52 protein-coding genes and 3 pseudogenes (1 of these 55 only partly in view) are annotated in these 55998 nt (G+C 72.3%); 34 read left to right on the forward strand and 21 right to left on the reverse strand.

What is annotated here, in order from left to right; all coding sequences use genetic code 11:
* From ABZY33_RS12470 to glgB, 3 genes are all read left to right on the forward strand, one after another.
* A partial coding sequence (locus tag ABZY33_RS12470; RefSeq protein ID WP_356491493.1) for an alpha-glucosidase C-terminal domain-containing protein occupies positions 1-552 on the forward strand: 552 nt, incomplete at its 5' end.
* A 3-nt stretch (positions 553-555) separates the two neighbouring features.
* On the forward strand, positions 556-1980 hold the full coding sequence (locus tag ABZY33_RS12475) for a maltokinase (protein ID WP_356491494.1): 1425 nt from the start codon (positions 556-558) through the stop codon (positions 1978-1980).
* A gap of 1 nt (position 1981) precedes the next feature.
* The gene (gene glgB / locus ABZY33_RS12480) at positions 1982-4228 is read left to right on the forward strand and encodes a 1,4-alpha-glucan branching enzyme (RefSeq protein WP_356491495.1); all 2247 of its coding nucleotides are present in this window, start codon (positions 1982-1984) and stop codon (positions 4226-4228) included.
* A gap of 55 nt (positions 4229-4283) precedes the next feature.
* On the opposite strand, the gene ABZY33_RS12485 is transcribed toward glgB, so the two are convergent.
* A complete protein-coding gene (locus tag ABZY33_RS12485) occupies positions 4284-4895 on the reverse strand; it encodes a hypothetical protein (RefSeq protein ID WP_356491496.1) in 612 nt (203 codons plus the stop codon).
* Positions 4896-5196: 301 nt separating this feature from the next.
* Between ABZY33_RS12485 and ABZY33_RS12490 the strand changes: the two genes are divergently transcribed.
* On the forward strand, positions 5197-6672 hold the full coding sequence (locus ABZY33_RS12490) for a hypothetical protein (RefSeq protein WP_356491497.1): 1476 nt from the start codon (positions 5197-5199) through the stop codon (positions 6670-6672).
* A gap of 96 nt (positions 6673-6768) precedes the next feature.
* On the forward strand, positions 6769-7680 hold the full coding sequence (locus tag ABZY33_RS12495) for a pirin family protein (protein ID WP_356491498.1): 912 nt from the start codon (positions 6769-6771) through the stop codon (positions 7678-7680).
* Between the two features lie 99 nt (positions 7681-7779).
* Here the strand turns inward: ABZY33_RS12495 and ABZY33_RS12500 are convergent, their stop codons facing one another.
* The 3 genes and pseudogenes from ABZY33_RS12500 to ABZY33_RS12510 form a co-directional block, all read right to left on the reverse strand.
* On the reverse strand, positions 7780-9540 hold the full coding sequence (locus ABZY33_RS12500; RefSeq protein ID WP_356491600.1) for a ThuA domain-containing protein: 1761 nt from the start codon (positions 9538-9540) through the stop codon (positions 7780-7782).
* Between the two features lie 43 nt (positions 9541-9583).
* Positions 9584-12358, reverse strand: coding sequence for a PQQ-dependent sugar dehydrogenase (locus tag ABZY33_RS12505; RefSeq protein ID WP_356491601.1), 2775 nt, complete (start codon positions 12356-12358; stop codon positions 9584-9586).
* A gap of 330 nt (positions 12359-12688) precedes the next feature.
* A pseudogene (locus tag ABZY33_RS12510) lies at positions 12689-13123 on the reverse strand (DUF6584 family protein); the annotation flags it as partial.
* Between the two features lie 147 nt (positions 13124-13270).
* On the opposite strand from ABZY33_RS12510, the gene ABZY33_RS12515 reads away from it, so the two are divergent.
* Positions 13271-13582, forward strand: a complete 312-nt coding sequence (locus tag ABZY33_RS12515) for a hypothetical protein (protein ID WP_356491499.1) — start codon at positions 13271-13273, stop codon at positions 13580-13582.
* Between the two features lie 96 nt (positions 13583-13678).
* Here the strand turns inward: ABZY33_RS12515 and ABZY33_RS12520 are convergent, their stop codons facing one another.
* Complete coding sequence (locus tag ABZY33_RS12520; protein ID WP_356491500.1) at positions 13679-13993, reverse strand: VOC family protein; 315 nt, start codon at positions 13991-13993, stop codon at positions 13679-13681.
* A 135-nt stretch (positions 13994-14128) separates the two neighbouring features.
* On the opposite strand from ABZY33_RS12520, the gene ABZY33_RS12525 reads away from it, so the two are divergent.
* Positions 14129-14416 (forward strand): hypothetical protein, encoded by a 288-nt coding sequence (locus ABZY33_RS12525; RefSeq protein WP_356491501.1) that lies wholly within the window; start codon positions 14129-14131, stop codon positions 14414-14416.
* On the opposite strand, the gene ABZY33_RS12530 is transcribed toward ABZY33_RS12525, so the two are convergent.
* Together ABZY33_RS12530 and ABZY33_RS12535 are read right to left on the reverse strand one after the other, a co-directional pair.
* Complete coding sequence (locus tag ABZY33_RS12530; RefSeq protein ID WP_356491502.1) at positions 14334-15653, reverse strand: hypothetical protein; 1320 nt, start codon at positions 15651-15653, stop codon at positions 14334-14336. The two genes, ABZY33_RS12525 and ABZY33_RS12530, sit on opposite strands and share 83 nt — an antisense overlap.
* A gap of 114 nt (positions 15654-15767) precedes the next feature.
* On the reverse strand, positions 15768-16088 hold the full coding sequence (locus ABZY33_RS12535; RefSeq protein ID WP_356491503.1) for a hypothetical protein: 321 nt from the start codon (positions 16086-16088) through the stop codon (positions 15768-15770).
* A gap of 158 nt (positions 16089-16246) precedes the next feature.
* On the opposite strand from ABZY33_RS12535, the gene ABZY33_RS12540 reads away from it, so the two are divergent.
* The 5 genes and pseudogenes from ABZY33_RS12540 to ABZY33_RS12560 all read left to right on the forward strand — a co-directional run bounded on the left by ABZY33_RS12540 (position 16247) and on the right by ABZY33_RS12560 (position 18979).
* Complete coding sequence (locus ABZY33_RS12540; protein ID WP_356491504.1) at positions 16247-16792, forward strand: hypothetical protein; 546 nt, start codon at positions 16247-16249, stop codon at positions 16790-16792.
* A gap of 273 nt (positions 16793-17065) precedes the next feature.
* Positions 17066-17317, forward strand: a pseudogene (locus ABZY33_RS12545) (enolase C-terminal domain-like protein); the annotation flags it as partial.
* Between the two features lie 106 nt (positions 17318-17423).
* Positions 17424-17837, forward strand: a complete 414-nt coding sequence (locus ABZY33_RS12550; RefSeq protein WP_356491505.1) for an FKBP-type peptidyl-prolyl cis-trans isomerase — start codon at positions 17424-17426, stop codon at positions 17835-17837.
* A gap of 87 nt (positions 17838-17924) precedes the next feature.
* Complete coding sequence (locus ABZY33_RS12555) at positions 17925-18665, forward strand: hypothetical protein (RefSeq protein WP_356491506.1); 741 nt, start codon at positions 17925-17927, stop codon at positions 18663-18665.
* Between the two features lie 92 nt (positions 18666-18757).
* Positions 18758-18979: a hypothetical protein gene (locus ABZY33_RS12560; protein ID WP_356491507.1), complete on the forward strand. Its 222-nt coding sequence runs from the start codon at positions 18758-18760 to the stop codon at positions 18977-18979.
* A 51-nt stretch (positions 18980-19030) separates the two neighbouring features.
* Here the strand turns inward: ABZY33_RS12560 and ABZY33_RS12565 are convergent, their stop codons facing one another.
* The gene (locus ABZY33_RS12565; protein ID WP_356491508.1) at positions 19031-20110 is read right to left on the reverse strand and encodes a polyprenyl synthetase family protein; all 1080 of its coding nucleotides are present in this window, start codon (positions 20108-20110) and stop codon (positions 19031-19033) included.
* Between the two features lie 172 nt (positions 20111-20282).
* Positions 20283-20564 (reverse strand): annotated as a pseudogene (locus ABZY33_RS12570) (dihydrofolate reductase); the annotation flags it as partial.
* Positions 20565-20751: 187 nt separating this feature from the next.
* Here ABZY33_RS12570 and ABZY33_RS12575 point away from each other — a divergent pair.
* The 4 genes from ABZY33_RS12575 (at position 20752) to ABZY33_RS12590 (ending at position 24872) form a co-directional block, all read left to right on the forward strand.
* A complete protein-coding gene (locus ABZY33_RS12575; RefSeq protein WP_356491509.1) occupies positions 20752-21870 on the forward strand; it encodes a hypothetical protein in 1119 nt (372 codons plus the stop codon).
* A gap of 145 nt (positions 21871-22015) precedes the next feature.
* Positions 22016-22906: an alpha/beta fold hydrolase gene (locus ABZY33_RS12580; protein ID WP_356491510.1), complete on the forward strand. Its 891-nt coding sequence runs from the start codon at positions 22016-22018 to the stop codon at positions 22904-22906.
* A gap of 86 nt (positions 22907-22992) precedes the next feature.
* Entirely contained in the window at positions 22993-23457 is a 465-nt protein-coding gene (locus ABZY33_RS12585) for a nuclear transport factor 2 family protein (RefSeq protein WP_356491511.1), read from the forward strand.
* Between the two features lie 68 nt (positions 23458-23525).
* A complete protein-coding gene (locus ABZY33_RS12590; protein WP_356491602.1) occupies positions 23526-24872 on the forward strand; it encodes an MFS transporter in 1347 nt (448 codons plus the stop codon).
* Between the two features lie 159 nt (positions 24873-25031).
* Here ABZY33_RS12590 and ABZY33_RS12595 read toward each other — a convergent pair whose 3' ends face one another.
* The 3 genes from ABZY33_RS12595 to ABZY33_RS12605 form a co-directional block, all read right to left on the reverse strand.
* Positions 25032-25937 (reverse strand): LysR family transcriptional regulator, encoded by a 906-nt coding sequence (locus ABZY33_RS12595; RefSeq protein ID WP_356491512.1) that lies wholly within the window; start codon positions 25935-25937, stop codon positions 25032-25034.
* A 215-nt stretch (positions 25938-26152) separates the two neighbouring features.
* On the reverse strand, positions 26153-26818 hold the full coding sequence (locus ABZY33_RS12600) for a hypothetical protein (protein ID WP_356491513.1): 666 nt from the start codon (positions 26816-26818) through the stop codon (positions 26153-26155).
* A gap of 180 nt (positions 26819-26998) precedes the next feature.
* A complete protein-coding gene (locus ABZY33_RS12605; RefSeq protein ID WP_356491514.1) occupies positions 26999-28075 on the reverse strand; it encodes a GDSL-type esterase/lipase family protein in 1077 nt (358 codons plus the stop codon).
* Positions 28076-28285: 210 nt separating this feature from the next.
* On the opposite strand from ABZY33_RS12605, the gene ABZY33_RS12610 reads away from it, so the two are divergent.
* Positions 28286-29245 carry an SDR family NAD(P)-dependent oxidoreductase gene (locus ABZY33_RS12610; RefSeq protein ID WP_356491515.1) on the forward strand — a complete coding sequence of 320 codons (960 nt, stop codon included), beginning with the start codon at positions 28286-28288 and terminating at the stop codon, positions 29243-29245.
* A 45-nt stretch (positions 29246-29290) separates the two neighbouring features.
* On the opposite strand, the gene map is transcribed toward ABZY33_RS12610, so the two are convergent.
* Positions 29291-30070: a type I methionyl aminopeptidase gene (gene map / locus ABZY33_RS12615; RefSeq protein WP_356491516.1), complete on the reverse strand. Its 780-nt coding sequence runs from the start codon at positions 30068-30070 to the stop codon at positions 29291-29293.
* Between the two features lie 168 nt (positions 30071-30238).
* Between map and ABZY33_RS12620 the strand changes: the two genes are divergently transcribed.
* Positions 30239-31180 (forward strand): 2-dehydropantoate 2-reductase, encoded by a 942-nt coding sequence (locus ABZY33_RS12620; RefSeq protein WP_356491517.1) that lies wholly within the window; start codon positions 30239-30241, stop codon positions 31178-31180.
* 34 nt (positions 31181-31214) lie between these two features.
* On the opposite strand, the gene ABZY33_RS12625 is transcribed toward ABZY33_RS12620, so the two are convergent.
* From ABZY33_RS12625 to ABZY33_RS12635, 3 genes are all read right to left on the reverse strand, one after another.
* Complete coding sequence (locus tag ABZY33_RS12625; protein ID WP_356491518.1) at positions 31215-31586, reverse strand: hypothetical protein; 372 nt, start codon at positions 31584-31586, stop codon at positions 31215-31217.
* Positions 31587-31682: 96 nt separating this feature from the next.
* The gene (locus ABZY33_RS12630; RefSeq protein ID WP_356491519.1) at positions 31683-32243 is read right to left on the reverse strand and encodes a GNAT family N-acetyltransferase; all 561 of its coding nucleotides are present in this window, start codon (positions 32241-32243) and stop codon (positions 31683-31685) included.
* A 209-nt stretch (positions 32244-32452) separates the two neighbouring features.
* On the reverse strand, positions 32453-33379 hold the full coding sequence (locus tag ABZY33_RS12635) for a bacteriocin fulvocin C-related protein (RefSeq protein WP_356491520.1): 927 nt from the start codon (positions 33377-33379) through the stop codon (positions 32453-32455).
* Between the two features lie 250 nt (positions 33380-33629).
* Between ABZY33_RS12635 and ABZY33_RS12640 the strand changes: the two genes are divergently transcribed.
* Positions 33630-33971: a GNAT family N-acetyltransferase gene (locus ABZY33_RS12640; RefSeq protein WP_356491521.1), complete on the forward strand. Its 342-nt coding sequence runs from the start codon at positions 33630-33632 to the stop codon at positions 33969-33971.
* 4 nt (positions 33972-33975) lie between these two features.
* Here the strand turns inward: ABZY33_RS12640 and ABZY33_RS12645 are convergent, their stop codons facing one another.
* Positions 33976-34761, reverse strand: a complete 786-nt coding sequence (locus ABZY33_RS12645) for an SAM-dependent methyltransferase (protein ID WP_356491522.1) — start codon at positions 34759-34761, stop codon at positions 33976-33978.
* Positions 34762-35002: 241 nt separating this feature from the next.
* Here ABZY33_RS12645 and ABZY33_RS12650 point away from each other — a divergent pair, with 241 nt between their 5' ends.
* From ABZY33_RS12650 to ABZY33_RS12715, 14 genes are all read left to right on the forward strand, one after another.
* Positions 35003-35539, forward strand: a complete 537-nt coding sequence (locus ABZY33_RS12650; RefSeq protein ID WP_356491523.1) for a hypothetical protein — start codon at positions 35003-35005, stop codon at positions 35537-35539.
* A gap of 372 nt (positions 35540-35911) precedes the next feature.
* On the forward strand, positions 35912-36310 hold the full coding sequence (locus ABZY33_RS12655; RefSeq protein ID WP_356491524.1) for a PRC-barrel domain-containing protein: 399 nt from the start codon (positions 35912-35914) through the stop codon (positions 36308-36310).
* Between the two features lie 178 nt (positions 36311-36488).
* Entirely contained in the window at positions 36489-36755 is a 267-nt protein-coding gene (locus ABZY33_RS12660) for a DUF4235 domain-containing protein (protein ID WP_356491525.1), read from the forward strand.
* A gap of 192 nt (positions 36756-36947) precedes the next feature.
* Complete coding sequence (locus ABZY33_RS12665) at positions 36948-37433, forward strand: SRPBCC family protein (protein WP_356491526.1); 486 nt, start codon at positions 36948-36950, stop codon at positions 37431-37433.
* Positions 37426-39048: an NAD(P)/FAD-dependent oxidoreductase gene (locus ABZY33_RS12670; protein WP_356491527.1), complete on the forward strand. Its 1623-nt coding sequence runs from the start codon at positions 37426-37428 to the stop codon at positions 39046-39048. Before ABZY33_RS12665 ends, ABZY33_RS12670 begins: the two co-directional genes overlap by 8 nt.
* Before the next feature lie 38 nt (positions 39049-39086).
* Positions 39087-39962 carry an SDR family oxidoreductase gene (locus ABZY33_RS12675; protein ID WP_356491528.1) on the forward strand — a complete coding sequence of 292 codons (876 nt, stop codon included), beginning with the start codon at positions 39087-39089 and terminating at the stop codon, positions 39960-39962.
* 64 nt (positions 39963-40026) lie between these two features.
* Entirely contained in the window at positions 40027-42498 is a 2472-nt protein-coding gene (gene uvrA / locus ABZY33_RS12680; protein WP_356491529.1) for an excinuclease ABC subunit UvrA, read from the forward strand.
* 121 nt (positions 42499-42619) lie between these two features.
* The gene (locus ABZY33_RS12685; protein WP_356491530.1) at positions 42620-43126 is read left to right on the forward strand and encodes a MarR family transcriptional regulator; all 507 of its coding nucleotides are present in this window, start codon (positions 42620-42622) and stop codon (positions 43124-43126) included.
* A gap of 253 nt (positions 43127-43379) precedes the next feature.
* Positions 43380-44486 carry a PP2C family protein-serine/threonine phosphatase gene (locus tag ABZY33_RS12690; protein WP_356491603.1) on the forward strand — a complete coding sequence of 369 codons (1107 nt, stop codon included), beginning with the start codon at positions 43380-43382 and terminating at the stop codon, positions 44484-44486.
* Between the two features lie 231 nt (positions 44487-44717).
* Complete coding sequence (locus ABZY33_RS12695; RefSeq protein WP_356491531.1) at positions 44718-46385, forward strand: PP2C family protein-serine/threonine phosphatase; 1668 nt, start codon at positions 44718-44720, stop codon at positions 46383-46385.
* The gene (locus ABZY33_RS12700; RefSeq protein WP_356491532.1) at positions 46382-47494 is read left to right on the forward strand and encodes a cobalamin B12-binding domain-containing protein; all 1113 of its coding nucleotides are present in this window, start codon (positions 46382-46384) and stop codon (positions 47492-47494) included. Before ABZY33_RS12695 ends, ABZY33_RS12700 begins: the two co-directional genes overlap by 4 nt.
* Positions 47491-47952, forward strand: coding sequence for an STAS domain-containing protein (locus ABZY33_RS12705; RefSeq protein WP_356491533.1), 462 nt, complete (start codon positions 47491-47493; stop codon positions 47950-47952). Before ABZY33_RS12700 ends, ABZY33_RS12705 begins: the two co-directional genes overlap by 4 nt.
* 9 nt (positions 47953-47961) lie before the next feature.
* Positions 47962-48444: a MarR family winged helix-turn-helix transcriptional regulator gene (locus tag ABZY33_RS12710; protein ID WP_356491534.1), complete on the forward strand. Its 483-nt coding sequence runs from the start codon at positions 47962-47964 to the stop codon at positions 48442-48444.
* A 144-nt stretch (positions 48445-48588) separates the two neighbouring features.
* Entirely contained in the window at positions 48589-50673 is a 2085-nt protein-coding gene (locus ABZY33_RS12715; protein ID WP_356491535.1) for an MMPL family transporter, read from the forward strand.
* Between the two features lie 90 nt (positions 50674-50763).
* Here the strand turns inward: ABZY33_RS12715 and mca are convergent, their stop codons facing one another.
* Both mca and ABZY33_RS12725 read right to left on the reverse strand, forming a co-directional pair.
* A complete protein-coding gene (gene mca / locus ABZY33_RS12720) occupies positions 50764-52785 on the reverse strand; it encodes a mycothiol conjugate amidase Mca (RefSeq protein ID WP_356491536.1) in 2022 nt (673 codons plus the stop codon).
* The gene (locus tag ABZY33_RS12725) at positions 52782-53666 is read right to left on the reverse strand and encodes an alpha/beta hydrolase (protein ID WP_356491537.1); all 885 of its coding nucleotides are present in this window, start codon (positions 53664-53666) and stop codon (positions 52782-52784) included. The genes mca and ABZY33_RS12725 overlap by 4 nt, the downstream gene beginning before the upstream one ends.
* 89 nt (positions 53667-53755) lie before the next feature.
* Between ABZY33_RS12725 and ABZY33_RS12730 the strand changes: the two genes are divergently transcribed.
* Positions 53756-54391 (forward strand): helix-turn-helix domain-containing protein, encoded by a 636-nt coding sequence (locus ABZY33_RS12730; RefSeq protein WP_356491538.1) that lies wholly within the window; start codon positions 53756-53758, stop codon positions 54389-54391.
* A gap of 128 nt (positions 54392-54519) precedes the next feature.
* On the opposite strand, the gene ABZY33_RS12735 is transcribed toward ABZY33_RS12730, so the two are convergent.
* Positions 54520-55386: a carbohydrate ABC transporter permease gene (locus tag ABZY33_RS12735; RefSeq protein ID WP_356491539.1), complete on the reverse strand. Its 867-nt coding sequence runs from the start codon at positions 55384-55386 to the stop codon at positions 54520-54522.
* Positions 55383-55998 carry the 3' portion of a sugar ABC transporter permease gene (locus ABZY33_RS12740; RefSeq protein WP_356491540.1) on the reverse strand. It continues 353 nt past the right edge of the window, so the window shows 616 of its 969 coding nt (coding positions 354-969); its start codon lies beyond the right edge, outside the window; its stop codon occupies positions 55383-55385. The genes ABZY33_RS12735 and ABZY33_RS12740 overlap by 4 nt, the downstream gene beginning before the upstream one ends.

Raw genomic sequence — 55998 nt, forward strand, 5'->3', positions numbered from 1 at the left:
TACGGCGACGAGATCGGCATGGGCGACAACATCTGGCTCGGTGACCGGGACGCGGTCCGCACCCCGATGCAGTGGACCCCGGACCGCAACGCCGGCTTCTCCTCCTGCGACCCGGGCCGCCTCTCCCTGCCCACGATCATGGACCCCGTCTACGGCTACCAGGTCACCAACGTCGAAGCCCAGATGGCCTCACCGTCCTCCCTGCTGCACTGGACACGGCGGATGATCGAGATCCGCAAGCAGAACCCGGCGTTCGGCCTCGGCTCGTACACCGAACTGCCGTCCTCGAACCCGGCCGTGCTCGCGTTCCTGCGCGAGTACAAGGACGACCTGGTCCTGTGCGTGCACAACTTCTCCCGCTTCGCCCAGCCCACCGAACTGGACCTCCAGGCCTACGACGGCCGCCACCCGGTGGAGCTGATCGGCAACGTCCGCTTCCCCGCGATCGGCGAACTGCCCTACCTCCTCACCCTGGCGGGCCACGGCTTCTACTGGTTCCGGCTGCGTGGCACGAGCCTGACGCCGCGCATGGCACACCACGATTGGACCTGATGCATGACTTCGCCTCTGCTGTCCGAAACAGGAGTCGGTCCCGCGCAGGTACCCGCCTCCTCCCTCGCGGCGCTCCTGGCGCGCTGGCTGCCGCGCCAGCGGTGGTTCACCGGACAAGGCCGCGACATCACCGGCGTCTCGGTGGCCGCGGCGACGGCGCTGACGGCCGACTGCTACCACCTGCTGGTCCGCGTCGACCAGCGGGGATCCGCGGACGGTGACCACTACCAGGTGCTCCTCGGCATCGCGGCGCAGGTGCCGCCGCGGATGTCGCCGAGTCTGATCGGCGAGGTGGAGGCGCGGCCCGGCGAGCGGCTCATGGTCTACGACGCCGTCCACGACCACCGCGCGGCGATCGTGCTGCTCGAACGGCTGCGCAGGGGCGGCGTCACGGGGCACCTGCGGTTCGAGTCGCTGCCGCGGACCGCCGTGCCGTGCGGTCTCACCCCCCGCGTCCTGGACGTGGAGCAGTCGAACACCTCGATCGTCTACGGCGACGAGCTGATCCTCAAGCTCTTCCGCCACGTCCAGCCCGGCATCAACCCCGACCTGGAGGTCACCGGCGCGCTCGCCCGGCACGGCTTCACCCAGGTGCCCGCGCCCGTCGGCTGGTTCCAGACCGAGTCACCGTTCTGGAGCACCCTGGGCATGGTCCAGCCCTTCCTCACCGACTCCACGGACGGCTGGGAACTCGCCCTGGAATCCAGCCGGCACCACACCGGCTTCACCGACGAGGCACGCGAACTCGGCCGCACCACAGGCGAGTTGCATGTGGCGCTGGCCAAGGCGTTCCCGACCGACCCCGGCCCCGCGGACCAGCCGGCACAGCTGGCCGACGTGATGACCCACAAACTGCTGCGCGCGGCGGCCCGGGTGCCGCAGCTGCGCCCGTACGTGCCCGCGCTCCAGGAGATCTACGCGGCCGCCGCCACGGCGGGCGGCCACCCCCCGCTGCAACGCACCCACGGCGATCTGCACCTCGGCCAGGTGCTGCGCGCCCACGGCCGCTGGCACATCGTCGACTTCGAGGGCGAGCCGGCCAAACCGGTGCCGGAGCGCCGGGCCGACCGCTCGCCCGTCGCGGACGTCGCCGGCATGCTGCGCTCCTTCGACTACGCCGCGCAGTCCGGCGGAGCGTTCCACCCGCGGTGGGGCGACCGCTGCCGGGAGGCCTTCTGCGCGGGCTACGCCGAGTCGGGCGGCTTCGATCCGCGCGCGGTGCCCGCCGCGCTCAGCGCCCACGAAGCCGACCGCGCCGTCTACGAGGTGGTCTACGAGTCGGTGTACCGCCCCGACCGCATCCAGGTCCCGCTGAACGCGGTGGCGCGCCTGTGCGCCACGCACGCGACCGCTCCCGCCGACCCGGCCGGCCCGTCGCAGGCGTCCGAACCGTCCGGTCCGTCCGACCGTCTCGCCCAGGAGAGCTGACATGTCCGTCGCCGACCCCGTCCTGCACACCGACCGCGGCCCCCGCGTCGTACCGCTGCCCGCGCTGGACGACGGCGAACGTGCCCGCCTCCTCGGCGGCGCCCACCACGACCCGCACTCCCTCCTCGGCGCCCACCCGGTACGCGGCGGGCTCGCGGTGCGCTGCCTGCGGCCGAACGCGCTGGCGGTGAGCGTCGTCATCGGCACCGCCGTCTGGGAGCTCCGCGACGAGGGCTCCGGCCTGTTCGCCGGCCGGATCCCGGGCCAGGGGTTCGCGCCCTACCGGCTGCGGGTCACCTACCCCGAGGCGGTCACGGAGACGGAGGACCCGTACACGTTCCCGCCGACCCTGGGCGAACTCGACCTGCACCTCATCTCCGAGGGGCGGCACGAGGAACTGTGGACCGCCCTCGGCTCCCGCGTGCTGGAGTGCCGCGGGGTGACGGGAACCCGCTTCACGGTCTGGGCGCCGAACGCGCGCGGCGTGCGGGTCCGCGGCGACTTCAACCACTGGGACGGCACGTCGCTGCCGATGCGCTCCCTCGGCTCCTCCGGCGTCTGGGAGCTGTTCGTCCCCGACGTGGGCGCGGGAGCCCAGTACAAGTACGAGGTGACCGGCCCCGACGGGACCCGGTTCGACCGGGCCGACCCGATGGCCCGCCGCACGGAGACGCCGCCCGCGACCGCCTCGATCGTCGCGGAGAGCCAGTACACCTGGGGTGACGAGGCGTGGCTGCGCCGGCGCGCGGACCGCCCCGTCCACTCCGCCGCCATGTCCGTCTACGAGGTACACCTCGCCTCCTGGAAGCCGGGGGCGACCTACCGCTCGCTCGCGCACGAACTGACGGCATACGTGTCCGAGCTGGGCTTCACCCACGTCGAGCTGATGCCGGTCGCCGAGCACCCCTTCGGCGGCTCCTGGGGCTACCAGGTCACCGGCTTCTACGCACCCACGGCCCGGCTCGGCACCCCGGACGACTTCAAGTACCTCGTCGACACCCTGCACCAGGCCGGCATCGGCGTCATCCTCGACTGGGTCCCGGCCCACTTCCCGCGCGACGAATGGGCGCTGGCGCAGTTCGACGGGCGCCCGCTGTACGAACCGCAGGACCCGCGCCGGGCGGCGCACCCGGACTGGGGCACGCTCGTCTTCGACTACGGCCGCAGGGAGGTCCGCAACTTCCTGGTGGCGAACGCCCTGTACTGGTGCGAGGAGTTCCACATCGACGGCCTGCGGGTCGACGCGGTGGCCTCCATGCTCTACCTCGACTACTCGCGCGAGGACGGACAGTGGTCCCCGAACGAGTTCGGCGGCCGCGAGAACCTGGACGCCGTCTCCTTCCTCCAGGAGATGAACGCCACCTTGTACCGGCGGGTGCCCGGCGTCGTCACGATCGCCGAGGAGTCCACCGCCTGGAACGGGGTCACACGAGCCACCCACGAGGTCGGCCCCGACGGCTTCGGCGGCCTCGGCTTCGGCCTGAAGTGGAACATGGGCTGGATGCACGACTCGCTGGACTACGTGGCACACGAGCCCGTCCACCGGAAGTACCACCACAACGAGATGACCTTCTCGATGGTGTACGCCTACAGCGAGAACTACGTCCTGCCCATCTCCCACGACGAGGTCGTCCACGGCAAGCAGGCCCTCGTGTCGAAGATGCCGGGCGACTGGTGGCAGCAGCGCGCCAACCACCGCGCCTACCTGGGATACATGTGGGCCCACCCCGGCAAGAAACTCCTCTTCATGGGGCAGGAGTTCGCGCAGGGCGCCGAGTGGGTGGAGGACGAAGGGCCGCAGTGGTGGGTGCTCGACGAGAACCACCCCGCCCACGACGACCACCGCGGGGTCCAGCGGCTCGTCGGCGACCTCAACCGCCTCTACGGCGACCACCCCGCGCTGTGGGAGCAGGACACGCGGCCCGAGGGCTTCGCGTGGAGCGACGCCGACGCGGCGGACGACAACGTCTTCGCGTTCGTGCGCCGGGCCGCCGACGGCAGCCCCCTGCTCGCGGTGGTGAACCTCTCGCCGGTGGTGCGGGAGGACTACCGGCTCGGGGTGCCGCTCACCGCGTCCGGGCAGTGGCGGGAGGTCCTCAACACCGACGCGGCGCGCTACGGCGGCAGCGACGTCCGCCACACCGGCGCGCTGCCGGCGGAGCCCGAGCCCCGCAACGGCCACCCGGCGTCCCTGGCGCTGCGGCTGCCCCCGCTGGCGGCCGTCTGGCTGACGCCGGTGCCCGCGTGACCCGTGCCCCGGTGAACGGTGCCACCGGGGCCGCGCGCCGGCCCGGGAACCAGGACTAGCGCTCCGGCACCGGCTCCGGGGACCGCGCCTGGTCCGGCGCGCTGTAGAAGACCGACGTGCCCTGCTTGCTGCGGTGCGCGAGCCCCTTGGCGACCTGGCCCTCGACCGTGGTGCGCACGACCGGCTTCTTGAAGGTCCGGTCGGGGTGGGCCGCGGCGAGCGCGTCGGTCAGCTCCGCCGCCGACCGCGGTTCCGTCTGCTTCTTGAGGAGTTCCTGCACGAGGGTGACCAGTGTCGGCTGGGAACCCGCGTCGCCCTTCGCCGCCTGACGCGGCGGGGGCACGGAGCGGGCGCCGCGCGCCGTCTTGCGCTTCGGCGCGCTGCCCTTCGCGCCGGTCGCCGGGGGAGTCTTCGGCTTCGTGCCCGCCCCCGCGGTGGGGGTGCGCGGCGGCTTCACCGGGGCGCTCGCGCCCGCCTTCGCGCCGAGGGCCTGCTGCATGTCGACGAGGATCGCCTGATCGTCCTGGAGCGCCCGCAACCTGGCCTGCAGGGCTTCGAGTTCGGCGGTGAGCTGTTCCTGTTCCTTGGCGTTGCGGTCGAGGTCGGACGCGACCTGCGCCGCGTACTGCTCCTTGACGCTCGAGTTTCCTGGCTGGGAATCCGTCATGAGAGCTCCTGTGTGCGCTGGTCGGGAGGGTGTAGGAACACTCAAGCGGTGCAGGGCTTTTGTCAACCCTCGACAGTTTCTGGCCGCGTATCGGGCGGTGCCCGGGTAGCGGCGGGCGGACCGGCACGGATCCACCCCGCCCGTCTGCACCCCGCGGGGCCCCGTGGCGTAGAAACGCCGTACATCGCGGGGCGGGGCACGTGGGCGAGAGCATGGTGGGGAAGGCGGACGGCTCCGCGCGGCGGGCGGCCGGCCCGGCGCCGCAGAGCCGCCCGTGGCGGCCGTACCAGGGGAGCGAGCCATGCCGCAGTCGACCGGGTTCCAGGACTTCGGAGCCCTGCGCTTCGGCGACCGGGCGCAGTTCGAGCCCGCGCACGTGCAAGAGGTGTGCGCGGCCGTACGCGCAGGCGGCGTACGTGACCTGTACGTGGTCGTGCACGGGGCCCACAACGACGCGGCCACCACCGCCGGCGTCGACGGCGCGTTCCGGGACCTGCTCACCGAGGCGTGGGACGGCGCCACACAGGACAAGGGGATGCTCGGCGTGGACTGGCCGTCGCTGTGCTTCCGCGACGAGGGCGTCCCCGGCCTCGCGGAACCGGCGGCCGAGGGGGAGGCGGACAAAGCGTGGATCACCCCGGCGACCGCCGAGGACCTGCGGCGGCAACTGCCGCACAGCGAAGGGCCGTTGACCGAACTCATCGATCTGCTGAACGAACGCCCGGAGCACACCCGCGCCTTCGACGACCTCGGCTCCGCCCTGCGCCGCCTCGCGGAGCTGCCCTTGCAGGACCCGGCCGCGGAGTTCACCGCCGACACGGAGGGCGAGGTGCTGCCGCAGGCCGACCCCCTCATGCTGTTCGAGGACACCAGGACGATGTGCGCCGGGTTCGCGGGCGCGCTGGCGGACGTGCGGCGCGCGCTGGAGGCGGGGGAGGGCGAGCCCGCGCGGCACGAGAACGGCGCCGACGGGTCCGCCGTCTCCGACGAGGGGACCCTCCAGGAGTCCCGGACGGCTGGACCGCGCCCCGCGCGCCCCCTGAGCGAGCGGGTCCACCGGGCCGGCACGGTCTCCGCCGGCGGTCCGCTCGGGGAGGCGGCGCACGCGACGGACTACGCCGAACTGTGGACCGGGGCCAGGGAACTCTTCCGCCAGGTGGTACGGCACGTCCTGCGCCGCAGGGCCGGACTGATCGGTGAGGTGGGCCTCGGTCCCTGTCTGCCGATGCTGGCGCAGGACAGTGACGTACGCCTCCACCTCGTCGGCCACGGCCTCGGGGCCCGGATGGCCGGGTTCGCGCTACGGGGCCTGGAGTCGAGCGGGGCGGAACCGGTGACGCTCTCCTCCCTCACCCTGGTGCAGGGCGAGTTGTCCCACTTCGCCTTCGCCGACAGCCTCCCGCAGCAGGTCTCCGGGCACGGAGCGCTGTGGAACCGGCAGCGGCTCGTCCATGGGCCGCTGCTGTGCACGTTCTCGCATCTCGACTCCCACCTCGGAGTGCTGTACCCACTGTCCGCCCAGATGATCGGCGACTCCGCCGAGCTGGCGACGAGCGCCCGCAAATGGGGCGCGCTCGGCTACGACGGCGTCCAGGGCGTCGAGGGACCACCGCCGGTCCAGCTGAAGGACATGGCGGAGAAGGACGCGTGGGAGCAGCCCTACGTGAACGTGGACGTCTCCGAGGTGGTGCGCTCCGCCGACCTCCCGATGGGCGGACACCACCACGTCTTCCACCCCGGCATCGGCCGCCTGCTGCGCCGGGCGGCGGAGCGCTGAGTCCAGCTCCCGGCCGGGTTCGCGTCGCGATGCGCCGGGCCTTATGCTCACCCACAGTTGTTGAATGTCAAATAACTTTGGGTGGGAGGGTCAGGGATGGGCGACGCAGAGGTGCTCACCGCCCGCGACGTGCCGCTGGGCGGCCCGCGCGCGATGACGGTGCGGCGCACGCTGCCGCAGCGGGCCCGGACGCTGATCGGCGCGTGGTGCTTCGTCGACCACTACGGCCCCGACGACGTGGCGGACACCGGGGGCATGGACGTCGCCCCGCACCCCCACACCGGCCTGCAGACCGTGAGCTGGCTGTTCAGCGGGGAGATCGAACACCGGGACAGCCTGGGCACGCACGCCATGGTCAGGCCGGGCGAGCTGAACCTCATGACCGGTGGCCTCGGCATCAGCCACTCCGAGGTCTCCACCCCCGCCACCACCGTGCTGCACGGCGTCCAGCTGTGGGTCGCCCTGCCGCAGCGGCACCGGCTGACCGAGCGGAACTTCCAGCACTACGCGCCGCAACCCGTCCAGGTCGACGGCGGCGCCGAACTCCGGGTCTTCCTGGGCTCGTTGTCCGGCGAGGTCTCCCCGGTACGCACCTTCACGCCGCTCCTGGGCGCCGAACTCCTCCTCGCACCGGGCGCGAGCGTCACGCTCACCGTGGACACCGCGTTCGAACACGGCCTCCTGGTCGACCAGGGAGAGGTCACACTCGCCGGAACCCCGCTGCGGCAAGCGGAGTTGGGCTACGCGGCACCGGGCGCCGCCACCCTCACGCTCACCAACCGCACGGACACGGCCGCCCGCACGATCCTGCTGGGCGGGCCGCCCTTCGACGAGGAGATCGTCATGTGGTGGAACTTCATCGGGGGATCGGCGGACGAGATCGTACGGGCGCGTCGGGATTGGATGGAAGGGGGGAGGTTCGGCGAAGTCAAGGGGTACGACGGGGATCCGCTGCCTGCTCCGGAGCTGCCGAACGTGCCGCTCAAGCCGCGGGGGAACCGGCGCTGAACGCCGGCCTTCCTCTACCTGGGCCAGGCTCCTTATGAAGCGACGGTGCTGGTCGCAACCGGCAATGAGCGGCTGCGACCAGCACCGACGCGACTCGCCCTAGCCGGGCAGGGTCCATTTCTGGTTGGGGCCGGTGTGGCAGGTCCATAGGTGGACGGGGGTGCCGTCGTTCCAGGTGCCGCCGGATGCGTCGAGGCATTTGCCGGACTGGGGGTTGCGCAGGGTGGTGTCGGTCTGGGGGGTCCAGGTCTGGGCGGCGGTGCCGTTGCAGGTCCAGAGCTGGATCTTGGTGCCGTCGGCGGTGGCGCCGCCGGAGATGTCCAGGCACTTGTTCAGGGCTCTGAGGGTGCCGTCGCCGGGCAGGGTCCAGGTCTGGGCGGTGGTGTTGTTGCAGGTCCAGAGCTGGATCTGGGTGCCGTCCGCGGTCCCTGCGCCGTTGACGTCGAGACACTTGCCGTTCACGCCCCGCACCGGACCGGAACGCGGCGGCGTAGTGCCCCCCGCCTCCTTGACCCGGATGTTGCGGAACGCCACGTCGTCGCCGTCACCGTGGTTCTGGATGCCGATGTGGCCCTGCTCGAGGCTGCGCGCCGGGTCGGTGTTGGTGAAGTCGTTGATCTTGCGGCCGTTGAGGAACAGTTCGAGACGTTCGCCGGTGACCCGGATCTCGTACGTGTTCCACTCGCCCGGCGGGTTGAGCGCGGCATCGCGCGCGGGGAGGTCGGCCGACTGGAAGCCGTAGACGGAACCGGTGGTGCGGTCGGGGGTGTCGGTGGCGTCGATCTGGATCTCGTAGCCGTTGTCGACCGCGGACCACGGGTCGTCGGAGGCGGGGAAGCCCACGAAGACGCCCGAGTTGTCGTCGCCGCTCGCCTTCCAGTCCAGCTTCAGCGAGTAGTCGCCGGTGAACTCCTTGGCCTGGTACCAGTACAGGCCGAGGCCGCCGTGGGAGGCGAGTGTGCCGTCGGCGAGGGTGAACCCGCCGGGGCCGGCCTGCTTCCAGCCGCTGGTGCCGGTGCCGTCGAAGAGGGGACGGTAGCCCGTCTCGGGGCGGCAGTCGGCCTCGGTCATGCCGGCCGCCCAGCGGACGGCGCCGAGCAGGTGCCGGCGCACAGCGGGGTCGGCGTAGGACTCGTCGGTGTGGCCCACCCCGGTGTAGAAGGCACGGCCGCCCTGGTAGTCCTTGCACCAGGTGATGGGGTGGTCCCCGGACATCGATCCGCCGGAGTAGCTGGACTCGTCGAGCGAGGCCAGAACGTGCGCCGTGGAGCGGGGGTTGGTGCGGTAGTTGTACCACTCGTCGGTGCGCTGCCAGGTGCCGGCGAGGTGTGCGGTGGCGTCGTGCGCCCGGTCCTCGACCTTGACCGTGGCCTGCTGGACAGCGGGGTGGGACTGGAACAGCGCCCCGGCGAGCCCTGCGTAGAAGGGCCAGTCGTACTCGGTGTCGGCGGCGGCATGGACGCCGACGTACCCGCCGCCGGCCTTGATGTACTGCTCCATCGCGGTCTGCTGGGCGTCGTTCAGCACGTCGCCCGTGGTCGACAGGAAGACGAGCGCCTTGTACTGGGCGAGGTTGCCGGTGGTGAACGCCGCGGCGTCCTCCGTCGCGTCGACGGTGAAGTTGTTCGCCGAGCCGAGGTCCCGCAGGGCCGCGATGCCCTCGTCGATGGAGGAGTGGCGGAACCCCGCTGTCTTGGAGAAGACGAGAACCTTGTAGGCGGGGTCGGCCACGGCCGTGGAGGACGCGGGTGTTGCGCCGGCGTGTGGCGCGGACGGCGCCGGCGCTGCCCAGGACTGCGATGCCGTGCAGAGCAGGGCACTGACGAACAGGGCGGTCACGGTGCTCAGTTGCTTGCGCATGACGTGTCGCATGAGGTGTCGCATGAGATGTCGCCTCCTTTCGCTACGGCAGGGTCCATTTCTGGTTGGGGCCGGTGTGGCAGGTCCATAGGTGGACGGGGGTGCCGTCGTTCCAGGTGCCGCCGGATGCGTCGAGGCATTTGCCGGACTGGGGGTTGCGCAGGGTGGTGTCGGTCTGGGGGGTCCAGGTCTGGGCGGCGGTGCCGTTGCAGGTCCAGAGCTGGATCTTGGTGCCGTCGGCGGTGGCGCCGCCGGAGATGTCCAGGCACTTGTTCAGGGCTCTGAGGGTGCCGTCGCCGGGCAGGGTCCAGGTCTGTGCGGTGGTGTTGTTGCAGGTCCACAGCTGGATCTGGGTGCCGTCCGCGGTCCCTGCGCCGTTGACGTCGAGACACTTGCCGTTCACGCCCCGCACCGGACCGGAACGGGAGGTGTCGGGCGTGGTGAAGGAGAACTCGTCCACGTCGAAGAGTGAACCGGCGCCGCCCTTGAAGACCAGGTACAGGGTGGTGGAGCCGCTCGGTTGGCCGGCGAGCTCGGTGGTGACGTCCTGGAACGTCTCCCAGCCACCGGTCACCGGGACGGTGGCGGTGCCCAGCAGAGTCCCCGTCGCGGAGCCCGCCCGGACCTCGATGGTGCCGCCGCTGCCCGCGGAGGAGACGCGGGCGGTGAAGTCGGTCGCGTTGTCGAGCGCGTACGGCTGGAAGGAGATCCAGTCGCCGTTGTCGATGTTGCCGACCGTCTGGCCGCCGTGTGCGGGGGAGTGGCTCACGACCGAGACCCCGGAGGAGGCGCCGTAGTGTTCGCCCTGCCGGTGGGAGGGCTGGACGATGTGCTGGTCGTGGGTGGTGAGCGCCGGCTGGCCGTTCGCGCCGCGGTCGGTGTACTCGGCGTCGAGCACACCGAAGATGTTGGCGTTCGGGTCGTGCTCGCCGTCGGCCAGGGTCTGCAGGGTTCCGGAGCAGCCGGTGGCCGAGGTCTGCGGGTGGCCGTGGCTGTCGTGGCCGACGATGAAGGTGACCTTGACCTTGGTGCAGTCGATCGAGGTGTCCTCGGCGTCGGTCGCCGTCACCTTGAAGGGAATGGCGTCGCCGAAGTCGTGGATCCGGCCGTTCACCGGCAGGTCCAGGGTGACCTTGGGCGCGGTGTTCCCGACCGTGACGAGTACGGAGGCCGAGCCGGACTTGCCGGTGGAGTCGGTCACCGTGAGCGTCGCCGTGTACTGGCCGTTGGCGGTGTACGTGTGGGACGGGTCGGCCTGGGTCGAGGTGCCGCCGTCACCGAACTTCCACGCGTAGCTGAGCGAGTCGCCGTCGGCGTCCGAGCTGCCCGCGGAGGAGAACGGCACCGCGAGAGGCGCCTTGCCCGATGTCACGCTCGCCGCCGCCTGGGCGACCGGGGCGTGGCCACCGGTGACGTGCTCGATGCGGTACAGGGCGGAGTTCGCGTCGCCGTTGAAGTAACCGGTGCCGTAGTCGAGGACGTACAGCGCGCCGTCCGGGCCGAAGGCCATGTCCATCACCTGGGTGCCGCTCCAGGGGAAGGCGTTGATGGACTGCACGGTGCCGTCACCGGCGGCCTTGATGCGCTTGATCCAGCGGCGCCCGAACTCACCGGCGAAGAAGTCGCCGTCGAATTCCTGCGGGAACTTCACCTCGGAGGTGGAGGAGGCGTCGTAGTGGTAGACCGGGCCGCCCATCGGGGACTCCGAGCCGCTGCCGAACTCCGGGACCGATCCGCCGTCGTAGGGGATCCAGGCCGGCTGGACGGGCGGCAGGTCGGTCAGTCCGGTGTTGCGCGGTGAAGTGTTCTTGGGCGCCGAGCAGTTGAACTTCGAGCCCGAGGTGCCGGTCGCGAAGTCGTAGTCCGTGTAGGCGTCGTTCTTGCCGGTGCAGTAGGGCCAGCCGAAGTTGCCCGCTTTGGTGATGCGGTTGAACTCGACCTGGCCGCCCGGCCCGCGCGAGGCTTCGGCGGTGCCGGCGTCCGGGCCGTAGTCACCGAGGTAGACGGTGCCGGTGGCTTTGTCGACGCTCATCCGGAACGGATTGCGGAACCCCATCGCGTAGATCTCGGGGCGGGTCCTGGCCGTGCCCGGCGCGAAGAGGTTGCCGCCGGGGACGGAGTACGACCCGTCCGCGTTCACCTTGATGCGCAGTACCTTGCCGCGCAGGTCGTTGGTGTTGCCCGCCGAACGCTGGGCGTCGTAGGCGGGGTTGCGGGAGGCGCGCTCGTCGATCGGCGTGTAGCCGTCCGAGGCGAACGGGTTGGAGTCGTCACCGGTCGACAGGTACAGATTGCCGGCCGCGTCGAAGTCGATGTCGCCGCCGACGTGGCAGCAGATGCCGCGCGAGGCGGGCACATCGAGGATCTTCTTCTCGCTGCCGAGGTCCAGGGTGTTGTCGGCCTTCAGCACGAACCGGGAGAGGCGGTTGACGCCGTCGAACGGGGTGAAGTCCGCGGCCGCCCCGTCGGAGGGCGCGTCCCCGGAAGGGGTGCTGAGCGTGGGCGCGTAGTAGAGGTAGACGAACCGGTTGGACGAGAAGCCGGGGTCCGCCGCGACGCCCTGAAGGCCCTCCTCGTCGTGGCTGTAGACGTTCAGTTTCGCGGCGACCTTGGTGGTGCCGGCCGCGTCGGTGACCCGCAGGGTGCCGTCCCGCGAGGTGTGCAGGACGGAACGGTCCGGCAGCACCGCGAGCGTCATCGGCTCGCCGGTCTCGGCCACCCCCTTGGCGAGGGTGACCTGCTGGAAGTCCTCGGGTGCCGCGGCCGCGGGGGCCCCGGCGGCGCGGGGCTCAGCGGCGCCTGCCGGTGCCCCCGGCAGGAGGCAGCCGACGGCGCACACCGCGGCCAGGGCCAGGAAACGGATCCGCCCGGGTCTCGACGAGCATGGTCTTAACGGTCTTTTGCGCACAAATCTCTCCCAGGAGTGAGGTGGTGGAGTGCCGAGTGGTCCTCTGGGAAGTGCGGGCGCGCGCCGTCGCGCCATGAAGCCGCCGGTCACCGCGGAGGTGACCGCGCCTCACGGAAGTTAGCGGCCTTCGTCGAAGGGCGTAACCCCTTCCGCGCAACGAACCCTCATCTTTTTCCTTGCCAGGGACAAAGTGGGGTGGGCGGCCGGGCGCGCCCGGGTCGCAGGGCCTGCGCCGTCGGCTCAGTCGAAGAGGGCGACGAGTCCGTTCACCCAGATCGCGAGGGACCCGAGCCCCGCCACCAGACAGCCGGCGCCCGCCAGCGCCCCGCCGACCGTCCACGGCTCCAAGGGTGCCTCGTGCTCCCTTTCCAGGCCGCCCTGGTAGGAGGCGGGGACGTCCCGGTCGACGTGGTGTCCCCGTTCCTGGGCGCAGGCGGCCCGCACCGCGACCAGCTGTTCCTCCGCGAAGGCGGTGGCGGCCTTCGTCTCGGGGCCCCGCCAGGCGAGGGCTCTCATCTGCCGCCCGGGCGACCGGTACCGCGCCTCGAAGGCGGCGGTCTCGTCGGCGTTCCGGTCCTCTTCGAGGTACATCCAGCGACCGGCCTCGGCGGCGTCGCCGTAGAGCCGGTACACCTCGGCCAGGCGACGGCGGAGCGCCAGGTCGTGCGGGAAGGTGCGCTACCGAGATGTGCCCACGCTGACAGAAAGCTGGTCCGCCATGAGGGTTCCAGGGGAGCGCTCCGGTGAGGGAGGGGCCCGCGGCTCCGGCGGCGTGCCGGGCCGATCCTGGATGCCCGCGGCGCCGGCGGTACGCTCCGCCGGGTGACCAGCACCGACGCCCATGACGCTCAACTGAACCGCCTGTGGGGGGCCTTGTGCGCCTTCGCCGGCATCTTCCTTCTTCTGTGGGGGCTCTCCTGGGTCAACGCAGAGATCCTCGACGAAGACCTGCAGAATCGCTGCGCGGACCTCCGCACCGCGCGCTTCCCCTTCGAGAAGTCATGCGTGTCCGAGGACGGCACGGTCGAGGGCGCGAACGGTGTGCTCTTCGAAGGGGCTTTCTACGGTTCGCTGGTGGCGGCGGGGCTATGCCTGGGAACCGCGCTCGTGGCGGAGGCTGCGCGCAGGAAGTAGCTTCAGTGGGTAGGTCGTGGGTGGCGGCCCGTACCGGTCGACGCGCAGGTTCGGGAGCCGCTCAGCATGGATCAGCCGGTCTTCCTGACCGGTGCGCTACTGCGCGCGTGCTCGCGGCCGCTGAGCTCGGCGTCGAGTGCGTGCGAACACCTCGTCCGCGTCGGCGACGAACACGCGCAGCAGACTCGGCATGGCGGGCCACTCCGCGCGGCGGTCGAAGGCCAGCACGACGGTGTCGCCGACGCGGATCTCGGCGTGGCCGAGCGAACCGTCCTCGGTCAGCACCCGACCCGTCTCCTCGCCTCCGAACGCCCGGGTGACGAAGTCGAGGAAGGCTCCTGTGTCGTCGGTGACGACCCAGGGTGCGACGGTGGTGCAGCCCTCCGGCGTGGTGCTGGTCTGCTCCGGCATCATCGCGTTCCCTTTCGCTGCGGCTGCTGGGTGCTGACGGCGACGGCAGGCGGGAAGTAGGTCGGATCCTGTCCGCGGTCCTGAAACAGCTCTTGGCCCGTCTTCCTATGGGTACAGTCCGGCACGTCCGGACCGGTGATCAGTGGAGGGGGCGACGTGCTGGAGGTCGTGGCGCTGAGTGCGCTGACCGCGTTCTGGACCGCGGTGGGGAATGGCGCCGCCGGTGAAATGGGCAAGCAGCTGGCCCTGTCCCGCGCTCTCACGGATCTCGCCGAGACGCTGCACTACGCAGGCGACGACGGCGCGGCCCTGCGCCGGATCTCCGAGGCCGAGCGGCTGCTCAGTCCCACCGCGGGACCGCATCTGCGCTATCTCGCGGGCCTGCGCCAGCGCTGTACGGATGGCGGCCAGGGTCGGCGGTGACGGCCACGGGATGCACAGCGCCGCCGGCGTGGACACGAAGGACGATGCCACTCGCGGGGACGGAACGGCCCGCCGCCAGCCATGCGTGCAGCGCCGAGGCGGACGCGGCCGGGTCCACGTCGGCGCCGGGCTGCGGGGCCAGTCGGAACAGGCCGTGCTCCCGTGTGCGTACGAGACACCTGTCCGGCTCGCTCACATGGGCGGCGGCCGAGCAGGAGGGATAGAGACGCAGCGCTTCCTCGGTCCAGGAGGCCGCGCCGCCCAGGCGCACATCGTCCGCGGGGCCGTACTGGGTCACCACATCGGCCAGTTCCAGGACGGTCGGGTCGCGGGTGTCCTCGTGCACGGCGAGGTGGGTCTCGCCGGCGGCGTCATAGGAGTCGCAGGGCGGCGCGGTCGACCGGGTGAGGACGATGTCGGTGCCGCTGATCCGCGTACGTACCTGTAGGGGTGCCGTGCGGGCGGGCGGTTCGTGCGGGGGCAGCGGCAAGGGTTCCAGAAGCGCCGGCGGGGACGGTTCGGGCAGTGCGAGCAGCGCGTAGAAGTGGCGTCTGAGCAGCGCCGCCGACCGGCCGGGAGCCGACGTGATGAACTCGGCGCTGCCGGACCGCGGCCGATGTCCTGCGATGAGCCGGGTGAGTTGTGCTTCCAGTGGTCCGTACGGGTCGAGGCGGGGCGTCTGCTCGACGAATGCGGCGAGCGGCGCCCGGGGGTCCAGCTTTCCGCTGCCGGGCGCCGCTATCAGGACGGGGATGCCCGGGGCGGAGGCGTAATAGGACACGGCGCCGAAGTCGCCGATGACGGCATCGGCGGCGAGGAGGGCCTGGCGCCAGTGGTGCACGGGATCGATCAGGGTCAGCCCGCCGCGTACGGCCCGGTCGAGCCAGGCCTGTATCTGCCCCGGGCCGTGGCCGAACCAGATGTTCGGGTGCAGCACGGCGGCCAGGCGGTACGCGTCGGCGGGCAGCTCGGCGGGGAGCCGGGGAAGCAGGCTCGGCAGCACATCGCCTTGCCCGTCACCGAAGAGACCCTCCGGATTCCACGTGGAGTTGATGACCACGAGCCGTTGGCCACTTCGTACGCCCAGGGCGCGCCGGTAGCGGGCCCGGTACTTGCGGGCGGCGAGCATGCGGTCGAAGCAGGGGTCTCCGGCGAGGACAGCGGCGTCGACCATCTCGGGGCACACGCTGCGCAGCCGGTCCACCTGCTCGGGATGGGACAGCACGAGCCCGTCCACGAACGGCTTCCCATCGGTCAGAAGCCACTCCGCGGACAACCCGAAAGGCCGGCTCCCGGCGGAGCTTCTTAGTGTAGCCGACTCCGTGCGAGAGCACGCTCAACCTCCCTTGAATCAAGGGGAGTTGACCGCCGAAGCTGGCGGAGACCGCAAGATCCACCGGGGTGGCGAGAGCTTGCTCCCAGGGCAGTACAGGGAGTCCCAGCTCCGTGAAGAGTTCGCCGATGCCGCCTGGAAGGCGGAGGAGTCGGTCGACGTGACGAGCAGTTGGATGCGGAAGTCGTCATGGAACAGCGGCAGGATGTCGAGCAGGCGCCCGGCGGAGGTGACGTTGTGCACGACGAGCAGGACGCGGCGCCGGGGTGTCCGGCTGGTCCATCGTCCGGCACCGGGCCCGACCGGCACCCGGAGGGGCGACGACGCGACCGTCCTCACGCCTGGCTATCCTCACCCCGGTTCCACCATGGAACGATCACCCCAACCGCACCGTCCGGCCCACCCCTTCCGGGCAGCGCGGTCTTGGATGCGAACAAGCAGCGTGTGATCCTCTGTGGAGGCTTGGGACGGCGGTGACGTCCCTGGGGGGGGGACTTATGGAGCTGCTCGACCAACTGCCCGCTCTCATAGGAGTCGTGGTCGGCTCCCTCGGTTCATATGCCGCACAGAGCCGGACCGAGCACCGGCGCTGGAAACGGCAGCGCGAGGAACGCTGGGACGAGAAGCGTTTCGATACGTACAGCCGTTACGCGAACGCACTGAAGGCACAACTGCGGATCGCTCAGCGGATCGGTGCCGCCCGCGGATTCACGGATGTGGCCGATCCGCTCCAGCCGGACGACGGCCTGCCGCTGCTCGCCGAGGCGGAGTCACACCGTGCGACCGAGTGGGAGGCGGTCCTGCTGGTCGGAGACGCGGCGACCATCGCTGCGGCGCGGCGCTGGCACGAAACGGTCTGGACGATAGAACTCCTGGTGCGGGACGGATCGGCCGACCTGGAGGAGTGGACCACCGCCCACCGGTTGGCGAGCGCGGCGCGCGATGCCTTCTACGCGAGCGCGCGAGGGGATCTGGGCATCGGGGGTGCGCCCCCGCCCTCGGGGCAGTGGCCGCGGCAGTGGCGCGCCGAGCTCTCCCGATGAGCGCGCATGGGGTGTCCGGAGAGCCGTCGGCTCGCGGATAGGTAAGGCCTGTGAGGGGGTGCGGGGCCGGGCACCGCGACGCGGAGCAGTCGTGCCCAGGCCCCGCCCTCCGCTCGCTGGGGCGTTCGCCGGGTGCCGGGGGCCCGACGAGCGGCGGAGGGCGGAGGGCGGCGTTCCGCCGTTCGGTCGCGCGGCTACCTTCCCCGGGTGAAGCGAGCCAGAGGCACGGACGGTGCCGGGGTGCCGCGGAAGCGTGGCGGTGGCCGGTCCTGTGCTGCCGCGCTCGCCGAGGCGGCGGGCCTGGAGGTCTCCGGTCACTGCGCCCCGCACGTCCACGCGCACGCGGCCGCCGCCGTGCCCAACCTCCGGCATCTGGAGTGGTTCCACGACCACGTACGCGTCGAGCGGCTCCTGTTCGACGGCGTCCTGGCCCCGGCAGGCGGCACGATCAGCCCCGGCGCCGGGGGCGCGCCGGGCCTCGGCCTCGCCTTCCGCGACGAGGCCGCCGCCCGCTACCGGGTCTGAGCCCGCCGGTCGCGGGCGGCGCACTGGGGGCGAGGCGGCGCCAACCCGTCCGTTCGCCGGGGTGGGCCGCGCGCTCCCCACCTGGCTGCGCGATGATGGGGCCGTGATGAGCGAACGGACGAAGCCCGAGGTCGAGGTTCCGGCGGGGGAGGCGCCCGCCGAGCTGACGATCAGGGATCTCGTGGTCGGTGACGGGCCCGAAGCGCGGCCGGGCCGGGTCGTCCAGGTCCACTACGTGGGGGTCACGTTCGCGTCGGGCAAGGAGTTCGACTCCTCCTGGGAGCGGGACCGGCCGTTCAAGTTCGCCGTCGGCGGCGGCAAGGCGATCAAGGGCTGGGACCGCGGAGTCAGGGGAATGAAGGCCGGCGGCCGGCGCGAGATCATCGTCCCGCCGCGGCTCGGTTACGGCAAGCAGTCGCCCTCACCGTCGATCCCGGCGGGTTCGACCCTGATCTTCGTCGTGGACCTGCTCACGGTCGTCGGGGGGCCGCCCCAGTCCCCGGATTTCGCAAAGAAGTAGGTCAGCGGCGGATTCCGGCTCCGGCCGGTGGATCTTGGCCGGTAGGGTCACCCAGCGTCGACCACACGCACGACGGGGGAACTGGTCATGGGGAATCTGCTGTTCAACATATCCACCGCGGCACTCATGGTGCTGATGTTCAAGGCGGGTCTCGCGGCGCTCGGCCCGGACACGATCCCGGGACGGCGCGTCCCGTGGGCGGCCGCGGGCGTGCTCGCCGTGGCCCTGGCCGGAGTCCTCACCCAGTTCTGCTGGTCCGGGGCGATGAACGCGTTCGACGCCGACCCGGGCAGATCCGGGTGGTGGCGCGTGGTGACCTCCGTGTTTCTGCAGAACGGCGGTTTCCTGGGCGGGACTTGGAACATGGCCACTCTCGCCGTCATCGCGGCGCTGGCGGAGTGGTTCTGGGGCGGGCCGCTGATGCTCGTCCTCTTCGCGGCCGGGATCCTCCTTCCGCAGCACATCGACTCGCTCTTCCTGGACACGAGCCGCAGCACCGACCCCCGTAATTTCGTGGGCAGTTCGGGCGCCACCTACTTCCTCGCCGCGACCCTCACCGCCGCCCTGCTGCTGCGCACCACGGCCGGCAAGGAGCGGCTGCTTGCCGTCGCGGCCCCCGTCCTCGGCCTCGCGATGTGGATCGCGCAGGAGAACGGGCACGGCCTGGTCGTCGTCTACGGGTTCGCGCTGGGAGCCCTGGTATGGGCGCTCGGACGCCGGGTGATCCGGCCGGACCGCGACCTGGAGCGGGCGCCGTCGCGCACGGTGGGCTCGCTGACGGCCAGGATGCCCATGGTGGCGCGGCGCGGGCGTGCGGGCACACCGTGACATTTGTCCGGCCCGGCGCGCGACACCTGTCCTGCGGAAGGAAGGACGCATCGCTCTGCCCCGGCTGCCACTGCTCTTCCTAGACTCGTCGCATGGTCACCTCACACAAACCAGGACGGGACGACGTCTGGACCGGCGTCGTCGAGGACAAGTCGCGCGGCATGCTCGACGGGGCGAACATGTATCACTTCGTCGAACTCCGCCGGACCGACGGCGAGTCCATGAGAATCCGTGTCGACCGCCGGCTCTGGAAGTCGGTCGCTGTCGGCGACCGCCTGATCAAGGAGGCGGGCAGCGATCCGGTGAAGGGATGACTCCCACGCCGCGCGGCGGGCCGTCGGCGTAGCGGAGTCGTCGGTCGGCGGTTACTTGACCCTCGTGGTGTTCCACACGGGCAGGTGCTCGAAGACGGCGACGGCGTCCCCGCGCCAGTGCCGGCGCCAGGACGCCGCTTCGGCGGAGGCTTCTTCCGCGTACCGGTCGATGGCCGACTGCAACCGGCTGTGCACGTCGTGGCGGTAGGCGATGGAGCGAACGCGTTCGATGGTCCGCGGTGTGCAGGCGGGGTTCCCCAGAGCGGCCTTGACCGTGTCGTGCTCGTCCCCGTCCGTGGCGGCGAGCAGGTCGCGCACCGGGTAGGTGAGGCGCCCGGCCCGCAGGTCGCCGCCGAGCGGCTTGCCGGTGACGTCCGGGTCGCCGAACAGGTCCAGGTAGTCGTCACGCATCTGGCCGCTGAGTCCGGCCAGCGTGGCATAGCGGTGCAGGCTCCGCTCGTGCCCGGCCAGCTCCTCACCCGCGGCCAGCAGCCCCAGGCGCAGCGGGGCGAGCAGGGAGTACCGGGTCGTCTTGTACTCGCACACGGTCTCCAGCAGGCCATCGTCCGCCGGGGAGACCACGTCCCGTTCGAGGTCGAGGATCTGGCCGACGACGGTATCGGTCGTCACGGCGAGCTGGACGTCGAGCAGGGCCTGCTTGCGCGCGGCGGGGAGATCCGCCTCGAACAGCACGCGCAGCGCCAGGAAACCGGCGAGATCACCCACCATCATGGCCAGGCCCAGCGCCGTCTGCGGATGTCCGGGCAGGTCCTCGCGGCACGCGTAGTACGCCGAGGGCCCGCCGCGGCGCACGGGCGAGTCGTCGATGATGTCGTCAAGGACGAGCGCGTGGCTGTGGAGCAGCTCAAGACTGAGCGCGGCCTCCAGCAACCCGGGCACGTCCTCATCCGTGACGAGGCGGGCCGCCTCATAGAGCAAGGCGACCCGGATACGTTTCCCGCCGCGCAGCGACAAGTCCGCCAGGAGCTCCAGACACCGGGGTGTGAAACGACCCAGGCGCGCCCCGTCGAGGTTCCCGGCGAGTTCCGCGAAGTACTTCTCGAACGCCGCGTCGAAACGCTGCTGGTGCTGCGCGGCACGCTGCAAGGCGGTCAGGGCACTGCTGTTCATCTGTGTTCGGACCGGCCTTACTCATGGTTGCCAACGGTGCATGTCGGGGAACAGCCTGCCAGGAGGCGGTCCGCCCGCTGCTACGCGCCCCACTGCCCGCACCATGCGCCGCCGTGTGGACCGCTTCAGGCGAAGTCCGCCGCGGTCATGCCCGCGGGGTGCGCGGACCCGTCTCGTCCGACTGCCCCGCCCGCAGCAGGGCTTGGGTCGCGCCTGCCCCGTGCACCATGACCGGCCTCTCTCCCGCGGCCGCGCGTGCCTGGCGGGCGCACTCCTCGACATCGGTGACGAAGCGCGCGTGGCCCGGTGGTACGTCCCCGTCGTCCACCTGGTGGGTGAGGGCGAAGATCGGCACCCCGTCGTGGTGGCTGCCGTGCCGGCGCCCGGCGAGTTCGAACGTGCGGTGGCCGGCGCTCACCGCGCCGGTGGCCGACGCCTCGCGGTAGACCTGGCCGCCCACCTCTCCATCCTCGTGCCGGGATCGGATCCGGCGTCATCGCGACGCGGCACCGGGGCACCGGGCTCACGCAGGGATGACTGCGGGCACCCGACCGCCTCACCCCACCGACCCCATTCGCCCCCTCTTCTCCAGAACGGGCCGTTTCATGGACAGGGTGCGGGTATGCCCCGAGACTGTGCGCATGTTTCATCAGGGAGCGGACAGGAATCCGCACGAGCACGTGCTCGCCGCCGATCTCGCACAGACCGCGGCGGCGCTCCGGCAACAGTTCCCCAAGCTGACCATCGACGGAAACCTCAGCGGGGCGGACGACCTCTTCTGGACGACGCGAGTCCGCCGCGGGACAGCGCCGTTGTCCGTCGTCGACCTCCTCACCACACTGCTCGGATTCCTCGGCACCGAGCAACGCGTCGGCATCGACGTGCGGTTCGTCTCCGAGGGGATCGTCGCCGAGGGCCTGCCCGGCGCGGGGCAGAGCAAGGGCATACGGCTCATGATCGGCGGCAAGGTCCCGCTCTCCGCGAGCGACAAGCTGAAGCGGCCGTTCTCCCTCAACCAGGTCTACCGGCCGGGCGCCACCGGCCTGGAGCTCTACCTGGAGGCCGTGGTCGCGCCGCAGCACGGACGTCAGTACACCCAACTGCTGCTCTCGCACGCGCAAGACCTCGGCGTCACCCGGTTCGCCCTGCTCGCCTCCATGATCGGCGGCAGCCAGGAAGGCGTCTTCGCCTGGGCCAGGTACGGGTTCGTGCCCCTGCAAGAGTCGTGGGACGACATGCGGCGCTCAGGGCTCGCCGTGCTGGCCGGGGACCCCGAGGAGCTGCGGGCCCACAACGCCGAACTGCGCGACATCCTGCTCGACCCCGCGCCGAAGGCCCTGCGACGGCTCGTCCACCGCTCCTGGCAATGGCAGGGCGCGACGGTCGACTTCCTGAACAGGGTGCTCGTCGCGCACGTGAACTGGCAGGCGGAGCTGGACCTCGCGGACCAGCCGGGCTGCCGCTGGCTGCGGACGTACGCGCAACTGACCAAGGCGTCGGACCACCTGGACCAGTTCACCCCGTTGCTGCCCGCCCCGTCCGCACACCTCGTCCCGCCCCCGGCACTGGTGGCGGAGCCGGTCGCCGCCGACGACTCCGAGGAGGACGGCAACCCCTTCGGACTCGACGAGGACACGGAGGTGTCCCTGCTGGTCGCGAACATCGAGAGCGGAGACGCCACCTTCGAGGAGATCGAGGAGGAGTACGGCCCTAAACGCCCCGACGTCGTGGCGAAGGTGCGCGCGGCCCTGCACAAGTGACGGCGACGAGGAGCCCGCGGCGCGCCCGACCCCTTAGCCTCGCTCAACTTGGCTTTACCTATAGGGCGTTGATCAACCCGCGCCCTGCCTGGGACCGTGACGGCGAGTCACTATCGCTTCGTCGTCTTCTCCCAGGAGTCCAGTCGTGCCCACACTTGAGCAGGTGAGCTTCCCCGGAAGCGCGGGGAAGCTCGCCGGCCATCTCTTTCTGTCCGACGCCGCCGTGACCGGTCCGGTAGCGGGTGTCGTGATCGCCGGGACCTGGACCTCCGTGAAGGAGCAGATGGCGGACCGGTACGCCGAGGAACTGGCCCGGCGCGGATTCGCCGCCCTCGCCTTCGACTTCACCGGTTACGGCGCATCGGACGGGGAGCCGCGCGACTACGAGTCAGCGGAGCTGAAGACCCGTGACCTGCGCGCGGCCGTCGACTTCCTCACGGCACACCCCGCGGTGGGGGAGCGGGAGGCGGGGCTGCTCGGCGTGTGCGCCGGAGCGATGTACGCGAGCGCGGCCGCCGCCGAGGACTCCCGGGTGCGCTCCCTCGCCCTGGTGGCGCCCTGGCTGCACGACCGCCGCATCTGCGAGGAGAACTACGGCGGGCCGGACGGCGTCGCGGCGAAGAAGGCCGCGGCGGCCGCGGCCCGGCGACAGTACGAGGAGACCGGCGAGGTCGCCTACGTACCGGTGGTCAGCGGCAGCGACCCGGACGCGGCCATGCCCTTCGACATCGACTTCTACCTCGACCCCGAGCGCGGCGGGATCCCCGGCTGGCCCAACCGGTACGCCCTCATGGCCTGGTCGGAGTGGCTGGACCTGGACGCTGTCGCGGTCGCGCCGCGCGTGACCGCCCCCACGCTCCTGGTGCACAGCGAGGACGCGGCGATCCCGGACGGCGCCCGTCGCTTTCACGCGGCACTGGCTGGAGCGGGTGACTTCCTGTGGACGGACGGAAGCCAGTTCGACTTCTACGACCAGGCACGGCAGGTGGGCCTCGCGGCCGACGCGGTGTCCGAGCACTTCGCCCGCACGCTGTGACCCTCCCCGACACCCGTACAGCCCCCGGCACCGGCAGGGGCGAGAACGTGGCGAATGCCAAGAAGAGCGCTGAGAACGGGAGACCCGTGGAAACACCCGAGTCCGTCGTCACCAAGTACATGGTCGCGGAGGTGTGCACCCGGATGGCCGTGCACGCGGACCGCCGCGAATGGGAGCCGCTCGGCGCTCTGTTCGCCGACAAGGTGCTGCTCGATTACACGAGTCTGGGCGGGGGCGGGCCGGTCAGTCTCTCCCCGCGGGAGATCATCGACGCCTGGTCCGCGACGCTCGGCGGCTACGACTCCACCCAGCACCTGGTCACCAATCAGCTCGTGGACCTCGCCGGGGACCGCGCCGTCTGCACCGCACAGTTCCAGGCCACGCACCGGCTGGCCGCCGCCCACGGCGCGCCGCTGTGGACGCTCGGCGGGTCCTACCGCTGGGAGCTGGCCCGGACCGGCGGCCGGTGGCTGATCGACACCGTCGTCATGACAGCGGTCTGGGGCGACGGCAACCAGGAGCTGTCCGCACGGGCGGGCGGCCGACGGTGACCACCTCCCCGGCCCGCCCGGTGTCGTCCGCCGCCGGCCCACCGGGCGCGGCGCGAGGCGGCCGGGGCGTGGTGCTCGGCGCCGCGCTGCTGGGCTTCTTCCTGATCTCCCTGGACGCCCTGATCGTCACGGTCGCGCTCCCCGACATCGGCCGCGGTCTCGGAGGCGGGATGACCGGCCTGCAGTGGGTGGTGGACGGCTACACGCTGATGTTCGCCGCGCTGATGCTCTCCGCGGGCGCGCTGTCCGACCGGGTCGGCGCGAGCCGCGCGTTCGGCGGCGGTCTCGTGCTCTTCGTCCTGGCCTCGATGGCGTGCGGGTTCGCGCCCGGGCTCGCCGTACTGGTCGTCGCCCGGCTGGTGCAGGGCGCCGCGGCCGCCGTCATGATGCCGGCGTCGCTGGCGCTGGTCCGGCAGGGCTACCGCGACCGGGCCGAGCGGTCGCGGGCGATCGCGGTGTGGACGGTGGGCGGCGCGGTCGCGGTCGCGGCCGGACCCGTGGTCGGCGGGGCGCTGACCGCCACGGCCGGCTGGCGGTGGATCTTCTTCGTCAATCTGCCGGCCGCCCTGCTCGCCCTGGCCCTGCTCGCCCGCGTCCCGCGCTCGCCGCGGCTGCCGGCACGGCTGGACGGGGTCGGACAGGTGACGGCGGTTCTCGCGCTGGGCGGGCTGACGTACGGGGTGATCGAAGGCGGCGCGGAGGGGTTCGGCCGGCCGACGGTGCTCGCGTCGCTGCTGGTGGCCGTGGCAGCGGCCGTCGCCTTCCTCCTCGCACAGGCCAGGGGGAGCCGTCCGATGCTGCCGCTGCCGCTGTTCCGTACGCGGGTGGTGGCGGTCTCGCTCGTCGTGGGTTTCATGCTCAACGCGGCTTACTACGGTGGGGTGTTCGTCTTCAGTCTGTATCTGCAACAGGAACGGGGGCAGTCGGCGTTGCAGGCCGGCGTGCTGTTCATCCCGATGACGGCGCTGGTCGCGGTGGTGAACCTGGCCTCGGCGCGGCTCGCGGCGCGGTTCGGGCCGCGGGTGCCGCTGATCGCGGGGCAACTGGTCGCGGTGGCAGGGTTGTTGACACTGCCCGTGGTCGACGGACGGACCGGGGTGTGGGTGGTGGCGGCCCTGATGGTGCCGGTCGGCCTCGGCGGCGCGCTGGCGGTGCCGGCGCTGACCGCCATGCTCCTCGACGTCGTACCGGCGGACCGGGCGGGCACGGCGGGGGCCGTCCTCAACACCGCGCGGCAGGTCGGCGGGGCGATCGCGGTGGCGGTGTACGGGGCGCTGCTGGCGGGCGCGGGCACGTTCCTGAGCGGCATGCGGTGGAGCGTGCTGCTCGCGGCGAGCGGACTCGTGGTGACGGCCGTGGCGACCCTGACGTTGCCCCGGTCCGGAAAGTGGCCGCCCGAGGCGGAGGCGGCGTGATGTGAGGGGTGGCGGGGGAGCCGGGCCGGGCGTCGCGAGGTGGGCCGGCGAATCCGGTGGTGGAGGCCGGGCGTCGCGGTGGAGACCCGGCGGGACTGGAGGGGCTCGGGTCGGGCGGCCCGCGGAGTTCGCGAGGCCGGGCGGGGGCCGACCGGTGTGTCATGTCGGGGGTCCCGGTCGCGGGGGAGCGAGTTCGACGGTGGCGCGGATCAGGGCCTGGAGGCCGGGCCGCATGTCCTGCTCTCGCCACATCAGCGCGTACTCGACCGGCGGCGCATCGCTGAAGGGGACATACGCGACGTCGGGCCGGTGGTGGTACCGCGCGGCGCGCAGGGCGGCCACGGTGGCGCCCCGGCCCGCGCCCACCAGGGAGAGCACACCCTCCCAGTCGGACGCCGCCGGACCCTGCTCGATCGGCCGCCCCGCAGGTGTGCGCCGGGGGAAGTGTGCCGCGCGCCAGACGGGAGACACCTGGCGCGCCGTGACCAGGGGAATGGCGGCGAAGTCCTCCAGGGTCACGGTTTCCCGGTCCGCGAGGGCGTGCGACGCGGGTACGACGAGGGCACGTCGCTCGGTGAACAGGACGGGGCCCACCGTGACGCCGGGGTCCTCGACGGGCGGCTCCGCGATCACGAGTTCGACCTCCCCGTCCCGCAACCGCGCGACCGGGGAGTGATACGTGGCGCTCTGCAACTCGACCTGGCAGCGCGGATAGCGGCGGGAGAACAGGTCGGCGGCCCGCACCAGGAGATCTCCGCACCACGGCGCGGTGAAATCGACCCGCAGGACGCCGCTGATCTCCTCGAACGCGGCCCGCGCATCCGCCACGGCCTGCTGTATCCGCTGGTAGGCCGGGAGCAGTTCGTCGCGGAGGCGTCGTCCGACGGGCGTGAGGACCACGCGGCGGCTGCTGCGCTCGAACAACGTGCCGCCGACCCGCCGCTCCAGCGCCTTGACCGTCTGACTGACCCGGCCGGGCGAGACCCGCAGCCGCTCCGCGGTCCGGGCGAAGTGCAACTCCTCGGCCAGCGCGAGAAACGTCTCGATCTCGTGCCGCTCCAGCATGCTCCCCCCTCCGCGGGCCGCGGCGCGTACCCCGCGACCTCACCGCCGCCCCGTCCGGCCCCGTCCCGGATCGCGGGCGGGCCCGACGATAGGCCGCGCCCCGCACCCCGGTCCAGCCGCTCCAGGTGGCACCGGTGTGCCGCCCGGCAACGGAGAGACGCGGAGACCCGTGGCCGGTGACGCCCCGGTCTCCGCGCACACTCGCCCCGCATCTCTCAGTACTGCGGGACAGCGGCCCCGGCCCGCACCCGGCGTGTGGCGCTGCGGTAGGTGGAGATCCCCACCGCCAGCATCCAGTAACTGAGCACGGCGCCCATCAGGGCGGTGGTGCCCCAGCCGTTCGCCGCGTAGAAGTGCGCCGGGTCGTTGCCGAAGAACAGCGACGGCACGAAGGCCAGGTTGACCGCGGCCAGAACGTACGCCGAGCGGCCGGTCCAGGCCGGCAGCAGGTGCGTACGGCGGAGGGCGTAGCCCACCGAGGCCAGGAAGAGGGCGAGCAGGACGCGGCCGATCGATCCGTAGAGGATGTAGGTGCCGCTGACCGTGATGGTCGGGTCGATCGCCCGGTCCGCGGCGATCACCGCGCCGGCCTCCAGTCCGCTGGAGACCAGGGTGACCGTCGCGTAGACCAGGCCGGTGGCGAAGGCGAGGGTGCCGGCCCACTCATGGGCGGGGCCGACCCGCTTGACCAGTTCGCGGAAGGCGGTCACGAACACGATCAGGCCGGCCAGCGCGACGATGCCGGTCAACAGCCTGGCCAGGACATTCACGTCCGGCGGCGGCCCGGAGTAGAGGAAGTACAGCGGTACTTCGACGATGAGGGCGGCCGCGGTGGCGATACCGGCGAGGCCGGTCAGGCGCCGGGCGGTGGTCTCGTGCACTGTGTCCTCCCGAGGACGGCGGGGCGGGCCTCTCGACGGCCCGCCTCCGGTACGTGCATCGTGTCGCGCGCGACGCCGCGGGTCGCTGGGGTTGGACACCCGCCCGGGGTGGACCCACCACCACCCGGGCAAGGGGTACGAAACCACCGGGCCGCGCCGCTGCCGACGTGGCCCGCCGGGTCAGCCCACACCCAGCCGGGACAGCGCCCGCACAGCCGCCGCCGCCATCGCCCGGGCACCCGCGTCCGACGGATGGAAGCCGTCACCGCTGTCGTGCGCGGGCGCGAGGCGCGTCGGCTCGTCCGGGTCGGCGAGTGCGGCGGCGAAGTCGACTACGGGGACGTCCTGTTGGGCGGCGAGCGTCTTGTTCACCGTCGTCCGCAGATGCTCGGAGGCCGGTTCCTGGAACACCGGAAGCTCACCCGTGCCGAACGGCGGCACGGTGCCCAGGATCGGCCGCAACCCGCGCTCGCGGGCCCGCGCCGCCAGGGCGAGCAGGGTGTCCGACAGCTCCTGCGGGGCCGGCTGGTCACCGCCGTACAGGGACGGCAGCGCGATGTCGTTGGTGCCGCCGAGGATGATCACATGGGTGGCCTCGGGCACCGCGTCCAGCACCGTGGTGAACCGCTCGGCCATCGGCACGCCGTACCCCTCGACCCGTACCCGGTTCGCACCGAGCCCCGCGTTGAGCACCACCGTCCCCGTGCCGGCGAGCGCGCGCCGCAGATGGTCCGGGTAGCGCTCCTCGCCGTCGACGGACGTGCCGTCGCCCCGGGTGATGGAGTCACCGAACGCCACCACGACCGTGCGCGGCCGCTCCTCGTCCACGAGCACCTGGGTGAGCCAGTACAGCGACGTGAACTCCTCGTCACCGGCCGAACCGGTGCGCTGGGCCGAGTGCAGATAGGTGGGGGTGGGTGCCCCGTCCGCGACGCGCGCCGTCACGACGAGTTCGTCTCCCGCCTCGACCGGCAGTCCGACCTCCTCGCCCGCCTCGACGGCGCCGGCGGGAATCTCCCACCGTCCGAGCCGCCGCTCGCCCCGCGTCCCGCTGACCGTCAACTCGTGGAACACCAACGGGCTTTCACCGTGCGCGTTGCTGAACACGAGCCGCAGGGAGCGGCCGCCGCGAGCCAGCCGCACCGTCTGCCGTACGGTCCGCCCCGACAGGTCGAGCGGCACCGGCAGGAACGGCAGGCGTTCGTCGGGGGCCGCGAGGGCGGCGAAGTGTGCGGTGGTCCAGGTCGGCCGTGTCATGTGAGTCCCCCCGCAGAGCGTGATGTGTGCGCTCTACGACAACCGCGGCGGCGCGGTAATTCCCGACGGGCGCGAATCTTCATGTCCGCGCGGCTCCGGGCGGACCGGGACCGTGAGGGCCGTGCCGGTTCGGGTGACTGCGAGGAGTCCGGCGCGGTGGCCGCCGTGTCCACTTGACTTGGAGTCCGCTCCAATTCGTAGCGTGCGGGCATGAGCACTGCACAGCACAAGATCGGCTCGGGGTTCGGAGCCCACAGCACCGCGGACGAGGTCCTCGACGGCATCGACCTCTCCGGCAAGCTCGCGCTCGTCACCGGCGGCTACTCGGGCATCGGTCTGGAGACCACCCGGTCCCTGGCCCGGGCCGGAGCGCACGTCGTGGTTCCGGCGCGGCGCCCGGAGTCCGCCCGGGAGGCGCTGGCCGGGATCGACGGCGTGGAGACGGACGAGCTGGACCTCGGCGACCTGGAGAGCGTACGGGCGTTCGCCGAGCGGTTCCTCGCCTCCGGCCGCACCGTCGACATCGTCATCGACAGCGCCGGCATCATGGCCTGCCCGGAGACCCGGGTCGGCCCCGGCTGGGAAGCCCAGTTCGCGACCAACCACCTCGGGCACTTCGCCCTGGTCAACCGGGTGTGGCCGGCGATCGAGGCGGGCGGCGCGCGGGTCGTCTCCGTCTCCTCCACCGGCCATCACGCGTCCGGCATCCGCTGGGACGACGTGCACTGGAACACCGGCTACGACAAGTGGGGGGCGTACGGGCAGGCGAAGACGGCGAACGTGCTGTTCGCCGTCGAACTCGACCGCCTCGGCCGGGACCGCGGTGTCCGCGCCTTCGCGCTGCACCCCGGCGGCATCCTGACGCCCCTCCAGCGGCACCTGCCCAAGGAGGAGATGGTCGAGCGCGGCTGGATCGACGAGACCGGCAGGATCCTGCACCCGGAGAGCTTCAAGACGCCGCAGCAGGGCGCGGCCACCCAGGTGTGGGCCGCGACGTCGCCGCAGTTGGACGGGGTGGGCGGGGTCTACCTGGAGGACTGCGACGTCGCCGAGCCCGCGCCGGTGGACGGAGCCCGCACCGGTGTCATGCCTTACGCGATCGACCCGGGGGAGGCCAGGCGCCTGTGGGCCCTGTCCGCGGAGCTGACCGGGGTGAACGCCTTCGCCTGACCGCGCGCGAACCCGGCGTCACGGGCACACCCCGGTCCGCCGGGTCTAGAGCCCACGGCCGGGCAGGGTCAGGATCTCGGCCCCCTCCTCGGTGATGGCGATGGTGTGCTCGGTGTGGGCGGTGCGGCAGCCGGTCGCGCTGCGCAGCGTCCAGCCGTCGGCGTCGGTGACCAGTTCGGCGGTGTCGGCCATGACCCAGGGTTCCAGGGCGAGCAGCAGCCCGGGGCGGAGCTTGTATCCGCGGCCCGGCCGTCCTGTGTTCGGGACGTGCGGGTCCTGGTGCATGGTCGAACCGATGCCGTGGCCCCCGAACTCGGTGTTGACCGGGTAGCCCGCCTCGCCGAGGACCGTGCCGATGGCGTGGGAGAGGTCGCCGATGCGCGCGCCGGGCTTGGCGGCGGCGATGCCGGCCGCCAGCGCGCGCTCGGTCGTCTCGATCATCGCGACGCTCTGGGCGGGCCTGGCCCGGCCCACCAGGAAGCTGATCGCGGCGTCCGCGGCCACCCCGCCCTTGGCGACGGCCAGGTCGAGGGTGAGCAGGTCGCCGTCGGCCAGCGCGTAGTCGTGGGGCAGCCCGTGCAGCACCCCGTCGTTGACCGCCGTGCAGATGTAGTGCCCGAACGGCCCGCGCCCGAAGGAGGGCGCGTAGTCGACGTAGCAGGACTGGGCGTCCGCCTGGTCGATCATCTCTTTGGTCCACCGGTCGATGTCCAGCAGGTTCGTGCCGACCGTGCAGCGCTGTTTCAGCGTGTGCAGGATGTCCGCGACCAGGGCGCCGGTCTCCCTGGCGCGCTCGATCCGCGTGGAGTTCAGAATCTCGATCATGGGGTCCTCCAGGTGTTTCCAATAACAATACCGGTCTAACTGTACCGGTATTAGAATGGGCCGATGGTCGCACGACACCGGGCGGGAGGAGCAGGCCCCCGCGGCCCGCGACCGCGCCGTCCCTGCGGCCGCGTACGCACCCACACGGCCCCATCGAAAGGCACACGTATGCGCATCCTCATCGTCGGCGCGGGCGCCACCGGAGGCGCGTTCGGCACGCTCCTCCAGGAAGCCGGACGCGACGTCACGTACCTGGTGCGCCCGGCCCGCGCGGCCGCGCTGCGCCGATCCGGGCTGCGCTTCGCCTCGCCCGGGAACGACCGCACGCATCCCGTCGCGGCCCTCGTATCCGGTGAGCACGCCGACCCCTTCGACCTGGTCCTGATCACCGTGAAGGCGACCGCCCTCGACGCCGTCCTCACCGATCTGCGCCCGTACGTGGGTCCGAAGACCCAGGTGCTGCCGATCCTCAACGGCATGGCACACCTCGACCGGTTGGCGCAGGCCTTCCCGGGGCAGGTGCTCGGCGGCCTCGCGAAGATCGTCGCCACGCTGGACGGGGACACCGTGCGGCAGCTGACCGACCTGACGACCCTCACGGTCGGCACTCTCACGCAGACACGGGGGACCGGCGTGCCGGCCCCGGTCGCCGAGGCCCTGGACGTCCCGGGCGTCGAGTTCACGGTGAGCGACGACATCACCGGGGCGCTGTGGGAGAAGTGGGTCTTCATCGCCGCCGCCGGGGTCGTCACCTGCCTCTTCCGCGGACCGGTCGGCCGGGTCATCGACGCCGGCGGCCTCCCGCGGATCATGGACGCCATCGCCGAACTCGAAGCCGTCGCGGACAAGGCCGGGCACCCGGTGTCCGACGCCGCGCACGCCCAGTCCGTGGCGCTGCTCGCCCAGCCCGGTTCGGCCTTCACGTCCTCGCTCTACCGGGACCTCGTCGCGGGCCTGCCCACCGAGGCGGAGCACATCCTCGGCGACCTCGCCGAGCGCGCCCGGCAGCTCGGCGTCCCGACGCCACTGCTCGACCTCACCCTCATCCAGCTCCGCACCGACCTGCCGGCGCCCGGACGGCCGTCGGACACGGCACGGCGACCCCACTGATCGCAGGGGGCGCAGAGGTTGCGGGGTCAGGTTCTCAGGCCGGCAGGAAGGCGTCCTGCGGGGCCGCGTCCAGGATGAACCCGTTGTCGAAGCGGACCCGCACCGTGACGCGGGGTCCCTCCTCCTGGAACGCGGTCCATGCCGGTTCGAGCGCGGCGACCTGCTCCGCGAGCTGCTTCCTGCTCTCCGGTGGCATGCCGTCACCGTAGGAGTCGAGCAGCGACCTCAGCCGCTCGTACTCGCGCGCGTCCGCGCTGTCGCGTACGTGCGTGACGACCTCGTCCACGGTCCCCTCGGTGCCCGCGGCGAGGCAGAGGATCCCGACGACCGTCCCCGCGGATTCGGTGGGATCGGTCAGGCGGAAGTCGGCCGCCAGCCTGACCCGTCGGCCTTCTTGCAGAGCCATCGTCTCTCCCTGTTCCCGCTCGTCGCTGTCGTTCACCGGTGCCGTCGTCCTGCCCGACCCATGATCGCGCCCGGCGCCGGGCGGCGTGCGGGCGGGCTACCGGCGCCGCGCCCAGTCGGCCCGCACCAGCTCGTACTCCACTTCGCCGTGCTCCGATCCGGGGATCGCCTCCGGCCAGTCCCCGTGGAAACTCCGCAGGAACGACAGGCCCGCCTTCTCCATCACCCGGCGGGAGCGTGTGTTCACCGCCATCGTGTCGGCCGTGACCCGCTCCACCCCGAACTCCGTGAAGCCCAGGTCGATCAGGGCCCGGGCTCCCTCCGTGGCGTACCCCTTGCCCCAGGCCGCCCGGTTCAGCCGGTAGCCGAGCTCCACCACGGCGGGGCTGTGATCGTCCAGGGGACGGAACTCGAACCAGCCCAGGAAGGTCCCGGTGGACTTCTCCTCGGCCGCCCAGTAGCCGCGGGTGCCGAGACACGGGTAGTCGCGCAGGAGCCGCGGCAGCGTCCGCGCCCGGATCGCGTCACGGCCGGTCGGACGGCCGCCGTTGAGAAAGCGCATGACTTCGGGGTCGTTGTCCAGCGCGAAGAGGGACTCGGCGTCGGTCTCGGCGAAGGGGCGCAGGGCGAGCCGTGGTGTTTCCAGGCGGACATCCATGCCGCGATCATCACGAGAGGCAGCGGAGCCCGCCACCGGATTATCCGGCGGGCGGGTCCCTGCCCAGCCAGGGACCCTGAGCGAACTGCAGGGCCGACACGAGCACGAGCGCGCCTCTGCGGAACGTGCCGGGCCGCTACGGCTGGACCGGCACCGCCGCCCCTCTCGTCCCCGCGACGGGGCGGCGGTGGTCCTGCTCGCCCAGGCGTTCAGTTGCAGAGGCCGCTGCACGGTCCGAGCCACAGCGGCCCGCAGCCGTAGTCGGTCCAGTTGCACGAGCCGTAGCAGACCGAGTCGCAGCTTCCGGTGCCCGCGCACTGGGAGTTGCAGTCCGCGGCCGGGAGGGACCGGTCGCCGCGGGGCGTCACGGCCGGCTCCCCCTTGGGACCCAGCTCCATGAGGAGTGCCCGCGACCCGCTCGCGCCGAACGCCGCCACGGTCGCCGTCCGCAGCCCCTCCAGGGCGTCCGCCTGCCGGCGTCCCGCGATGATCTGCGGTGCCAGCCGCGTCGCGTCGTCCAGGACGGCGGACTGGGCGGCCGACAGGGCGGGGTGGGCCTTCCGGTAGTGGGCGAAGTGCGCCACCCACAGGTCGCCGCGGGCCGCGGGCGACAGCGCGCCGTAGACCGCGCGCCGGTAGTCGGCGGGGTAGGACGTGAACTCGGCGTAGGCGGAAGGCAGCCGGCCGAGGTTGGCCTGCACCCATCGCGTCGCCCGGCTGCTCCTCGCGCGGGTCACGGCCTGCGCGGGCGAGGTGGCCAGACCACCGGTGACCAGGAACGTGCCCAGAGCCAGCCCGGGGACGGCCTTGAGCAGCCCGCGGCGGCTCGGCGCCCGCAGCGGGCGCAGGTCGCCGAGCGCACGCACCACCCGCAGCGAGTCCGCGGGACCGAGCAGCCGGGCCAGGCGCACGGAGAGCGCGGTCCCGGTCCAGGCCCGCACCCGCTCGCCGTCGACCGCCAGCAGCGTCGGAGCCCAGACGGCCCCGTCCCCCAGGGCGCGCGCCCGCAGCTCGCGCACGCGCGGCTCCGCGAGGCCGGCGGTGGTCAGCGTGCCGTCGACGGACTCACGGACCCGGTCCACCACGTCCTCGCAGAAACGGCAGTCGGCGTCGAAGGCCAGTAGCCACTCGGTCACGAGCTTCTCCCCACGTTGTGTGACACACCGTCCGAACGCTGCGTGCCGCAGCACTCTTGTCTGCCTCAGATCTATCCCGGTTCGGTGGTCCGGTATGCGTGATCGGCCGGGTATTGCGGGAAATTGACCGTCGCGGGCGGCGCACCGTCGCACCCGGCCCGTGTCCGGCCCGCGCGCGGCGGCGACGTACTCTCTGCGAGGTGGATCTTCACCGGCCGAAGCCACCCGCCCCGGCACCGAAAGGCCCGTCATGACCCAGCCCGCCACCCCGCCCACCGTCGAACGGCTCGACGCCCGGCATCGCTACGCGATCCAGGTCGACGGCAACACCGCCGGGTTCACCGCGTACCGCGACCGGGACGACCGGCGGGTCTTCTTCCACACCGAGATCGACGAGGCCTACGCGGGACAGGGCCTCGCCTCCCTCCTCGTACGGGAGGCTCTGGACGACGTGCGGCGCGCGGGCCTGCGCGTGGTGCCGGTCTGCCCGTACGTGGCGAAGTTCCTGACGAAGCACGAGGAGTACGCCGACCTCGCCGACCCCGTGACGCCCGAGATCCAGGAGTGGCTGGAAGGGCAGCTCAAGCGCTGACGCGCTACGGGACGCGGGCCACGCCGACGTAGAAGCCGCTCAGTTCCTCGCGGGGCGCGGGCGAGTCCTGGTACCACTTGGTCGCCGTGACCAGGCCGGGCGCGACGAGCTCCAGGCCCGCGAAGAACGGCTCGATCTCGGCCCGCGTCCGCATGCGCAAGGGGATCTCGCCCTTGCGGTAGGTGGCGGTCACCGAGGTGACGAGGTGCGGGTGCTCGTCGGTGGTGCCGTGCGAGAACATGAAGTAGCTGCCCGAAGGCAGCGCGTCGAGCAGCGTCCGCGTCAGCCCGTACGGGTCCTCCTCGTCGGTGATGAAGTGCATCAGCGCGATCATCGACAGCGCGACGGGCCGGCTGAAGTCCAGGAAGGCCGCCGCGTGTTCGAGGATGGAGCGCGGATCGCGGACATCGGCCTCGACATAGTCGGTGGCCCCTTCGGGGCTGCTGACGAGCAGGGCCTCCGCGTGCCGCAGCACGATGGGATCGTTGTCGGTGTACGCGATCCGCGCCGTCGGCACGGTGCGCTGGACGATCTGGTGCAGGTTCGGCGCGGTCGGGATGCCCGTGCCGATGTCGAGGAACTGGTCGATGCCGTTCCCGGCCAGCCAGGCCGCCGCGCGGTGCATGAACGCGCGGTTGCGCATGGCGTTGAGCCGGGCCTCCGGCGGCAGCTTCTCCGCGACTTCCTGGTCGACGAGGTAGTTGTCCTTGCCGCCCAGCAGCCAGTCGTAGACGCGCGCCGGGTGCGGCTTGCTCGTGTCGATACGACCTGCGGAGGACTGTGCCGTCATGCCTGACTCCAGCGTGCGTAGAGCGCCGGCCGGTTCCACCGGGCACGAAGGTGACACCGCGGCGGGGCCGTGGGGGACGCGGCGATTATGTCATCGGCCAGGGCTTCGCCGAGCGTCGTCGGTTCTTCTCATCTCGCGTACGGCGCGGGGGCGTTGGTGGCGAGGCGGCAGTCTGCGTCGTGCCGTGCCGGTGCGGGGTGATGAGTTTCCGGCGCCCGGACGGTCTGTCCTGGTGGTTGGTGTGACCGGGAAGCATGACGAGCAAGAGGCGGCCGTGCGCGACGGCGTAGGGCGGATGGTGCACGCGGAGCGCGCGGCCCTCATCGACGATCTCACGCGGCTCGGCGCAGGAGACCCTGGCGCGGCTGCGCCAGGTGGCGACGCGGACCTCGACGCCCCCGCGCCCCTCGACACCCGGCTGGTCGAGGAGGTCTTCCATGGAAAGGACATCCGGCGGCCCCTGGGTCTCGTACGCACCTACGCGCCGGAAGCCGCCGTCCGGACGCTGCGCGTACAGGCACGCACGTCCGTCTCGTTCGGCGGGGCGAAGCAACTGCTGGCCCGCGTCCGGCTGACCGCGACGGACTTCGACCTGCCGGGCGGGACCGGGCAGGGAGCCGAAGTGAGCGGCACCGCCCTGGCGCTGCTCCTGGCCGTCTCCCGGCGGCGCGTCGCACTGGACGAGCTGCAAGGGCCCGGCGTCAGGATGGCTCAGGCGGCTTCCTCGTGGTGGCTGCGGCCGGGGACCGGCTTCTCCCGGTGTGCCGCGCGCCCGTGACCGGGGACGAGCCGGAGATGTCGGACGCGGTGCCGGCCGGCGGACGGCCGGGCCGCACCGGACAGGTGGTCCTCGATACGGTCCATGCAGATCAGCAGTATCCCCATGACCGGAAGCAGAAGCAGAGCGACTATCAGCATCGGCGGCGTCCTCCCCGCAGCGTCCCTCTCCGCCTGCCCCTCGTCCCTCTCTTCACTGAGCCGGTGATGTGAAGATCCGGCGACGTACCGGTTCTGGCCGCTTCACCCGCCGCGCACCACCACCCAACGCACCAGCGGGCACGTGCCGTTGTCACTCCCCTGGGGGACGTTTCGCCCCAGGCCGCCGGGACATGTGGGAGTCAGACAACGCCACGCGGAAAGGGACGGACCGATGAACGACAGAGCCCACGCCACCGACACCACCGGGGAGCACGGCACACAGGTGCTCCCCGGCGCCGCACACCTCGCACCCGCCCACCGCGCGCCGCTGGACCTCCTCGGCTACACGGTCCAGGCGAGTGACGGACCGGCCGGCACCGTCGACGGCCACACCGAGGAAGTGGGCCCGCACCACCTGGTCGTCGACACGGGCGGCGCGCTGCTCAGCAAGAAGGTGCTGCTGCCGCGCTGGGCCGTCGCGCACGTCGACGAGGACGAGCGGACGCTCCAGGTGACCTGCGGCCGCGACAGCGTCAAGGCGGCCCCGCGCTTCGACCCGGACATGCGCGTCACCGACCCCGGCTACCGCACGCGGATCGACGAGCACTACCGCGCGCAGCCGCAGCTCTGACCGGTCGCCCGGCGGACGTCCCCGAACCCGCCCCTCACGGACCACGGCAAGCGGGCGGCCTCCCCGGGTTCGGCGCCGACCGGATGGGGCACGCGGTGGGGGCGGCCGGACGCCACGGCGGACATGCCGGTCACGGCGGGCGGCCGCAGTATGGCCGACAGAGAGACAGGAGGCAGCGATGAACATGGTGAAGATCGCCTACAAGCCGCTCGGCGTCGGGCTCGGCATGGCGGCGGGCGCGGTGGCCGGCACCGTCTTCAACCAGGTCTGGAAGCGGCTCGGACATGAGGACGACGCCCCCGACGCCACGGACGAACAGCGCCACTGGCGCGAGATCCTGCTCGCCGCCGCCCTCCAGGGCGCCATCTTCGCCGTCGTGCGCGCGGCCGTCGAGCGGGGCGGCGCACGGACCACGAAGCGGCTCACCGGCGTCTGGCCGGACTGAGCGGCTCCCCGGATCTTCGCCCCGCCCGGTTTGGCCACGGCGGAAATATGCGGCCCCGACCCGGCCGTGCCTTACTGGAACGTGGCCGGGGCGCCGCCTGTCGGCACGTGCTTTCCGACAAGGCCGGCCGGGGCGCGCGGCGGAGGACAGCAACAGGACCGGACCGCCCACACCACTACGGGAGGAACACGCATGGCGCGGCGTCATCGGATGGTCAAGGCGAGCCCGGCGACGGTATGGGCCGTCCTCTCGGACGGCACCCGGTACGCGGACTGGGTGGTGGGCACGGCGTCGTCCCGGCCGGTGAGCGGGGAGTGGCCCAAGGTCGGAGCCGCCCTCGAGTACGAGGTGCAGCTGGGCCCGGTCCACCTCACGAACGAGACCGTCGTCCGGCACTGTGAACCAGGCACCCTGCTGGAGCTGGAGGCGAAGGCGGGCGCCCTGGGCACCGCGCGGATCTCCCTCCAGCTGCGCCCGTGGGGCGATCACTGCCTCGTCATGGTCGACGAACACCCGCTGCACGGCGCCGCCGGCACCCTGCACAACTTCGGCGTCGAGGCCGTGATCCAGCTGCGCCACCGCGCGATGCTCGCCCGCCTGGCCCGCGTCTGCGAAGAGGAACAGGCCCACCCGACGAGCACCGCCGCAACCAGCGGGGGCGGGGCACGCCATGCCTGACGCCGTAGTGATCGGGGCCGGGCCCAACGGCCTGGTCGCCGCCAACCTGCTGGCGGACGCCGGCTGGGGCGTGAGTGTCCTGGAGGAGCAGCCGGAGCCCGGCGGTGCCGTGCGCCACGACCGCGGCGTGGACCCCGAGTTCGTCAACGACCTCTTCAGCTCCTTCTACCCGCTGGCCGCGGCGTCCCCGGTCCTCAAAGAGCTACGGCTCGACGAGTACGGGCTGCGCTGGAGCCACGCCCCGCACGTGCTGGCCCACCCCCTCACCGACGGCCGCTGTGCCGTGCTCGACCGCAGGGTCGACGTCACCGCAGCCTCGCTCGACCGGTTCGAGGCGGGCGACGGCGACGCCTGGCGGCGCCTGCACGACGTATGGGAGGACGTCCGTCCGGACATTCTGGGGGCGCTGTTCACCCCCTTCCCGCCGGTCCGTTCGGGCGCGAAGCTCGCCTACCGGCTGCGGACCGCGGGCGGGCTGCGCCTGGCCCGCTCCCTGGTGCTGCCGGCCCGCCGGCTCGGCGAGGAGGAGTTCACCGGCGAGGGCGGCCGGCTCCTGCTCGCGGGCAACGCCCTCCACGCCGACCTCGCGCCCGAGGCGGCGGGCAGCGGCGGCTTCGGCTGGCTGATGGCGATGCTCGGCCAGACCTACGGCTTCCCGGTCCCCGTCGGCGGCTCCGGTGAGCTCGTCCGCGCGCTGATCGCCCGCCTCGAAGCGCGCGGCGGGACGGTCCAGTGCGGCCGCAAGGCGGAGGAGATCGTCGTACGCGACGGGCGGGCCGTCGCGGTGCGCACCGCCGACGGCGAGAGCGTGCCCGCCTCCCGCGCGGTGCTCGCGGACGTCTCCGTCCCCACGCTCTACGGCGACCTGGTCGCCCCCGAGCACCTGCCGTCCCAGCTCATGGACGACATGCGCCGCTTCCAGTGGGACTTCAGCACGTTCAAGGTGGACTGGGCGCTCGACGGGCGCGTGCCCTGGCAGGCGGAGGACGCGGCGCACGCGGGCACCGTCCACCTGGCCGACGGCGTCGACGAACTCACCCGGTTCGCCGCCCAGATCGCCATGGGCCAGGTGCCCGACCGGCCCTTCGTGCTCTTCGGCCAGATGACGACGTCGGACCCGACCCGCTCGCCCACCGGGACCGAGTCGGCCTGGGCCTACACGCACGTACCGCAGAACATCCGCGGTGACGCGGGCGACGAGAAGATCACCGGCGCCTGGAGCCAGGCGGAGCAGGAGACCATGGCCGACCGGGTCGAGCGGCAGGTGGAGCGGTTCGCCCCCGGTTTCCGCTCGCGGATCCGCGCCCGGCGCATCCTGGCGCCGCCCACCCTCGAATCCCTCGACCGCAATCTGCACGGCGGCGCGATCAACGGCGGCACGGCCGCCATGCATCAGCAGCTCGTCTTCCGGCCCGCGCCCGGCACCGGCCGCGCCGAGACCCCGCTGCCCGGCCTCTTCCTCGCGTCCGCGGGCGCCCACCCTGGCGGCGGCGTCCACGGGGCGCCGGGCGCCAACGCGGCGCGCGCGGCGCTGCGCCGCCGGGCGCCCGCACCGCTGGCCGCCGCGCAGCGCCTGCTGGCACGCCGCGACCGGACCGGCCGCAAGCAGCCGTGAGGAGCGGCCCGGACGGCGTCGGCGAAGGACGGAGACCCATGCACGACAGCCCGCTGCGCGGCCGCACGGTCGTGGTGACCGGGGCCGCACGCGGTGTGGGCGCCGCCCTCGCCCGGGAACTCGCCGGGCGCGGCGCCCGCGTCGCGCTGCTGGGCCACGAGAAGGAGGCCCTCGCCGGGGTCGCGGCCTCCCTGCCCGCTCCGGCGCTCGCGCTGGAGACGGACGTCACCGACGCGGGCGCGCTGCGGGCGGCGGCGCGCACGGTCCGGGCCGAACTGGGCCGCCCGTCCGTCGTCGTCGCCAACGCGGGCATCGCGGAGGCCGGGCCCCTGAGCACCGCCGACCAGCGCTCCTGGCGCCGGGTCGTCGAGGTGAACCTCACCGGCAGCGCGCTCACCGCGCAGACCTTCCTGCCGGACCTCGTGCAGACCCGCGGCTACTACCTGCAGATCGCGTCCCTGGCCGCCATCGGCGCCGTCCCCATGATGAGCGCGTACTGCGCGTCCAAGTCCGGCGCCGAGGCCTTCGCGCACGCGCTGCGGGCCGAGACCGCCCACCAGGGCGTGGCCGTCGGCATCGCCTACCTCAACTGGGTCGACACCGACATGATCCACGACGCGGACCGGCACCCCGCGCTCGGCGACATGCGGGGCATGCTGCCGCCCCTGGCCCGCCGCGTCCTGCCGGTGGGCCCGGTCGCCGCCCGGCTCGCCCGCGCGGTGGAACGGCGCCGCACCTCCGTCCACGTACCCGAGTGGGTGCGCCTGGCGCAGCTGGGCCGGGGCGTGCTGGCCCCCGTCATCGCCCGCCGCGCCCGGGCACACTACGCCCGCCTCGCGGCCGGACAGCCCACGGCGCAGTCGGGCCCCCTGGGCGCGGGCGGCCTCGCCGACCACGCACCCGCCGACCGGTAGGCGGCGGGTGCGAACCACAGTGACCCGGTGCGCGGTCCCGCACGGGATCAGGTAGTCAGGAGAAGTGGAAAACGACATCTCCGACCGGTTCGTCCGGGTGCGGGGCGCGCGGGAGCACAACCTGCGGGGCGTCGACGTCGACGTGCCCCGGGACGCGATGGTCGCCTTCACCGGCGTCTCCGGTTCCGGCAAGTCCTCGCTCGCCTTCGGCACGCTCTACGCCGAGGCCCAGCGCCGGTACTTCGAGTCCGTGGCCCCCTACGCCCGGCGGCTGCTGCAACAGACCGGCGCCCCGCACGTGCAGGAGATCACCGGACTGCCGCCCGCCGTCGCCCTGCAACAGCGGCGCGCGGCCCCCACCCCGCGCTCGACGGTCGGCACCCTCACCACGCTCTCCAACCTCCTGCGGATGCTCTACTCACGCGCCGGCACCTACCCGAAGGGCGCCCCGCGCCTGGAGGCCGAGGCCTTCTCGCCCAACACCGCGGCCGGCGCCTGCCCGCACTGCCACGGCCTCGGCGTCGTCCACGACGTCGCTGAGGACCTGCTCGTCCCCGACCCGGCGCTCAGCATCCGCGAGGGCGCGATCGCCGCCTGGCCGGGGGCCTGGCAGGGCGCCAACCTGCGCAGCATCGTCGCCGCCCTGGGCATCGACATCGACCGGCCCTGGCGCCGGCTGCGCAAGAAGGACCGGGACTGGCTCCTCTACACGGACGAACAGCCCTCGGTCCTCATCGAGCCGGAAGAGGGCCGGATCGACTACGGCTACCACGGCACGTTCTGGAGCGCCCGCGCCCACGTCCTGCACGTCCTGGCCGACTCCAAGAGCGAACGCATGCGCGAGCGGGCCCTGCGGTTCGTGCGGAGCGTGCCCTGCCCGCAGTGCGCGGGCAGCGGACTCACCCCGGAGGCGCTCGCGGTCACGTTCGCCGGGCACAGCATCGCCGACGTCAACGCGCTGCCGCTCACCGACCTGGTACGCCTCCTGCGGCCCGTGGCCGGACTGTCCGATGCCGCGGCGGCCACCGGGAGCGCCAGGTCGGGGGAGCGGACCGAGGTGGCGGTGCGGATCTGCGCCGACATCGTCGCCCGCGTGGAGGTCCTGCTCGACCTCGGCCTGGGCTATCTCGGCCTCGGCCGCCGCTCCACCACACTCTCGCCCGGCGAGGCGCAGCGGCTGCGGATCGCCACCCAGCTGCGGTCGGGCCTCTTCGGCGTCGTGTACGTCCTCGACGAACCCTCCGCGGGCCTGCACCCGGCGGACGCCGAGCCCCTCCTCGACGTCCTGGACCGGTTGAAGGCGGCCGGCAACTCGCTGTTCGTCGTGGAGCACGACATGGACGTCGTACGCCGGGCCGACTGGGTCGTCGACATCGGCCCCGGCGCCGGCGAGGGCGGCGGCCGGGTGCTCTACAGCGGACCGGTCCCCGGACTCGAACGGGTGACACGGTCGCCGACGAGCCGGCACCTGTTCGGCCGCGCCGAGCCCTTCACCCACCGGCCCCGCGCGCCACAGGGGTGGCTGCGTCTCGACGGCGTCCGCCGCCACAACCTGCGCGACCTGTCCGTCTCCGTGCCGCTCGGCGTCCTGACAGCGGTCACCGGCGTGTCCGGCTCGGGAAAGTCGACCCTGGTCACGCAGGTGCTGGCCGAGGCCGTACGCGGGCACCTCGGCCTGGCACCGGAGGAGGGCGAGGAGGCGGGGGCCGGGGCACAGGTGCGGGACGTCTCCGGCGTGGAGACGTTCGACCGCCTGGTCCGGGTCGACCAGCGGCCCATCGGCCGCACCCCCCGGTCCAACCTGGCCACGTACACCGGCATGTTCGACGCCGTGCGCAAGCTCTACGCGGCGACGGACGAGGCACGGGCCCGCGGGTACGGAGCCGGGCGGTTCTCCTTCAACGTCGCCGAAGGGCGGTGCGAGACCTGCCAGGGGGAGGGGTTCGTCGCCGTCGAGCTGCTCTTCCTGCCCGGCACCTACGCGCCGTGCCCGGCCTGCGGGGGAGCGCGCTACAACGCCGAGACGCTGGAGGTGACCTACCAGGGCAGGAACATCGCCGACGTCCTGGCGATGTCCGTGGACGACGCCGCCGCCTTCCTCGGCGACGTCCCGGGCGCGGCCCGCAGTCTCACGACGCTGACGGAGGTGGGCCTGGGGTACCTGCGCCTCGGCCAGCCCGCGACGGAGCTGAGCGGCGGCGAGGCCCAGCGCATCAAACTCGCCACCGAACTGCAGCGGGCCCGTCGCGGCCACGCGCTCTACCTGCTCGACGAACCGACGGCGGGGCTGCACCCGGCCGACATCGCGCTCCTCCTGCGCCAGCTGCACCGGCTCGTCGACGCGGGCAACACGGTCGTCCTGGTCGAACACGACCTCGACACGATCGCCACGGCCGACTGGGTCATCGATCTCGGCCCGGGCGGCGGCGGCGCGGGCGGCCGGGTGGTCGCCACCGGGACCCCGGCGAAGGTCGCCCGCTCCCGGCGCAGCGTCACCGCGCCCTACCTGGCACCGCGCCTGCGGTCCCTCTCCTGACCGAACCGCACGGGGCGCGCCGCTTTCGTTCGCACCGGAACGGAGCCGGGGCTGACCCACGGCGCTCACCGGCGGTAGGCTCAGGGGCATCGACCTCACTTTCGGACGGGAGGGTGCTGGGATGTCCCGGAGTCTGCCCTTCCGCAGTGCTGAGCACGTGGCCCAGGTCGCCTGCCATGTGTCCGAGCTTCTCGACGTGTTGTGGGGGCGCGGTCAGGAAGCCGCCGCGGCGGGCCCGCTGCCACCCTCCCAGTTCCGGGCGCTGACGGTGATCGAGGACCAGGAGCGGGTCAACCAGCGGACGCTGGGGGAGGTGCTCGGCTCCCGCCCCTCCTCGGTGAGCCGGCTCTGCGACCGGCTCGAAGCCGCCGGCCTGGTGGAGCGGCTCGCCAGCCCCACCAGCCGCCGGGAGGTGGAGCTGCGGCTCAGCCGGCGCGGGTCCGCCGTGCTCGAGGATTTCCGCGCGTCGCGCGCCCGGGAGATCGAAGCGGTGCTGCAGACCATGTCACCGGCCCAGCTGCGTACCCTGGCCGACGGCCTGGAGCAGTTCCAGGACGCCGCGGCGGCCCACATCGCGCCCGGCGCCGCCGACGTGGAGGGCCGGGGGCCCTCCGAGGCGATCGCCTGACGGCTGCGTGACCGCCCGCCGGGCGCGGGCGCGGGCTACACTCCTTGAACAGTTGCTGCATGACAAGTTTTGCGATGTTTTTTCGGTGCTTTGCGTTCCCGCTCGGCTCGTAGGTGCGGTGCAGGATCGTGGTCGTGACCATCTCATCTCGCGCTCGGCAGCCGGCTCTACCCTGAAGAAGGCTGCTGTGAAGAACTTCCTGGCCGTGGAGCGCGCTGTCCGAGCCGCTTCGTCGTTCGAGTTGCTGGACGCGATGCGCGCGGCCCTGGTGGAGCAGTACGACGCCCTGAGCGTCGAGCTGTTGATGGCCGACTACGGCCTCACGGTCCTGCAACCCGTGACGGAGCTGCCGCACACCACGACGCCTCTGTCCCTGCACGACAGCCCCGCGGGCCGGGCCTTCGCCAGCCAGGACCCGCACAGCAGCGCCGTGCGCGGCGAGGGGGTGGTGGACCTCTACCTGCCGGTGACCGTCCGCGGGGACAGGCTCGGCATCCTGTTGGTGCGGGTCCCGGAGGAGAGATGCACGCCCGAGGAGATCGCGGAGCTCGCCGCTCTCGCGGAGATCCTCGGGCGCGAGATCGTCGTCGCCGACCGTGACACCGACGTCTATCTGCAGGCCAGACGGGCCAACCGGCTGACCCTGGCCGCCGAGATGCAGTGGCAGCTGCTGCCCGGGCGGGCCAGCACCCGCCCCGAGTACGCGATCGGCGCGCAGCTGGAGCCCGCGTACGCCATCCACGGCGACAACTTCGACTGGTCCGTGACGAGCGAGTCCCTCACCCTGACGGTCACGAACGGGATGGGGGAGGGGATCGAGGCCGCGCTCCTGACCAACCTCGCGGTCAACGCGCTGCGCAACGCGCGCCGCGCCGGCATCGGCATCGCCGACCAGGCCGCCCTCGCCGATCAGGCGCTGTACGCGCAGCACCGGGGCGAGGAGTACGTCGCGACCCTGCTGCTCTCCTTCGACCTGCGCACGGGGCGCGTGCAGGCGGTCGACGCGGGCTCGCCGCAGCTGTGGCGCCAGCGGGGCATGAGCGTCGAGCAGATCCCCTTCGAGGCCCAGCTGCCCCTGGGCATGTTCGAAGAGACCGACTACGTCATGCAAGAGTTCGACGTACAGCGGGGCGACCGGCTCCTCTTCATCAGTGACGGCGTCTACGCGGCCCTGTCCGAGACCGGGGAGGAGTACGGCGAGCGCATGCTCGCGCGCGCCATCCAGGCGGCGAGCCTGCTGCCCGCGTCGGCGGTGCCGCGCGCGATCCTGCAGGAACTGGCCGAATACGTGAACGCGGTCGCCGACGACGACGCGCTCGTCGTGTGCCTGGACTGGTTCGGTCGCGACGGCGAGGCATGAGGACGCCGCTTCGCGGTACTCGCCCTGGATGCCCGGCCGGCGGCCGGACCATCAGCCGGAAGGGTGGTTGCCCATGAAGCGCCGTCCGTGCAACTGTTGCCCAATGGAAACTGTACTGACCGATGCCGAGACCCGCCCACGACAGTGCCGTAGCCCGCAGGGTCGGTTGCTGTCCTGAGGTCGCAGGCGAAAGGTGGTGGGGACCCGCAGTGCGCGGGTCGGTCCCTGGTGATGTCTTCCCCCACGGAGCCGTTGCGCTCCCTAGGCGTGCCGGCCGAGGCCGTCCCCGGTCCGCGTGAACCGTATCCGGCGGTCACGGTGGACCGGACGGGCCGCGTCCTGTCCTGCAACGACCAGGCGGGCGCCCTTCTCGACGGGCTCCGGGCCGGTGCGCTCCTCGTGGACACGGCCCCCGCGTGGCTGGCCGAGGCACACCGCGAGGTGCTCCGGAGCGAGCACGCCAGCCCGCCCGTGGCCCGGGGCCAGGTCAGCGGCCGGACCGTGGACGCCTTTCCCAGCCGCGGCGCCGACGGCGCCGTCTCCTGGTGGCTGGTCGACGACGGCGGCCTGCGCTCCGCCCACGACCAGCTGGAGAGCGAGCGGACCCGCTCGCGCGTCCTCCAGGAGATCTCCAGCGAACTGCTCGCGTCGCTGAACGCGGACCGGTGCATGGAGGTGACCGCACGGATGGCCGCGCAGCACCTCGCGGACGCGGCGGTCATCGTCGGTGTCCGCGGCGGGCGCACCTACCCCGTCACCCGCTGCGTCACCGGCGGCCCGGTGGTCCAGGAGAAGATCGCGCTCGACCCGCGCGACCTGCCGGGCCTCTCCGAGGCCCTGCTGGGCTTCCCGCCGGTGCCCTCGCGCTGGATCGACCCGGCGCAGGTGCCCCCGTGGGCGGTCCCCGCCGAGTTCACCGCCGACGGCGGCCGGATCGGCTCGGTCGTCGTCGTCCCGCTGCCCGGGCACGGACTGCCGGCCGGTGCCATCGTCATGATGCGCCACAGCGAGGAGGCGGCCTTCACCGACGCCGAGGAGGCCTTCGCCCGGCTCTTCGCCGCGCGCGCGGGCGCGGCCCTGTCGGCCGCCCGGATATACGCGGAGCAGACCCACATCACCGATGTGCTGATGCGCGAGCTGCTGCCGCCGGTGCTGCAAGGGGTGCGCGGCGTCGACTTCTCCGGCCGCTACCGCGCGGCCGCCGCGGGCGAGCGGATCGGCGGCGACTTCTACGACGTCTACCCCGCCGGGAACGACGAGGAGGAGACCTTCGCGGTCCTGGGCGACGTGTGCGGCAAGGGGCTGGAAGCCGCCGTGCTCACGGGCAAGATCCGCAACACGATCGAGGCGCTGCTGCCGTTCGCCGCGGACCACCACCGGGTGCTCACGCTGCTCAACAACGCGCTGCTGACCTCGCACCACGCCCGGTTCGCGACCCTCGCCCTGGCCTCCGTGAAGCGGGAGGGCAGCCGGGTGCGGCTGCGGGTGTCCAGCGCAGGCCACCCCACCCCGCTCATCGTGCGGACCGACGGCCGCGTCGAGGAGGCGGACACGATGGGCATGCTGATCGGCGCGCTGCCCACACACATGGTCAAGGTCAGCACGGCGAGCGTGGAGCTCGCGCCGGGGGAGACGTGCCTGCTGTACTCGGACGGTGTCACCGAGGCACACGGCGGCCCGCTCGGCGACACCATGTTCGGTGAGGAACGCCTGCGGAACACACTGTCGCAGTGCGCCGGCCTGCCGGCCGACGCCGTCACCGAATATGTACAGATGACCACCGCGCAGTGGGTCGGCGCGGGACCGCACGACGACATCGCGCTGCTGGCGATCACAGCGCCGCGCAACAACCACCTCACCGCGGTGGACGGACATACTCGGGGCAGGTTCACTGCATGACGACACGCGAGACGAGCGCGGCCACCGGCACGGCGCTCACCGACGGCGAGCTGCGCGAGCAGCTGTGGCAGGCACTGCTGGCATGCGACGACACCCATGCGGTCGCGCTGGTCCGGTTCGCCGTCGGCGCGGCCGGTCCCGGGCGGACCCTGGCGGCGGCCGAGCGGGTGCTCCTCGAACTGATCGCGCCCGCGCAAGAACGGGTCGGCGTCGAATGGGCGGCCGACCGGCTGACCGTCGCCCAGGAGCACGCGGCGACGGCGATCAACGAACGGTGCGTCTCCGCCGTCGCCGACGTGGCCGCGCCCGCCCTCGCCGGCGCCCCGGCACGCGGCCGGGTGACGGTGGCCTGCGTGGACGGCGAATGGCACGCGCTGCCTGCCCGGCTGGTCGCCGAAGTACTGCGCCTGCGGGGCTGGCGCGTCGATTACCTGGGCGCGCAGGTGCCGACCGCGCACCTCATCGCCCACCTCCATCAGCGCAGATCCGACGCCGTGCTGCTGTCCTCGTCGATACCGGCGCATCTGCCCACCGCCCACGCCGCGATCAGCGCCTGCCAGGCCACCGGGACCCCCGTCATGGCCGGCGGCGCCGCGTTCGGCCCGCACGGCCGCTACGCGCGCCGGATGCAGGCGGCCTGGGCCCCCGACGCCGTCGGCGCCCACACCCTCCTGGAACAGGGGCTCGACCGGCCCACCGCCGACGCGGCGCGCCTGCCCGACCTGGATCTGCCGCACCTGGCCGACCAGGAGTACACGCTGGTCGGCCAGGGCAAGCGGCAACTGGTCAAACAGACCCTCATCGACGTGGAGGACGCCTTCCCGCCGATGCGTACCTACGGCGAGGGGCAGCGGGAGCGCACGGCCGAGGACATCGGCCACATCGTCAGTTATCTCGTCACGGCTCTCTACGTCGACGACGCGGAACTCTTCACGACGTTCGTCGCCTGGACCGCCGGCATCCTGGACGCCCGGAGCGTGCCGCCGCAGAGCCTGCTGCCCGCTCTGGACTCGCTCCTGCACCAGTTGAAGGACTTCCCGCGGGCCACCGGCATCCTGACCGCGGCCCGCAGTGCCCTGACCGTTCCCGGACCAGGACGGCCCGCATGACCACCTACCCTCCCCTGCGCCTCGGCCTCACCGGCACGGACGACGGCGTGCTCGCCCTCCAGGTGGACGGCGCCCTCGACTACGACACCAGCGGCCACTTCACCGCCTACACGGACCAGCTCCTGGCCGACCATCCCGCGACCCGGGTGGTGCGGCTGCACTGCGCCGGCCTCGGCGGCGTCGACTCGATGGGCCTGTCCACGCTGCTCGGACTGCGCCGCCGCCTGGACGCGGTCGGGGCGACGCTGGAGATCGTCGAGCGCTCCACGCGCCTGGACCGGCTGCTGACCATCACCGGCACCTTCGAGTACCTCGTCGGCACGGACGGCGCCGCCGAGGGCGAACAGGAGCCGTCCAGTGCCGAGTCCGGCGCGGCGCCCGGGCCCGGCCACGGCTCCGAGCCGGGGGTGGACGCGGGTGATCAACGGCGGAGCCGGCGGCCACAGGAGCGTCGGTAGGGTGGCCGGGTGGACAGTCGTGAACCAGACAGGCCGGCCGCGGATCCCCACCCCGATCTGCAGGCCCTCGGCGTACAGCTGCGCCGGCTCAACGGCGAGCTGAACCGTCTCGTCCACGGCTTCGCGGCCGGCCAGGGCCTGCACCCCACCGACGTGCAGGCGCTCGCCGCCATCCTGGACTCCGCCGAGCCGCTGACCCCGGGCGCGCTCCGCCACCGCCTGGGCCTCACCTCCGGCGCGGTCACCGCCTGCGTGGACCGGCTGGAGCGGGCGGGACATGTCAGCCGGGTCCGCGAGAGCACCGACCGGCGCGTCGTCCATCTGCGGTACGTGCCCGGGGCGCAGGCGCGGGCACGGCGGTACTTCGGGCCGCTGGCGGCGGCGGCCGACCGGGTCCGCGGCGGGTACAGCGAGGACGAACTGACGGTGGTGCTGAGGTTTCTGAACGACCTCAACGAGGAACTCTCGCAGACCACGAGTCCGCAGGCGTAGCAGACGCAGCGGAACCAGCCGCATCCGGGATGAGGGTCTGCGCGGAAGCGACTGTCAGGAGGAGCACCCGCTCCCCACATAACTCAATCATTGAGATACTTTTTCGTTGAGCTTGTTGTTCCCGCCGTCTGCCTGGGGAGATCCATGTCCCGCACCACTCGAGGTACACGCTGGCTCGTGCCTCTCGTCCTGCTGTTCGTCTGGCTCGCCGTCGGCGGCACCCTGGGGCCCTACGCCGGACGGCTCGGCGAGGTCGCCACCAACGACCAAGCGGCCTTTCTGCCGCGCAACGCCGAGTCCACCCGCGTGATCGACGCACAGCGTGCCTTCCAGCAGGACGAGACCCTGCCCGCGATCGTCGTCTGGACCGCCGCCGACAGCGGCACCGTCAGCGCCGGACAGCGCGAGCAGGCCACCCGGGCGCTCGCCCGGCTGGAGGGAACCCCCGGTGTGGTGGGGAAGGTGTCGCCCGCGGTGCCCTCCGGCGACCACAAGGCGCTGCAAGGCGTCGTCCAGCTCCGTCCCGACCTCGGCGACGACCTCTCGCCCACGCTCGACCGGGTGGAGCGCGCGGCGGCGCGGGCGGCCGGTACCACCGTCGCCGTCGCGGGCCCGGCGGCGAGCCAGGCGGACCTGTCGGGCGCGTTCGCGGGCATCGACGGGCTGCTGCTCGTGGTCGCCCTGGTCACGGTCCTGGTGATCCTGCTGCTGGTGTACCGCAGCGTCCTGCTGCCCTTCGTCATCATCCTGGGCGCGGTCTTCGCGCTGGGGGTGGCCTGCGCGGTCGTCTACGTCCTCGCGGACCACGGCGTCGTCCGTGTCGACGGACAGGTGCAGGGCATCCTCTCCATCCTCGTGATCGGTGCGGCCACCGACTACGCCCTGCTCCTGACCGCCCGTTACCGCGAGGAACTCGCCGCCCGCGCCGACCGGTTCACCGCCATGCGGGCCGCGCTGCGCCGCTCGGCCGGGGCGATCACCGCCAGCGCCGCGACCGTCGCCCTCGGCCTGCTCGCGCTGCTGCTGAGCGACCTCACCAACAACCGCGCCCTCGGCCCGGTCGGTGCCATCGGCATCGTCAGCGCCGTGCTGAGCACCCTCACCTTCCTGCCCGCGGTGCTGGTGCTGCTGGGCAACGCCGCGTACTGGCCCGCGCGTCCGCGCCCGGCCGACGCGACGGGCGGCGGCCGGGGCGTGTGGCCCCGCGTCGCACGCGCGGTGCGCAGGTCGCCGCGGAAGATCTGGGCCGTCGCCCTGGGCGGGCTGCTCGTGTGCGCCGCGTTCGCCCCGACGCTGAACTCCAAGGGCGTGCCGCTCGACGAGATCTTCGTCAACGACGCGCCGTCGGTCGCCGCGCAGGCCACGCTGGCCGACCACTTCCCCGGCGGCTCCGGGAACCCGGCCGTGGTGATCGCCGACGCCCGGCACGAGAAGGAGGTCACCGCGCGGGCCGCGGCGACGGAAGGGGTGGCCCGCGCGGCGGCCCTGAACGAACAGGGCAGGCCCGGCGCCGGACCGGCCCGCGTCGTGGACGGCCGGGTCCGCGTCGACGTCACGCTGAAGGACGCCGCCGACAGCGACGCGGCCAAGGCGACCGTCTCCCGGCTCCGTGCCGCGCTGCACGGCATCGACGGGGCCGACACGCTGGTCGGCGGCTACACCGCGCAGCAGTACGACACCCAGCACACGGCGGAACGGGACCGGGCGCTGATCGTCCCTGTGGTCCTGCTCATCATCCTGGTCATCCTGGTCGCACTGCTGCGCTCCGTCCTCATGCCCCTCCTCCTGGTCGCGACGGTGGCCCTCAACTTCGCGGCCACGCTGGGCATCTCCTCGCTCGTCTTCCCGCACGTGTTCGGCTTCAGCGGCACGGACGCGTCGGTACCGCTGTACGGGTTCGTGTTCCTCGTCGCGCTCGGGGTGGACTACAACATCTTCCTGATGTCCCGGGCCCGGGAGGAGTCGCTGGAGCACGGGGTCCGCGAGGGCATCCTCAAGGCGCTCGTCGCCACCGGCGGGGTGATCACCTCGGCCGGTGTCGTGCTGGCCGCAACGTTCGCGGCCCTCGGCGTCATCCCGCTCGCGTTCCTGGTGCAGATCGCGTTCATCGTGGCGTTCGGCGTCCTGCTCGACACCTTGGTCGTCCGGTCGCTGCTGGTGCCCGCGCTCGTCCGGGACATCGGCCCGAAGGCGTGGTGGCCCGGACGTCTGAGCCGCCGCGAGGAGTGACGGCCCGGCAGCCCCGGTAAGACCCCGGAAAGGGCGCGCGCGACTCTGCCGATTCTTCGGTCGCTTCGTCACCCGGGCCCGCCGGGGTCATCAGGTCGGCAGGAGCGATTCCAGCCCGGGCTCGGGCTGGGAGGCGTGGGCCTGGGCTGCCATGGCGTCGAACATCTCCTGGGTGGGGCGGGCGAAGACGTATCGGCTGCCCTGGACTCCGATGGCCTGGTTGTGTTCGACATAGGGGCGCATGGCGCGTTCGTAGGCGGCGAAGGCGGTGGAGTGGTCGCCGTCGGCCGCGGCCAGTCGCGCGGCCAGGACGTAGGAGCCGACCAGGGCCTGGGAGGTGCCGCGGCCCGAGGTCGGGGCGGCGCAGTATCCGGCATCCCCGACGAGGACGACGCGGCCGGTGGACCAGGCGTCCATGCGGATCTGGACCATGGCGTCGAAGTAGAGATCGGCGGTTCTGTCCAACTCGGCCAGCAGGGCCGGGGCCTGCCAGCCCAGGTGTGCGGCGCGGGCCTTGAGGACCTTCGTCTGCGCCTTCCGGTCGCCGCGGCCGACGGGCAGCCGCTGATCGGCCTTGAACAGCAGCCCCACCCGGGCCCGCCTGGTGTCCTTGACGGTGAACACGCTCAGCGCCGCCGTCTCGCCGTCGCCGGTGGCCATGCCCTCGCCGTCGAGCCCAAGGTGGTTGTCGGCCTCCCAGTAGGCGTAATAGCAGCCCAGGTGGTGCGTGAAGGCGTCCTCGGGGCCGAAGGCCAGTCGCCGGACCGCCGAGTGTGCCCCGTCGGCGCCGATCACCAGGTCGAAGCGTTCCGGCGGGGCGTGCTCGAAGGTGACGTGCACTCCGTCGTCGTCCTGGGCCAGCGCCGTGACGGAGTCGCCGAAACGGAAGGTGACGCCGGCCTGCGCGGCGCGGTCGTGCAGGATCTCGATCAACTCGTCGATGAGAACCTCCAGTCCGCCGGCATAGAGCGCGGCCGGTATCACGGCGTACGGTTCGCCGGCGGAGTCCACCACGGTGCAGTCGCCGATACCGGTGTCGCGCTCCTTCACCCGGTCGAGTACGCCCATCCGCTCCAGCACGGTCAGGGCCGGGCCGCGGAAGTCGACCGCCTGTCCGCCGCTGCGCAGCGCCGGTGCGCGTTCGACGACCGTGGGGGCGTACCCGCGCTGCGACAGCCAGTACGCCACCGTCGATCCGGCCACCCCACCGCCGGAGACCAGCACCGTGGGCCGCTCGGCGCGTACCCCGGCGAACAGGTCGTCCTCGGGGAGCGTGACCGGGACGTGGGAGCGGGCCAGGTGGTAGTCCTCGGTGGGCCATACCTCACGCTCCACGGCGCGGTCGTGGAGCATGAACCCGGCGTTCGGGTCGATCTGTGTGGCGTGCGCCAGCAGCGCCCTGTCCCGCGTGGGGAAGTGCTCGGCGCACCGGATCCGGGTGGTGAATTCCGGCTGCTCGGCGGAGCCCGGGCCGAACTCGGCGAGCACCGCCTCCATTCCGGAGGCGATGCCGCGGGCGGTCATGCCGTCGTGGAGAGTCTGGAACCAGGCCCTGGACAGGGCGCCGTGATAGTAGAGCTTGAGCGGCTGCCAGACAGGCCCGGCCCCGGGAAAGCGGCCGGGGTCGCTCGCCGCCTCGAAGGCGGCGGTGGTGACCTGGTGCGTACGGATGTGGTCGGGGTGGGGATAGCCCCCCGTCTCGTCGTAGGTGATCAGCACATGGGGCCGGAAGTCACGGATCAGCGCCACCAGCGACGCGGTCGACTCCTCCAGCGCGGTCGCGGCGAAACAGCCGTCCGGCAGCGGCTCACCGTCCGCGGGCAGCCCGGAGTCGGTGAATCCCAGGAAGTGCTGGCGGATGCCGAGGATGTCGCGGGCGGCGGCCATCTCCGCACGACGGATCCGCGGTAGGTCGGCGCGCACCTGCGGCCGGTCCATCGCGGGGTTGAGGACGGTGCCGCGCTCGCCGCCGGTGCAGGTCACGACGAGGACGTCGGCGCCCTCGGCGGCGTACATGGCCAGCGTCGCCGCGCCCTTGCTCGACTCGTCGTCGGGGTGGGCGTGCACACTCATCAGGCGCAGGGGCTCTTCCGGGGTGACGCGCAGGTTCATGCGGTCCTCTCGTGGGTCCACTGCGCCAGGCGGCGCAGGAAGGTGTCCGTGGCGGCGGTCGGGGCGCCGGTCAGCAGGGCCAGGTGGAAGACGTGGGGGAGGTCCTCGTACAGGTCGAGGCGGGCGAGGGTGCCGGCCGCGGTCGCGGCGGCGGCCAGCCGACGGGCGTCGTCCGCGAGCACTTCGGCTCCGCCGGCGACCACCAGCAGGTCGGGCAGGCCCGACAAGTCGCCGTGGAGCGGGGACTGGGGCGCGGCGTCGGGCCGCGCCCCGGCCAGGTACCGGGTGCACGCCGTCTCCAGTGCCGCCTTGCTGATGGTGTCGCGGCCCCGGTCCGCCGTCAGGGAGGGGCTGGAGAGCGTGAGATCGGCGAGCGGGGAGAGCACGACCGCGGTGGCCGGCAGGGTGCCCCCGGCCTGCTCCAGCGCCAGCAGGGCGGACAGCACCAGGGTGGCGCCGGCCGACTCGCCGACGTGCACGATGCGGCCGGCCGGCACACCCTGCTCGATCATGCGGCGGTGTGCAGCGGCCACGTCGTGCATCGCCGCCGGATACGGGTGTGCCGGGGCGAGCCGGTAGTCGACGCCGAACACCGGGCGGCCCGTGGCCTGCGACAGCCGGTACGCGAACGCTCGTTCGGTGCGGGGTTCCGTGCCGGCGAAGCCACCGCCGTGGACGTAGAGGACGACGCCGGCCTCGCCCGGGGGTCGGCCGGAGGCGTTGGTCCACCGGCCGGGCACCCCGCCGGTGGCCGGCAGCGCGGGGGCGAGGTCGGCATCGGCGGGCAGATCCGGGATGCCGTCGGCCAGTCGGGCAAGCCGGTCGCGGACGGCGGCCGACTCGGCCGCAGTGATGCGCAGGTTCACCCGGTTCCCTTCCACTTGTTTTCCTTGGACGGACATAAAGTTAGGTGCGACCCATCTAAGAGTCAAGCATATTTTTAGGTCCGACCTAGATTAGGATGGCGGGCATGACCGCTGGACTGCGAGAACTGAAGAGGCGGCAGACCCGCCAAGCCATCTCCGACGCCGCGACGCGGCTGTTCCTGGAGTACGGCTTCGAGGCGGTGACCATCGCCGAGATCGCCATCGCCGCGCAGGTGGCCAAGATGACCATCACCAACTACTTCCCGCGCAAGGAGGACCTCGCCCTCGACTTCCACGAGACCTTCCGCGGCAGCCTCGCCGCCGCGTTCGGCTCCCGCCGCGAGGGCGAGTCCGCGCTGGCCGGCCTGCACCGCGAGTACCTGGCAGCCGTCGCACGCCATGACGCCCTCGCCGGCTTCTGCGGTCCGGACTTCGCCCGGATGGTCCTCGGCAGCCCCACCCTCGGCGCCCGCCTGCGCGAACTCCACGAACAGCGCGAGGAAGCCCTCGCCGCGGCGCTGGCCGCCGAGACCGCGGCACCCGCAGGAGCCCTCACCCCCCGGGCGGCTGCCGCTCTCCTGGCCGCGGCCCACCGCACCCTCTTCCATCACGCTCTCGACCTCGCCGCCGAGGGCCGCACGAACCGGCAGATCGCAGCCACCTTGAGCGCGGCAACCGACGAGGTCTTCGGCCTGCTCGGGCCCTCCCTCGCCGACTACGCCGTGCGCACCGCCGCGTAGCGCCCGACGGGCCCGACGGGACGGAGCGGACGCCGGGCCCGCCGGGGAGATCCGTTCCTCCGGCGTACGCGCGTCACCCTCGTCGTCCGCGAACGGGGCCGGGGCCGGTGGCGCGCGCCCCCGGACACCTACTTGGTGGCTCCCTGGGCGAAGCCGTTGTAGATGTAGCGCTGGAGGAAGAGGAAGACCAGCAGGGTCGGCAGGATGACCAGGATCGCCCCGGCCGAGATCGCCTCCCAGTGCGCGCCGAACGGCCCCTTGAAGCGGAAGAGGGCCGTCGAGATCGTCCCCTTGTCCTCGGACGGCAGATAGAGGAACGGGATGTAGAAGTCGTTGTACGTCGTGATGCCCTTGACGATGACCACGGTCGCGATCGCCGGCTTGAGCAGCGGCAGGATGATCCTGCGGTAGATGGTGAAGGTGTTCGCCCCGTCCAGCCGCGCGGCCTCGTCCAGCGACGTCGGGATCCCGCGGACGAACTGCAGGAAGATGTAGACCGAGACGATGTCGGTCCCCATGTACAGCAGGACCGGGGCCCACCGGGAGTCCACCAGCTCGAAGCCGTTGACCACCTGGAACGTCGCCACCTGCGTCGTCACGCCGGGCACGAGCGTGGCGACGAGGAAGAGCGCCAGCACCATCTTCTTGAACCGGAACTCGAAGCGGTCGATCGCGTACGCCGTCATGGAACCGATGAGCACGGTCCCGGTGAGGGAGAACACCAGGATGAACGCCGTGTTCCCGAACGCCGTCAGCAGGTGCCCGTCGCGGAAGGCCGTGGCGTAGTTGGACAGGTTGAACCAGTGATCGGGCAGGCTCAGCGCACCGCTCCCGTCGGCCACTTCGCGCGACGTCTTGAGCGAGGTCAGGAAGACGACGACGAGCGGCACGAGGACCACCAGAGAGGCGGCGACGAGCGAGAGATAGGTCAGCGCGGTGCCGAGGCCCGGCCGGCGGCGCGAGCGGGGCCGGTCGTCCGTGGTGAGCGTGGTCATACGAGGTCCACCTTGTCGTCGGGCACGAGCCGGCGCTGGATCCAGGTGACGAGCAGGATGATCAGAAGCAGCACCACGGCGCAGGCCGAGGCGAGGCCCGTCTTGTTGAACTGGAAGGCGAGCTTGACCGTCTGGATGACGAACGTCGAGGTGCCCGTCGAGCCGCCGGTCATGATGTACGGGATCTCGAAGACGGCCAGCGAGCCGGAGACCGCCAGGATGACGCTGAGGCTGAGCACCGGCCGGATGCCCGGCGCGATGATGTGCCGGAACTGCTGCCAGCGGCTCGCGCCGTCGAGCTGTGCGGCCTCGTACAGCTCGCCGGGGATCGACTGGATGGCCCCCAGGAACAGCACGAAGTTCAGGCCGGTGTACCGCCACACGGAGACGCCCGCCAGCGAGGTGTTGGCCGCCTCCGGGGTGCCGAGCCAGGCGTGGTCCCCGTCGGCGCCGACCAGGGACAGGAGCGAGTCGAGGGTGCCGCCGTCCTGGAAGAAGTAGAGGAAGACGAAGCCGATCGCCACACCGTTGATCAGGTACGGGAAGAAGAGGATGCCCTTGAAGAGGTTGCGGAACCGCAGGTCGAAGCTGAGGACCGTCGCGAAGTAGAGC

It is taken from the genome of Streptomyces sp. NPDC006552, assembly GCF_040611655.1.
Lineage (GTDB): Bacteria > Actinomycetota > Actinomycetes > Streptomycetales > Streptomycetaceae > Streptomyces.

What these genes read in the sequence shown, in the direction of transcription:
- ABZY33_RS12475 (WP_356491494.1), top strand. Translation starts at nt 556, where the DNA reads ATGACTTCGCCTCTGCTGTCCGAAACAGGAGTCGGTCCCGCGCAGGTA.
- glgB (WP_356491495.1), top strand. Translation starts at nt 1,982, where the DNA reads ATGTCCGTCGCCGACCCCGTCCTGCACACCGACCGCGGCCCCCGCGTC.
- ABZY33_RS12485 (WP_356491496.1), bottom strand. Translation starts at nt 4,895, where the DNA reads ATGACGGATTCCCAGCCAGGAAACTCGAGCGTCAAGGAGCAGTACGCG.
- ABZY33_RS12490 (WP_356491497.1), top strand. Translation starts at nt 5,197, where the DNA reads ATGCCGCAGTCGACCGGGTTCCAGGACTTCGGAGCCCTGCGCTTCGGC.
- ABZY33_RS12495 (WP_356491498.1), top strand. Translation starts at nt 6,769, where the DNA reads ATGGGCGACGCAGAGGTGCTCACCGCCCGCGACGTGCCGCTGGGCGGC.
- ABZY33_RS12500 (WP_356491600.1), bottom strand. Translation starts at nt 9,540, where the DNA reads ATGCGCAAGCAACTGAGCACCGTGACCGCCCTGTTCGTCAGTGCCCTG.
- ABZY33_RS12520 (WP_356491500.1), bottom strand. Translation starts at nt 13,993, where the DNA reads ATGCCGGAGCAGACCAGCACCACGCCGGAGGGCTGCACCACCGTCGCA.
- ABZY33_RS12540 (WP_356491504.1), top strand. Translation starts at nt 16,247, where the DNA reads ATGGAGCTGCTCGACCAACTGCCCGCTCTCATAGGAGTCGTGGTCGGC.
- ABZY33_RS12550 (WP_356491505.1), top strand. Translation starts at nt 17,424, where the DNA reads ATGAGCGAACGGACGAAGCCCGAGGTCGAGGTTCCGGCGGGGGAGGCG.
- ABZY33_RS12555 (WP_356491506.1), top strand. Translation starts at nt 17,925, where the DNA reads ATGGGGAATCTGCTGTTCAACATATCCACCGCGGCACTCATGGTGCTG.
- ABZY33_RS12560 (WP_356491507.1), top strand. Translation starts at nt 18,758, where the DNA reads ATGGTCACCTCACACAAACCAGGACGGGACGACGTCTGGACCGGCGTC.
- ABZY33_RS12565 (WP_356491508.1), bottom strand. Translation starts at nt 20,110, where the DNA reads ATGAACAGCAGTGCCCTGACCGCCTTGCAGCGTGCCGCGCAGCACCAG.
- ABZY33_RS12575 (WP_356491509.1), top strand. Translation starts at nt 20,752, where the DNA reads ATGTTTCATCAGGGAGCGGACAGGAATCCGCACGAGCACGTGCTCGCC.
- ABZY33_RS12595 (WP_356491512.1), bottom strand. Translation starts at nt 25,937, where the DNA reads ATGCTGGAGCGGCACGAGATCGAGACGTTTCTCGCGCTGGCCGAGGAG.
- ABZY33_RS12605 (WP_356491514.1), bottom strand. Translation starts at nt 28,075, where the DNA reads ATGACACGGCCGACCTGGACCACCGCACACTTCGCCGCCCTCGCGGCC.
- ABZY33_RS12610 (WP_356491515.1), top strand. Translation starts at nt 28,286, where the DNA reads ATGAGCACTGCACAGCACAAGATCGGCTCGGGGTTCGGAGCCCACAGC.
- map (WP_356491516.1), bottom strand. Translation starts at nt 30,070, where the DNA reads ATGATCGAGATTCTGAACTCCACGCGGATCGAGCGCGCCAGGGAGACC.
- ABZY33_RS12620 (WP_356491517.1), top strand. Translation starts at nt 30,239, where the DNA reads ATGCGCATCCTCATCGTCGGCGCGGGCGCCACCGGAGGCGCGTTCGGC.
- ABZY33_RS12625 (WP_356491518.1), bottom strand. Translation starts at nt 31,586, where the DNA reads ATGGCTCTGCAAGAAGGCCGACGGGTCAGGCTGGCGGCCGACTTCCGC.
- ABZY33_RS12630 (WP_356491519.1), bottom strand. Translation starts at nt 32,243, where the DNA reads ATGGATGTCCGCCTGGAAACACCACGGCTCGCCCTGCGCCCCTTCGCC.
- ABZY33_RS12640 (WP_356491521.1), top strand. Translation starts at nt 33,630, where the DNA reads ATGACCCAGCCCGCCACCCCGCCCACCGTCGAACGGCTCGACGCCCGG.
- ABZY33_RS12645 (WP_356491522.1), bottom strand. Translation starts at nt 34,761, where the DNA reads ATGACGGCACAGTCCTCCGCAGGTCGTATCGACACGAGCAAGCCGCAC.
- ABZY33_RS12655 (WP_356491524.1), top strand. Translation starts at nt 35,912, where the DNA reads ATGAACGACAGAGCCCACGCCACCGACACCACCGGGGAGCACGGCACA.
- ABZY33_RS12660 (WP_356491525.1), top strand. Translation starts at nt 36,489, where the DNA reads ATGAACATGGTGAAGATCGCCTACAAGCCGCTCGGCGTCGGGCTCGGC.
- ABZY33_RS12665 (WP_356491526.1), top strand. Translation starts at nt 36,948, where the DNA reads ATGGCGCGGCGTCATCGGATGGTCAAGGCGAGCCCGGCGACGGTATGG.
- ABZY33_RS12670 (WP_356491527.1), top strand. Translation starts at nt 37,426, where the DNA reads ATGCCTGACGCCGTAGTGATCGGGGCCGGGCCCAACGGCCTGGTCGCC.
- ABZY33_RS12675 (WP_356491528.1), top strand. Translation starts at nt 39,087, where the DNA reads ATGCACGACAGCCCGCTGCGCGGCCGCACGGTCGTGGTGACCGGGGCC.
- ABZY33_RS12685 (WP_356491530.1), top strand. Translation starts at nt 42,620, where the DNA reads ATGTCCCGGAGTCTGCCCTTCCGCAGTGCTGAGCACGTGGCCCAGGTC.
- ABZY33_RS12690 (WP_356491603.1), top strand. Translation starts at nt 43,380, where the DNA reads ATGCGCGCGGCCCTGGTGGAGCAGTACGACGCCCTGAGCGTCGAGCTG.
- ABZY33_RS12695 (WP_356491531.1), top strand. Translation starts at nt 44,718, where the DNA reads ATGTCTTCCCCCACGGAGCCGTTGCGCTCCCTAGGCGTGCCGGCCGAG.
- ABZY33_RS12700 (WP_356491532.1), top strand. Translation starts at nt 46,382, where the DNA reads ATGACGACACGCGAGACGAGCGCGGCCACCGGCACGGCGCTCACCGAC.
- ABZY33_RS12705 (WP_356491533.1), top strand. Translation starts at nt 47,491, where the DNA reads ATGACCACCTACCCTCCCCTGCGCCTCGGCCTCACCGGCACGGACGAC.
- ABZY33_RS12715 (WP_356491535.1), top strand. Translation starts at nt 48,589, where the DNA reads ATGTCCCGCACCACTCGAGGTACACGCTGGCTCGTGCCTCTCGTCCTG.
- mca (WP_356491536.1), bottom strand. Translation starts at nt 52,785, where the DNA reads ATGAACCTGCGCGTCACCCCGGAAGAGCCCCTGCGCCTGATGAGTGTG.
- ABZY33_RS12730 (WP_356491538.1), top strand. Translation starts at nt 53,756, where the DNA reads ATGACCGCTGGACTGCGAGAACTGAAGAGGCGGCAGACCCGCCAAGCC.
- ABZY33_RS12735 (WP_356491539.1), bottom strand. Translation starts at nt 55,386, where the DNA reads ATGACCACGCTCACCACGGACGACCGGCCCCGCTCGCGCCGCCGGCCG.